The 57,671-nt window shown below is 58.5% G+C and carries 50 protein-coding genes and 4 pseudogenes (2 of these 54 running past the window's edge); 33 read left to right on the top strand and 21 right to left on the bottom strand.

Annotation, left to right across the window (positions count from 1 at the left end):
* Both pyrG and eno read left to right on the top strand, forming a co-directional pair.
* Window positions 1-1,323: the 3' portion of a glutamine hydrolyzing CTP synthase gene (gene pyrG / locus ACTG2J_RS17255; protein ID WP_005335584.1), read on the top strand. It extends 315 nt beyond the left edge of the window; 1,323 of the gene's 1,638 nt are visible here — the last part of the coding sequence; the start codon falls outside the window, past its left edge; the stop codon is at window positions 1,321-1,323.
* A gap of 89 nt (window positions 1,324-1,412) precedes the next feature.
* Window positions 1,413-2,714: a phosphopyruvate hydratase gene (gene eno, locus ACTG2J_RS17250; protein ID WP_005335583.1), complete on the top strand. Its 1,302-nt coding sequence runs from the start codon at window positions 1,413-1,415 to the stop codon at window positions 2,712-2,714.
* A gap of 123 nt (window positions 2,715-2,837) precedes the next feature.
* Here the strand turns inward: eno and ACTG2J_RS17245 are convergent, their stop codons facing one another.
* From ACTG2J_RS17245 to ACTG2J_RS17235, 3 genes are all read right to left on the bottom strand, one after another.
* The gene (locus tag ACTG2J_RS17245) at window positions 2,838-3,323 is read right to left on the bottom strand and encodes a GNAT family N-acetyltransferase (RefSeq protein ID WP_088868522.1); all 486 of its coding nucleotides are present in this window, start codon (window positions 3,321-3,323) and stop codon (window positions 2,838-2,840) included.
* 680 nt (window positions 3,324-4,003) lie between these two features.
* On the bottom strand, window positions 4,004-4,897 hold the full coding sequence (locus ACTG2J_RS17240; RefSeq protein ID WP_204787757.1) for a hypothetical protein: 894 nt from the start codon (window positions 4,895-4,897) through the stop codon (window positions 4,004-4,006).
* A 134-nt stretch (window positions 4,898-5,031) separates the two neighbouring features.
* Entirely contained in the window at window positions 5,032-5,790 is a 759-nt protein-coding gene (locus ACTG2J_RS17235) for a hypothetical protein (protein WP_088868525.1), read from the bottom strand.
* Between the two features lie 735 nt (window positions 5,791-6,525).
* Here ACTG2J_RS17235 and ACTG2J_RS17230 point away from each other — a divergent pair.
* On the top strand, window positions 6,526-7,701 hold the full coding sequence (locus tag ACTG2J_RS17230; RefSeq protein WP_439997706.1) for an aspartyl protease family protein: 1,176 nt from the start codon (window positions 6,526-6,528) through the stop codon (window positions 7,699-7,701).
* A 39-nt stretch (window positions 7,702-7,740) separates the two neighbouring features.
* On the opposite strand, the gene ACTG2J_RS17225 is transcribed toward ACTG2J_RS17230, so the two are convergent.
* Together ACTG2J_RS17225 and ACTG2J_RS17220 are read right to left on the bottom strand one after the other, a co-directional pair.
* Complete coding sequence (locus ACTG2J_RS17225) at window positions 7,741-8,337, bottom strand: MliC family protein (RefSeq protein ID WP_439997705.1); 597 nt, start codon at window positions 8,335-8,337, stop codon at window positions 7,741-7,743.
* A gap of 186 nt (window positions 8,338-8,523) precedes the next feature.
* Window positions 8,524-8,889: a DUF2061 domain-containing protein gene (locus ACTG2J_RS17220; protein ID WP_005343334.1), complete on the bottom strand. Its 366-nt coding sequence runs from the start codon at window positions 8,887-8,889 to the stop codon at window positions 8,524-8,526.
* A 191-nt stretch (window positions 8,890-9,080) separates the two neighbouring features.
* Here ACTG2J_RS17220 and ACTG2J_RS17215 point away from each other — a divergent pair.
* Window positions 9,081-9,280 (top strand): annotated as a pseudogene (locus tag ACTG2J_RS17215) (hypothetical protein).
* A 173-nt stretch (window positions 9,281-9,453) separates the two neighbouring features.
* On the opposite strand, the gene ACTG2J_RS17210 reads toward ACTG2J_RS17215, so the two are convergent.
* The 5 genes and pseudogenes from ACTG2J_RS17210 to ACTG2J_RS17190 all read right to left on the bottom strand — a co-directional run bounded on the left by ACTG2J_RS17210 (window position 9,454) and on the right by ACTG2J_RS17190 (window position 15,180).
* The gene (locus ACTG2J_RS17210; protein ID WP_439989302.1) at window positions 9,454-10,302 is read right to left on the bottom strand and encodes an FRG domain-containing protein; all 849 of its coding nucleotides are present in this window, start codon (window positions 10,300-10,302) and stop codon (window positions 9,454-9,456) included.
* Between the two features lie 110 nt (window positions 10,303-10,412).
* The gene (locus tag ACTG2J_RS17205; RefSeq protein WP_439989303.1) at window positions 10,413-11,222 is read right to left on the bottom strand and encodes a TIR domain-containing protein; all 810 of its coding nucleotides are present in this window, start codon (window positions 11,220-11,222) and stop codon (window positions 10,413-10,415) included.
* 746 nt (window positions 11,223-11,968) lie between these two features.
* Window positions 11,969-12,823, bottom strand: a complete 855-nt coding sequence (locus ACTG2J_RS17200) for a 23S rRNA (adenine(2030)-N(6))-methyltransferase RlmJ (protein WP_043821648.1) — start codon at window positions 12,821-12,823, stop codon at window positions 11,969-11,971.
* On the bottom strand, window positions 12,817-13,278 hold the full coding sequence (locus ACTG2J_RS17195) for a DUF2390 domain-containing protein (protein ID WP_005343337.1): 462 nt from the start codon (window positions 13,276-13,278) through the stop codon (window positions 12,817-12,819). The genes ACTG2J_RS17200 and ACTG2J_RS17195 overlap by 7 nt, the downstream gene beginning before the upstream one ends.
* Window positions 13,271-15,180 (bottom strand): annotated as a pseudogene (locus ACTG2J_RS17190) (ABC transporter ATP-binding protein). Before ACTG2J_RS17190 ends, ACTG2J_RS17195 begins: the two are co-directional and overlap by 8 nt.
* A gap of 154 nt (window positions 15,181-15,334) precedes the next feature.
* Between ACTG2J_RS17190 and ACTG2J_RS17185 the strand changes: the two are divergent.
* Window positions 15,335-15,748, top strand: coding sequence for a CBS domain-containing protein (locus ACTG2J_RS17185; RefSeq protein WP_439997704.1), 414 nt, complete (start codon window positions 15,335-15,337; stop codon window positions 15,746-15,748).
* Between the two features lie 115 nt (window positions 15,749-15,863).
* Here the strand turns inward: ACTG2J_RS17185 and ACTG2J_RS17180 are convergent, their stop codons facing one another.
* The 3 genes from ACTG2J_RS17180 to ACTG2J_RS17170 form a co-directional block, all read right to left on the bottom strand.
* Window positions 15,864-17,525 carry a hypothetical protein gene (locus ACTG2J_RS17180; RefSeq protein ID WP_439997703.1) on the bottom strand — a complete coding sequence of 554 codons (1,662 nt, stop codon included), beginning with the start codon at window positions 17,523-17,525 and terminating at the stop codon, window positions 15,864-15,866.
* A 168-nt stretch (window positions 17,526-17,693) separates the two neighbouring features.
* A complete protein-coding gene (locus ACTG2J_RS17175) occupies window positions 17,694-18,161 on the bottom strand; it encodes a hypothetical protein (RefSeq protein WP_113739772.1) in 468 nt (155 codons plus the stop codon).
* 54 nt (window positions 18,162-18,215) lie between these two features.
* Window positions 18,216-19,592, bottom strand: coding sequence for a PLP-dependent aminotransferase family protein (locus tag ACTG2J_RS17170; RefSeq protein ID WP_429066964.1), 1,377 nt, complete (start codon window positions 19,590-19,592; stop codon window positions 18,216-18,218).
* A gap of 116 nt (window positions 19,593-19,708) precedes the next feature.
* On the opposite strand from ACTG2J_RS17170, the gene ACTG2J_RS17165 reads away from it, so the two are divergent.
* The 8 genes and pseudogenes from ACTG2J_RS17165 (at window position 19,709) to ACTG2J_RS17130 (ending at window position 27,764) form a co-directional block, all read left to right on the top strand.
* Window positions 19,709-20,305, top strand: a complete 597-nt coding sequence (locus ACTG2J_RS17165) for a LysE family translocator (protein ID WP_115523076.1) — start codon at window positions 19,709-19,711, stop codon at window positions 20,303-20,305.
* Window positions 20,306-20,430: 125 nt separating this feature from the next.
* Window positions 20,431-21,021 carry a LysE family translocator gene (locus tag ACTG2J_RS17160; RefSeq protein WP_075112494.1) on the top strand — a complete coding sequence of 197 codons (591 nt, stop codon included), beginning with the start codon at window positions 20,431-20,433 and terminating at the stop codon, window positions 21,019-21,021.
* Window positions 21,022-21,124: 103 nt separating this feature from the next.
* On the top strand, window positions 21,125-21,823 hold the full coding sequence (locus ACTG2J_RS17155; RefSeq protein ID WP_439989307.1) for an aspartate/glutamate racemase family protein: 699 nt from the start codon (window positions 21,125-21,127) through the stop codon (window positions 21,821-21,823).
* Between the two features lie 130 nt (window positions 21,824-21,953).
* Window positions 21,954-23,060, top strand: a complete 1,107-nt coding sequence (locus tag ACTG2J_RS17150) for a 1-acyl-sn-glycerol-3-phosphate acyltransferase (protein WP_439989308.1) — start codon at window positions 21,954-21,956, stop codon at window positions 23,058-23,060.
* A gap of 314 nt (window positions 23,061-23,374) precedes the next feature.
* A pseudogene (locus ACTG2J_RS17145) lies at window positions 23,375-23,844 on the top strand (YhcH/YjgK/YiaL family protein).
* Window positions 23,845-24,065: 221 nt separating this feature from the next.
* Window positions 24,066-25,265: an acetate kinase gene (locus ACTG2J_RS17140; protein WP_005354534.1), complete on the top strand. Its 1,200-nt coding sequence runs from the start codon at window positions 24,066-24,068 to the stop codon at window positions 25,263-25,265.
* A gap of 143 nt (window positions 25,266-25,408) precedes the next feature.
* A complete protein-coding gene (locus tag ACTG2J_RS17135) occupies window positions 25,409-26,650 on the top strand; it encodes a mechanosensitive ion channel family protein (protein ID WP_108542324.1) in 1,242 nt (413 codons plus the stop codon).
* Between the two features lie 187 nt (window positions 26,651-26,837).
* A complete protein-coding gene (locus tag ACTG2J_RS17130) occupies window positions 26,838-27,764 on the top strand; it encodes a L,D-transpeptidase family protein (protein ID WP_005354531.1) in 927 nt (308 codons plus the stop codon).
* 69 nt (window positions 27,765-27,833) lie between these two features.
* Here the strand turns inward: ACTG2J_RS17130 and ACTG2J_RS17125 are convergent, their stop codons facing one another.
* Entirely contained in the window at window positions 27,834-28,727 is an 894-nt protein-coding gene (locus ACTG2J_RS17125) for a VirK/YbjX family protein (protein ID WP_111901393.1), read from the bottom strand.
* A 326-nt stretch (window positions 28,728-29,053) separates the two neighbouring features.
* Between ACTG2J_RS17125 and putP the strand changes: the two genes are divergently transcribed.
* The 10 genes and pseudogenes from putP (at window position 29,054) to rpoS (ending at window position 37,513) form a co-directional block, all read left to right on the top strand.
* Window positions 29,054-30,571: a sodium/proline symporter PutP gene (gene putP / locus ACTG2J_RS17120; protein WP_439989309.1), complete on the top strand. Its 1,518-nt coding sequence runs from the start codon at window positions 29,054-29,056 to the stop codon at window positions 30,569-30,571.
* Window positions 30,572-30,779: 208 nt separating this feature from the next.
* Window positions 30,780-31,096 (top strand): annotated as a pseudogene (ftsB, locus tag ACTG2J_RS17115) (cell division protein FtsB).
* Window positions 31,089-31,781 carry a 2-C-methyl-D-erythritol 4-phosphate cytidylyltransferase gene (ispD, locus tag ACTG2J_RS17110; RefSeq protein ID WP_439989310.1) on the top strand — a complete coding sequence of 231 codons (693 nt, stop codon included), beginning with the start codon at window positions 31,089-31,091 and terminating at the stop codon, window positions 31,779-31,781. Before ftsB ends, ispD begins: the two are co-directional and overlap by 8 nt.
* Before the next feature lie 146 nt (window positions 31,782-31,927).
* The gene (gene ispF / locus ACTG2J_RS17105; protein WP_439989311.1) at window positions 31,928-32,404 is read left to right on the top strand and encodes a 2-C-methyl-D-erythritol 2,4-cyclodiphosphate synthase; all 477 of its coding nucleotides are present in this window, start codon (window positions 31,928-31,930) and stop codon (window positions 32,402-32,404) included.
* Window positions 32,404-33,462, top strand: coding sequence for a tRNA pseudouridine(13) synthase TruD (gene truD, locus ACTG2J_RS17100; RefSeq protein WP_439989312.1), 1,059 nt, complete (start codon window positions 32,404-32,406; stop codon window positions 33,460-33,462). Before ispF ends, truD begins: the two co-directional genes overlap by 1 nt.
* Entirely contained in the window at window positions 33,443-34,204 is a 762-nt protein-coding gene (gene surE, locus ACTG2J_RS17095; protein ID WP_040068372.1) for a 5'/3'-nucleotidase SurE, read from the top strand. The genes truD and surE overlap by 20 nt, the downstream gene beginning before the upstream one ends.
* 7 nt (window positions 34,205-34,211) lie before the next feature.
* A complete protein-coding gene (locus ACTG2J_RS17090; RefSeq protein ID WP_439997702.1) occupies window positions 34,212-34,829 on the top strand; it encodes a protein-L-isoaspartate(D-aspartate) O-methyltransferase in 618 nt (205 codons plus the stop codon).
* Window positions 34,826-35,407 (top strand): YqaA family protein, encoded by a 582-nt coding sequence (locus tag ACTG2J_RS17085; protein WP_005354505.1) that lies wholly within the window; start codon window positions 34,826-34,828, stop codon window positions 35,405-35,407. Before ACTG2J_RS17090 ends, ACTG2J_RS17085 begins: the two co-directional genes overlap by 4 nt.
* Window positions 35,408-35,416: 9 nt before the next feature.
* Window positions 35,417-36,484: a LysM peptidoglycan-binding domain-containing protein gene (locus ACTG2J_RS17080; protein ID WP_267513309.1), complete on the top strand. Its 1,068-nt coding sequence runs from the start codon at window positions 35,417-35,419 to the stop codon at window positions 36,482-36,484.
* Window positions 36,485-36,529: 45 nt separating this feature from the next.
* A complete protein-coding gene (gene rpoS, locus ACTG2J_RS17075) occupies window positions 36,530-37,513 on the top strand; it encodes an RNA polymerase sigma factor RpoS (RefSeq protein WP_005335504.1) in 984 nt (327 codons plus the stop codon).
* Window positions 37,514-37,627: 114 nt separating this feature from the next.
* Here the strand turns inward: rpoS and ACTG2J_RS17070 are convergent, their stop codons facing one another.
* Window positions 37,628-38,665, bottom strand: coding sequence for an alkene reductase (locus ACTG2J_RS17070; RefSeq protein WP_439997700.1), 1,038 nt, complete (start codon window positions 38,663-38,665; stop codon window positions 37,628-37,630).
* Window positions 38,666-38,864: 199 nt separating this feature from the next.
* Here ACTG2J_RS17070 and ACTG2J_RS17065 point away from each other — a divergent pair, with 199 nt between their 5' ends.
* Window positions 38,865-39,431, top strand: coding sequence for a TetR/AcrR family transcriptional regulator (locus ACTG2J_RS17065; RefSeq protein WP_439989314.1), 567 nt, complete (start codon window positions 38,865-38,867; stop codon window positions 39,429-39,431).
* A gap of 106 nt (window positions 39,432-39,537) precedes the next feature.
* On the opposite strand, the gene ACTG2J_RS17060 is transcribed toward ACTG2J_RS17065, so the two are convergent.
* On the bottom strand, window positions 39,538-40,491 hold the full coding sequence (locus tag ACTG2J_RS17060) for a LysR family transcriptional regulator (protein WP_113739763.1): 954 nt from the start codon (window positions 40,489-40,491) through the stop codon (window positions 39,538-39,540).
* Window positions 40,492-40,646: 155 nt separating this feature from the next.
* Between ACTG2J_RS17060 and aguA the strand changes: the two genes are divergently transcribed.
* Window positions 40,647-41,744: an agmatine deiminase gene (gene aguA / locus ACTG2J_RS17055; RefSeq protein ID WP_439997699.1), complete on the top strand. Its 1,098-nt coding sequence runs from the start codon at window positions 40,647-40,649 to the stop codon at window positions 41,742-41,744.
* Window positions 41,745-41,870: 126 nt separating this feature from the next.
* Entirely contained in the window at window positions 41,871-43,574 is a 1,704-nt protein-coding gene (locus ACTG2J_RS17050) for an amidase (RefSeq protein WP_439997698.1), read from the top strand.
* A 117-nt stretch (window positions 43,575-43,691) separates the two neighbouring features.
* On the opposite strand, the gene ACTG2J_RS17045 is transcribed toward ACTG2J_RS17050, so the two are convergent.
* The gene (locus ACTG2J_RS17045) at window positions 43,692-44,750 is read right to left on the bottom strand and encodes a hypothetical protein (protein ID WP_439989315.1); all 1,059 of its coding nucleotides are present in this window, start codon (window positions 44,748-44,750) and stop codon (window positions 43,692-43,694) included.
* A 656-nt stretch (window positions 44,751-45,406) separates the two neighbouring features.
* On the opposite strand from ACTG2J_RS17045, the gene cphA reads away from it, so the two are divergent.
* Both cphA and ACTG2J_RS17035 read left to right on the top strand, forming a co-directional pair.
* Window positions 45,407-46,171, top strand: coding sequence for a CphA family subclass B2 metallo-beta-lactamase (gene cphA, locus ACTG2J_RS17040; protein WP_081043470.1), 765 nt, complete (start codon window positions 45,407-45,409; stop codon window positions 46,169-46,171).
* Window positions 46,172-46,386: 215 nt separating this feature from the next.
* Entirely contained in the window at window positions 46,387-47,658 is a 1,272-nt protein-coding gene (locus ACTG2J_RS17035) for a hypothetical protein (protein ID WP_439989316.1), read from the top strand.
* Between the two features lie 83 nt (window positions 47,659-47,741).
* Here the strand turns inward: ACTG2J_RS17035 and ACTG2J_RS17030 are convergent, their stop codons facing one another.
* From ACTG2J_RS17030 to ACTG2J_RS17020, 3 genes are all read right to left on the bottom strand, one after another.
* Complete coding sequence (locus ACTG2J_RS17030; protein WP_439989317.1) at window positions 47,742-48,992, bottom strand: DEAD/DEAH box helicase; 1,251 nt, start codon at window positions 48,990-48,992, stop codon at window positions 47,742-47,744.
* Window positions 48,993-49,090: 98 nt separating this feature from the next.
* A complete protein-coding gene (locus tag ACTG2J_RS17025; RefSeq protein WP_439989318.1) occupies window positions 49,091-50,560 on the bottom strand; it encodes a GGDEF domain-containing protein in 1,470 nt (489 codons plus the stop codon).
* Between the two features lie 156 nt (window positions 50,561-50,716).
* Entirely contained in the window at window positions 50,717-51,181 is a 465-nt protein-coding gene (locus ACTG2J_RS17020) for a hypothetical protein (RefSeq protein WP_439989319.1), read from the bottom strand.
* A gap of 198 nt (window positions 51,182-51,379) precedes the next feature.
* Here ACTG2J_RS17020 and ACTG2J_RS17015 point away from each other — a divergent pair, with 198 nt between their 5' ends.
* Window positions 51,380-52,288, top strand: coding sequence for an SAM hydrolase/SAM-dependent halogenase family protein (locus tag ACTG2J_RS17015; RefSeq protein ID WP_019446189.1), 909 nt, complete (start codon window positions 51,380-51,382; stop codon window positions 52,286-52,288).
* 191 nt (window positions 52,289-52,479) lie between these two features.
* Complete coding sequence (locus ACTG2J_RS17010; RefSeq protein WP_439989321.1) at window positions 52,480-55,518, top strand: cytochrome c peroxidase; 3,039 nt, start codon at window positions 52,480-52,482, stop codon at window positions 55,516-55,518.
* Between the two features lie 71 nt (window positions 55,519-55,589).
* Here ACTG2J_RS17010 and ACTG2J_RS17005 read toward each other — a convergent pair whose 3' ends face one another.
* Complete coding sequence (locus ACTG2J_RS17005; RefSeq protein ID WP_005335471.1) at window positions 55,590-56,150, bottom strand: gamma carbonic anhydrase family protein; 561 nt, start codon at window positions 56,148-56,150, stop codon at window positions 55,590-55,592.
* A 197-nt stretch (window positions 56,151-56,347) separates the two neighbouring features.
* Here ACTG2J_RS17005 and ACTG2J_RS17000 point away from each other — a divergent pair, with 197 nt between their 5' ends.
* The 3 genes from ACTG2J_RS17000 to ACTG2J_RS16990 all read left to right on the top strand — a co-directional run.
* Window positions 56,348-56,989 carry a ribonuclease T2 family protein gene (locus tag ACTG2J_RS17000; protein WP_439989322.1) on the top strand — a complete coding sequence of 214 codons (642 nt, stop codon included), beginning with the start codon at window positions 56,348-56,350 and terminating at the stop codon, window positions 56,987-56,989.
* A gap of 72 nt (window positions 56,990-57,061) precedes the next feature.
* Window positions 57,062-57,340, top strand: a complete 279-nt coding sequence (locus ACTG2J_RS16995) for a helix-hairpin-helix domain-containing protein (RefSeq protein WP_113739754.1) — start codon at window positions 57,062-57,064, stop codon at window positions 57,338-57,340.
* Window positions 57,337-57,671: the beginning of an NAD(P)H-dependent flavin oxidoreductase gene (locus tag ACTG2J_RS16990; protein ID WP_113739753.1), read on the top strand. The gene runs 712 nt beyond the window's last position; 335 of the gene's 1,047 nt are visible here — the first part of the coding sequence; the start codon lies at window positions 57,337-57,339; its stop codon lies beyond the right edge, outside the window. The genes ACTG2J_RS16995 and ACTG2J_RS16990 overlap by 4 nt, the downstream gene beginning before the upstream one ends.

Here is a 57,671-nt window from a genome sequence, read left to right as displayed (position 1 = left end):
GGTGACTATCTGGGCGCCACCATTCAGGTTATCCCGCACATCACCAACGCCATCAAAGAGCGGGTGATTGCCGGTGCCGAAGGCCATCAGGTTGCCATCGTCGAAGTGGGCGGTACCGTAGGTGACATCGAGTCCCTGCCGTTCCTCGAAGCCATTCGTCAGCTGGCTGCCGAAGTGGGCCGCAACAACGCCATGTTCATGCACCTGACGCTGGTTCCTTACCTGGCTGCTGCCGGTGAAGTGAAGACCAAGCCGACCCAGCACTCCGTTAAAGAGCTGCTCTCCATCGGTATCCAGCCGGATGTGCTGATCTGCCGCTCCGACCGTGCCATTCCGGCCAACGAGCGCGCCAAGATTGCCCTGTTCTGCAACGTGCCCGAGCGCGCCGTCATCTCCATGAAAGACGTCGACTCCATCTACAAGATCCCGGCACTGCTGAAATCCCAGAACCTGGACTCCTACTTCACCGAGCGTTTCGGTCTGGAGTGCAAAGAAGCTGATTTGTCCGAGTGGGAACAGGTTATCTACGAAGAGGCCAACCCGACTGGTGAAGTGACCATCGGTATGGTCGGCAAGTACGTCTCCCTGCCGGACGCCTACAAGTCCGTCAACGAGGCGCTCAAGCACGGTGGTCTCAAGACCCGTCACTCCGTCAACATCAAGTACATCGACTCTCAGGATATCGAGACTCGTGGCGCCGAGCTGCTGGAAGGTCTGGACGCGATCCTGGTGCCGGGTGGCTTCGGTGAGCGCGGTGTGGAAGGCAAAATTCTGGCTGCCCAGTATGCCCGCGAGAACAAGATCCCCTACCTGGGTATCTGCCTCGGCATGCAGGTTGCCATGATCGAATTCGCTCGCAACGTAGCGGGTATGGAAGGGGCTCACTCCTCCGAATTCAAGAAAGATTGCGCGTATCCGGTCGTCGGCCTCATCACCGAGTGGGTGGATGAAGAGGGCAACGTCGAGACCCGTACCGAGAAGTCCGATCTGGGCGGTACCATGCGTCTGGGTTCCCAGCTCTGCCACCTGGTCGAAGATTCCAAAGTGCGTCAGATGTACGGCAGCCCGACCATTTACGAGCGTCACCGTCACCGTTACGAAGTAAACAACAAGCTGCTGCCGCAGATTGAAGCGGCAGGTCTGAAAGTGACCGGTCTCTCCGCCGACAAGAAGTTGGTGGAAATCATCGAGATCCCGGATCACCCCTGGTTCGTGGCTGCGCAGTTCCACCCGGAGTTCACCTCTACTCCTCGTGATGGCCACGCTCTGTTCGCCGGTTTTGTGAAGGCGGCAGGCGAGTATCAGAAGCGTAATTTGAAGTAATTGAAAATAAATGCGGTTGGGGCACTGTGCCACAGCCGCTTTTTTTGGCATATTTTTGTTGTTTTTTTACGAAACCTGAGGAAATACACATGTCCAAGATCGTTAAAGTGATCGGTCGTGAAATCATCGACTCCCGTGGTAACCCGACCGTTGAGGCCGAAGTTCACCTGGAAGGTGGTTTTGTTGGTATGGCAGCCGCTCCGTCTGGCGCGTCCACCGGTTCCCGCGAAGCGCTGGAACTGCGTGACGGCGACAAGAGCCGTTTCCTGGGTAAAGGCGTGCTGAAAGCCATCGAAGCCGTAAACGGCCCGATCGCTCAAGCTCTGCTGGGTAAAGATGCCAAGGACCAGGCCACTGTCGACCAGATCATGATCGACCTCGACGGTACCGAGAACAAATCCAAGTTCGGCGCCAACGCCATCCTGGCTGTTTCCCTGGCTAACGCCAAAGCTGCCGCTGCTGCCAAAGGCATGCCGCTGTACGCCCACATCGCCGAGCTGAACGGCACCCCGGGTGTTTACTCCATGCCGCTGCCGATGATGAACATCATCAACGGTGGTGAGCACGCCGACAACAACGTCGACATCCAGGAGTTCATGATCCAGCCGGTTGGCGCCAAGACCCTGAAAGAAGCCGTTCGCATGGGCGCAGAAGTGTTCCACAACCTGGCCAAAGTGCTGAAGTCCAAGGGCTACAACACTGCAGTTGGTGACGAAGGTGGTTTCGCTCCGAACCTGAAATCCAACGCCGAAGCGCTGGAAGTTATCGCTGAAGCCGTTGCCGCGGCCGGTTACAAACTGGGCACCGACATCACCCTGGCTATGGACTGCGCTGCTTCCGAGTTCTACGACGCAGAGAAGAAAGAGTACAACCTGAAAGGCGAAGGTCGTGTCTTCACCTCCAACGGTTTCTCCGACTTCCTGGCTGACCTGACCACCAAGTTCCCGATCGTCTCCATCGAAGATGGCCTGGACGAATCTGACTGGGAAGGTTTCGCCTACCAGACTGCTGAACTGGGCAAGAAAATCCAGATCGTGGGTGACGACCTGTTCGTAACCAACACCAAGATCCTGAAGCGCGGTATCGACAACGGCATCGCCAACTCCATCCTGATCAAGTTCAACCAGATCGGTTCCCTGACCGAAACTCTGGCTGCCATCAAGATGGCCAAAGACGCTGGCTACACTGCCGTCATCTCCCACCGCTCCGGTGAGACCGAAGACGCGACCATCGCCGACCTGGCTGTTGGTACCGCTGCTGGCCAGATCAAGACCGGTTCCATGAGCCGTTCTGACCGTGTTGCCAAGTACAACCAGCTGATCCGTATCGAAGAAGCTCTGGGTGCCAAAGCTCCTTTCCGCGGTCTGAAAGAAGTTAAAAACCAGGCTTAATTTGCTGGTTTGCCAGCCTCGGCTGGAATGAAAAAAACCGGAACCCTTGGGTTCCGGTTTTTTTATGCCTGCTCCTTGCTGCAACGCCCTGAGAGGCGAGGGCGTTGTGCCTCTGGTGTCGGGTCAGATAAAGGGGAGCATGCGCTGATAGCGCCCTGCATGCGCCTTGAAGCCCAGTTTTTCAAACAGGGCGATAGAGCGGACGTTATCTGCATCGATATCTGCGGTGAGGCAGGTGACTCCCAACGTGTTGGCGTGGGCGAACAGCAATCCCAGCGCTTCCGACATAAACCCTCTGTGCCAATAAGCCGCATTGAGCAGGCAACCTACCTCGCAGCTGTGGCCCGCCTCGCTGAAACTGTGCAGCCCGCAGGTGCCGATCACCTTATTGCTCTTCCGCTCGACAATCGCCCACTCCAGCGACTCACCCGTTTGCTCCAGCCGCACTACGCTCGCCATCATCTGCGCCACCATGGCGGGAGAGGTAAAGCAGGGATCAGAGGCAAACTCCATGGTCAGCGGATTGCCATAAATCTCGAACAGATCGGCGGCATCCTGCGGGCCAATGGTGCGCAGTACAATCCGAGTGCCGGTTAAGTCAGGCTTCATTTATCTCCTTGGAGGGTGTTACGCAAGCAAAGCTACAGGTGGATAAAATGACCGTATAAAAGTCGGTCTCAAAGAAAACTGGTACTATCAAGAAATATTGTTTTCGCGAATGTCCGATTACGCTTCGCTAATCGAACCTACGGGCTAAACACAACTCATAGTAAATATGCCATGCGTTGCGGGTCACTCTTAAACTGGTTATTATTAATTTTATGTGTATTGTTCTATTATTTGCCTGATTTTTTGAGCTGCTAAGATAATTTGGAACGTAGTTAATCCAGAGAGGAGGATTGAGCTCAATAGTATTGAGCCTAACATTAACTCACTCAAATCAGATATGAAGAACCAAATTGTTAAACTAGCGGTGCAACACAGTATACAAATTAAGTAAGATGCTATTATACGATCAGAGATCTTATGGAATGAGATCCATTCGTAAAGTTTCTTGTTGGACATATTTTCTAATGGTGCATTAACTTTTTGAGCCACTTGAAAGGTCACTCCAGTAAAGATGACTGGAAGTGAGGGGATAAACTTCCAGAGTTCAGCATTACTTTTAAGTTTTCCTCCTATAAGTATAAACACCTCCGGATAACTATATGTAATTGCAGCAGTTATGAGAATAACAACAAACTCCGGTGATATAATAGTAAAGCGTAAAATATCTATAATTCTATTCATTAGTGACCCAAATGCCTTTTTTCTTTGATTTCATCAAATATTCCAAGAGCTTTGCGATAGAGGGCATCTGGCTCTGGGTTTTTATCGAAGGAAAAATTTTTTACAGTCTCGGATGTTTTAATGGTTATAACTTCATTGTCTCTTTTCCCCTTAACTGTTCCATGACCATAGCCATCAGCTGCCATCAGTATCGCAGCGTCACCGATCGGAAGAGGCTCTTCTGATACATATTGTTTATCTGCTGTCTGGTTTGCCGCTTTTTCAATGTGATATGGCAGATCTGTATTTAGCGGCTCACTTTCTGGAGCATCTTCGACGATAGTCATACGGTCAGTATTTCGCTTGATTAGGTAGTCCTTTAGCTCAGCCCAAAGGCAGCCAAACATTGGATTTGGAGGAGATATTTTTGCATTAACATGATAGATACCATCCAATGATGACACTTTTGCAGCAAAAGAACGTAAGTCTGAGACCAACTCAATGTCACAATCAACGAAAAAACGTTGATGAGTTTCTTCGATAATAGAACAGAAACGATTAACAAAAGCTTTTTGTTCTATGTGGTTATAGACATTAAGAAACGCAATGCCTGAATGGGATGGTATATATACAAAGGGGCTAGAAGCAACTTTCAAGTTAGGTTCAATTTGTGTTTCTTCTGTTCTTCGATGAGTATCTACCACAGTTACCTCACCTAACGGCTTGTATTTGCTTAGGCGACCAAAAATATAATGCTCCCCGTTGTATTTAACTTCTTGGACGTCAATGAATGTCCAAGATGAATCTCTATAAGATACGGAAACCGGCTCTTTGATTGCATTCATTAATTTTTCTTGATCGAGAGTGCCAAGTTTCAATACTCGACCTAAATAATATGTTCCTGAGCTTGCCACTCATGACTCCTTTAAAAATGTATAATGCCCGTCTAAGGGGCTGACAACACATAACACCAAACACAACAACCGTCACAACTGCGGCTCATTGGGACTGGAACGCCGTGCGTTGGCTGTCCCTCTTGAAGTGCTTGTTAGCACTTTAACTTCCGGCGAGTAAAGAGAACAAATTTTTGGTGTAACTCATGACACTCTTTTGCCATTTCATTAAGCTCTCGGAGTTGTTTATCAACATGTGCTGGATAATCCCAAGCTCCCCTATAGGCGTCTGGGACACATGAAAACAAAGGGCCACCATTCAAGTCGTATGAACTCAAAGCTAGTTGATGAACAAATGAATGACACTTTTTCCATAGTTCGGAACGTTTTGCTTCGATCTCTTCGTTCAAAAAGTGATGCTCCACATTGTTCCACTGATCAACAAATTTATTAATGTCTCTCAAGCTATTGTCATGATAAGAGTCACCTAAATCATGATCTCTTAAAAATGGAACTGAGTATCCATCCGATGGAAAATCGGTTAGAAACCGGTTGAATAAATCTACATCAACTTGCCTGAGTTGCTTACTGTCTTCGAGAGCAAACTCTGATGATTTGTATACAAAAAATTTATTTACCAAATTGTGGATTAATGCGAATACAATCAAACCTAACCCAGCAAGCGGCTCGACAGAACTTGATTGTAATTCTGCAAGAGTGAAATACTCCCCACCATTTAGATTGAATGTATCTACTAAGAAATTATAGAAAATTTCTTTAAACGCTGTTGGTGTTGCTAACACAGTGCCACCAAGGGTTGCCACGAACCACGTCAGTTTGTTGGTGAAATCCGGAAACAACCAATGATTTGTAGCTTTTTCGACAATGTTTTTTATTTCTTTTTTTGTGAACACCTAACTTATATCTCCTCTTGAGTGCTAACAGTGATTAGATGGAAGGCGGTACTAATCCGTTAGCAGAGAATTCCATATAACTCCGTAGCATCTTCACCGCCGTCGAGTTAAAAGTATCATTACATCATAATGTTACCAGCTTACTTTTCGTAATAGGTGTATTCGCTTGATTTCCTCTTTTTTCGCCACCGTTACTGCTGTGTGAAAAAACAGTGTTCAGAGCACTCTTGGAAAGCGCCGCCAAATCACGCTTGCGTGAACAGCTTAGAAATGAACATAAGGCTGTCACCATGTTGAGTCGGTCGTGGTGGGCAGCTCTCGCTTATCCATTCCATCCGGCATGGCTACCGCCCCTGAATTTCAGCCTCCAGTTTGCTGCGTTTCACCAACGGGATGGGGTTGGCATGGCTCATGGGAGACTCCGACGAGGCAAGTGTTGCCAAATGGCAATATTAACTATGGCGCTGTGGAGAGAAAGCTCAATATTTAGAATTTCTGTGCAAGATCAATAAATTAATCAAATGTCACCCACGATTGATGACGCGCCGACATAGCGTGAACAACCATTCTTGAGCTATCGCCATAGAATATTCATGGTCATATCTGGCTTGAGCCAGCATAAAACTCTTTGTTATTGTCCGCATCCCCCGCTGAAATAGCTTATTTATCTATAAATCAACAAGATAGCATTATGCGGTGGCGTCGCGGGGGCATCTGCTATCGGGAAGGAGAGTTATGAAGTCGCAGTTCAAAGTGGCGCTGGCCATGTTGGCCCTGTTCGTCGTCCAAGGCTGCACAGCCCCGGATTCATCCACCAAGCGCAATGCACCCGGCCCGGTGCTGACAGTGCATTACGAAAGTGCCCCCCTGATCCCCGTCACCATCGCCGGTGAGCAGTACCAGTTTTTGCTCGATACCGGTGCCAGTATCACCTTTATCGATCGTCGTCTGGCCAGCCGCTTCAAGACGCTGACCTTAAGTGAATTGCCCAGGGCCTATCAGGCTGATTTTGCCACTGTGAGCAGCGTTTCGAGCCAACTGGGCAGCGAGCAGCTTGGCTTTGTTGAGCCGCAGCCCTTCTCGGTGGGGTCGGTCACCATTGATGACAGCGATCTGTGGGCAACTATTGATTTCGATCTCTTCTCCCAGTCTCTTGGCAGCCGTATCGATGGCATCCTCGGGATCGACACCATCCGCCGTTTCAACTGGGTGTTTGATCGCGACAGGCATCAGCTCACGGCTTCGCTGACGGCACCGTCTGCAGCCACGTTCGAGCGTTGCATCGGCTATGAAGATAGCTACAACCGCTCCCCGGCAGTGTATCTGACCCACGGCGAGAGCAGCGTGCGCATGTATCTGGATACCGGGGCCGATCAGAGCTATGCCGACCATGCCTTTATCTACTTTATGGCCAGTCAGAAGGCGATCTCTGGCGAAGATGCCTCGCCACGCAAAGGGGTGGACGCCAGCGGTATGGTGGAGGGGCGTGAACATATCCTCACCGGCCTGCACTTTGATGAGCGCCAGCTCGGTGAGCTGCGCGTGTCGGAAAACAGCAATGAGCAGTATGGTCTGGGGCTGGATTTTGTTAACCGCTTCAATCGCTTTGCGATCATGCCCGGGCGGATGATGATCTGCTACGACGCTGACAGCCTGGCGCGCAAAGTGCCGCCAACCCTGCGCAATATCGGAGTGCGTTTTGATGGCGGGCATCTGCAGGTCTACTACAGTGACGAACGGGATCTTGCCCCCTATGGTCTGGCCAACGGCGACATTCTGGAACAGATCAACGGGGTGGCTTATCGTCCCCTCGAGATCGACAAGGTGCGTGAGCTGCTCAGCACCAGCAAGCCGGGGTCGCTCAAGTTGCGGATTGTGCGGGAAGGAAAACCGCTGGATATCGCTATCTAGTCAAGGTGGGGGCGGCAAGACGAGCCGCCCCTATGAGCCTCAGCCCTTGGTTGGATTTTCCATGCAGGTGAGGGTTGGCTGGCCGTAACGCTCCAGCGTGGCGTCGTCCCCCTTGGTGAAGAAGGTGAGGTTTTGCCCTTCATAACGGGCGCCGCTGGCGCTGGGGGCTTCATAGGCGAGCACTTGTTGCTGCTTGTCGCCCTCGCTCAAGTTGATCACCGCGGCGGGCAGCTTGGCATCGTTATAGAAGTAGGTAGAGAGAGTGACGCTCTTGCCGCACTGGTAGTTGACCGGTGCCGGCACCATCAGCTGGCCGCCGCTGATCTGCAGTTCGGTGATCCGCAGCAGGTAGTTATCCTCCACACACTGGCGCAGATCCTGTCCCTTCCAGCAGTCGTTACGCCCCTTGATCCAGCCGCGCTGCATGGCGCGCTCGGTCTTGAGCTGCTCGGGAGAGTGCGCAGCAATCGCCTTGGGGTAGAGGGCCGCCAGTTCGTTATCAAGGGCGGCCAGTCCGGCATCCTTGCAGATCAGGGTTTCGACCGACCCGGACGCTTTGGTGCAGTCAAAGGAGGGTGTTGCGGCGCTGGCCAGCAGAGGTGCAAACAGCAGGGCGGCAAGAAAGGTCTTGTTCATCGATAGATTCCAGCAATGAAGAGGGCATATCTGCCTACTACAGCACACTCTACAGGGCAATGCAGCAGGGGATCTGTGCGCACTTGCACTGCTGAATGGTTGCCAAACGGAAAATCCCGACACTCCTGGCTGGAATGTCGGGTTTTTTGTGGCCGCGATAGAGGGGGAGGCGGCTTGCCCGGTTGATCAGGCCAGCGCCAGTTGCTGACTGCGGGCGCGCCACAGCCGCTCGTGGAAGAAGAACACCACGGTGTTGATGGCCGGTTCGATCATCGCCATCACGCCGCCGGTGAGCAGCTCGCCGCTCAGCAGGAAGGCAACCCCGAAGGCCACCGAGAAGTGGACCACCGCGAAGCTGCTGGTCTTGGCCTGCAGGCTGTGCTTTGGCTTGAGCTTGTGCCAGCCAAGGTCATGAAAGTAGAAGGCGACCGTGTTGACGGCAGGCTCGATCAGGGCGATCAGGCTGGCGGTCAGCAGCTCACCGGTCAGCAGGTAGGCCACGGTAAAGGCGACACCGAAGTGCAGGATGGCAAAGCTGATGGTCTTTTTCATGATGGCGGCTCCCTCTATTGATGATGAGAGTATCCGCCGAAATGAGATTAAATGAAAACTATTCTCATCTATTGCCGAGATAGAGAGAACCTATCAACGGGCGAGTGGCCGGTGCGCTTCAGCGGTTGCCAATCGCAACCAAGGCGATAAAGTACAGCTTCTTCACACTTGCCCATGAAAAAGGATCTTTCATGAATATCAATGCCACCCTGCTTGGCCAGTTCATTGCGTTGCTGATGGTCATCGTCGGCCTCATCGCCTGGCGCGCCGCAAGAGCGAGCATCCGGTGCTGATCACCCTTATCTGCTCCCTGCTCTGCCTGTTTCCGCCTTTTGGCCTGCTGGCCCTGTTGCTGGTTGCGCTGAAACAGGATCTGCCCGCCCGTTCATAGGGCGCGCAGGTTCAGGCTGCCGCACACACCGGCCGCACCAATAGAAAAAGCCCCGTGATGGGGCTTTTGCTTTTGAACTCGGTGAGCAGAAGACCTTGGTCACCCATCTTTTGGGTTCGGGCTATGCTATGCCTTGCTCAAAAAGGTGGGTGTCCCAGATTTGGGGCCATAAATTAGGCTCCCACCGTATGCACAACGCCGATCTCTTTATCACGAGGGTAAAATGTTACACCTGACTGGAGTAGAATTTTATATCCATTGTCATAGAATGCAGGTGGGAACAAAGAGTGAATGCCTACCGTATGTCCATTGCCTAACCAATCAAAAGCTTTTTCTAGCGGAATTCTAACAACACCGCGAATTTGTCTTGAGTAATCAAGTGGTCGCCCTGCTCCTTCAACACCTTTACATCTGAACAATAAACCATGTTGAGCGTGAGGGCGCAGAAAATAAGAAGGTGCAGCGATCCTCAGGTCAACTAATTCAGTGCTCTGGCCGTGCCAATAACCAGGCTTACTTTTCTTACGATATTCCAAGTCTGCACCAATAAGATAAATGTATGCGTATTTATTAACCTCATTCACAACTCGCTTTTGGAAGTGTAAAAAGTGACCATCACGAGTACATTTTGCTTCGTAGCATGCAAACCATAATGCAACCCAAATATTATCAACTATGTCTAACCAAGTAGTCTTTAATCCATAGTGCTGTAACAATGGTTCAGCGGCATAATCTTCGAACTTTGAAAATGCACTACATACTTCACGATATTCGTTGATCTTAGAGTTCATTCTGCTTTCACGGTTGTATTTTGCGCTATCAGAGTCAATTCCTCGATATAATGTGGGGCGTAGTTCAGGGTATAGAGTACTCTGTCCTCGAAAGTAAACCCCCTCAAGTGAATTATGTTTTAGGTATCCGGCAGCCATGATTAAGGCATGGGATTCCTCTACATCGAGAATTTTAAAACCATTCTCATGTATCCATTCTGAACCAATGATATTGATATCTTCAAACGCCATTCTTGCTCCTAAATTTATAACGCCCACAGCTCGCGCGGCTTTGTAGTGAAGGCGCAGCCGCAACGAAAAAGCCGTCGCTGTGCCTGCGTTTGTTAGGCCTTATATGCTTGCTAAATGAGACTATTGATTGCATAGCCACAGGCCTTTAGTTCTTTTGCTACTTCGGTTTTCCATGCACCGAATGAATCTAAGGTGACGTATACAACACCACTTATATCATTCGGTGTCTCAATATCCCCCTTCACAAGCGAGCATACGTTTTCTCTGCCCAGCTTTGCCATAAGGTAGCCATGCTCAAATACAACGTTTTGTCGCGCTCTATTTTTAGGACTAACATTCGATTCATGGACGCCGCGCCCGTGATCACAAGCTGTGTAAAGCACAAGCGCAAAATCCGCATCATTGGAATAGTGTTCAATTTTTTCAATAATCGTCATGCCGGCGCTGGCTTGTTCATGCAAGATAATTGCTTCAAGACCCAGCTTTTCAATAAACCGGCTGACCTCTTGCTTCGCTTCATTATCTCGCCCATGAACAATAAACACCTTTCGCTTATTTCTTGCCACGACCTTTGGCTTGCTTGGTGACGGATTCTGAAACGATCCACCTTGCGAGGTCGGCTGAGCTGGCTGGCCAAACTCAAGCATATCTAGAACCGGGGTAAACTCCTCAGATAGATATGTTCTTCGCTCAGCATATGTCCCGAACTTTTGCTTGATGAACCCCCAGAAAGTGTCCAGGTTTCTGTGTTGCTTTAACCATTGAGGAAGAAAAGGAGAAACATCGGGATTGCTTAACAATTCATGGCGCAAGAGCTCAAACTCTCGCGAGTCAGCCGCCAACCCAGTAGCCCTAGAGGTCAAAAGGTTCACAAGATAGCTGACCTTATCGAAATCACTCTCTAAAAATTCGATGCTCAAATTTAATTCCTTTGCTCGGTGCTATGTGCCTGTCTGGCCTAACAGTGATTAGATGGAAGGCGGCACTAATCCGTTAGCAGAGCATTCCATATAACTCCGTAACATTTTCACTGCCGCCAAGTAAAAATAATCATTAAATCATAACGTCATCAGCTTTCTTCGCATGCTGAGCGTATTCGCTTGACTTCCTCTTTTTGCGCCACCGTTACTACGGTATGAAAAATCAGTACTTAGGGCACTCTTGGAAAGCGCCGCCAGATCACGCCAGCATGAGCAGGTCAGAAATAAAAATGGGGCCGTCACCATGTTGAGTGGGTCGTAGGCAACTCTCGCTTATCCATTCCATCCGGCATGGCTACCGCCCCTGAATTACAGCCTCCAGTCTGCTGCGTTTAACCAATGGGATGTGGCTGGCATGGCTCATGGGGTGACTCCTACGAGGCTTTGTTGCCAATCGGGTATATTAGCGGCGGGTAGGCGGAGGAAAAGGGCCAGATGGCCGATTTCTGATCTGGATCGGCTAATTAGTCAATAACGACTGATCTGGTGTGCAGGCGGGATGCGTGGCCGCCATTGGTGAGGAAACAGTTAGTCGGGAAAAGGGTTGGTGGGTAAAGCGGTAGCGGGTAAAAAACAAGAAGCCCCTGAACGGGGCTTCTCTTTGCTGGCCATGCCGTCACTGTGAACGGCTTGGGTGAGCGACTTGCTGGCGCCTTGACCGGGCGCCGGAGCGGGCTGGTGCGGGCTTACTCTTCGACCTTGTTGAGCCACTCGACCTTGTATTGGGCGCCGGCGCCCTGCGCCAGCTTGGCGCACAGCGGTTTCAGGAAGGCTTCAATCTGCTCGTCCAGCATCCAGGGCGGGCTGATGATCAGCATGCCTGAGCCGTTCATGCCCCAGTCGGCAGTCTGACCGGCCACTTCCAGCTCGGCCACCAGCACGTTGCCGAAGTTTTCCCGCTTGATGGCGCGCAGCATATCGCGGGATTTGTCCGCCTCCTGCCCAAGGATGGGATACCAGAGGGCGTAGATGCCGGTCGCCCAGCGTTTCTGCGCCTTTTTCAGGGTATCGACCACGGCGAAGTAATCTTCTTTGAGCTCATAGGGCGGGTCGATCAGCACCAGCCCGCGGCGCGGGGTCGGTGGCAGCAGGGCGATCAGCCCCTCGAAGCCATCACGGTGGTGTACGGCGACGCGAGGGTCATAACCCATGTTGGCGCGCAGATCTTCGACCTCGTTGTTGTGCAGCTCCATCAGCGCCAGCTTGTCCTGCTCGCGGGTGAGGCGACGCGACAGCTCCGGCGAGCCGGGGTAGTAGTGCAGCTCGCCGTTCTGGTTCATCTCTTCGATGACGCCGAGATAGGGGGCCATGGCAGACCACTGGGCCCGCTCGTCCCACAGGCGGCCGATGCCGTCGGCATACTCGGCCTTTTTCTGGGACCAGTCGCCGCGCAGGTCGTAGAGACCGCCACCGGCATGGGTGTCCAGCACGATGAAGGGTTTCTCCTTCTTCTTGAGGGACTCGATGATCAGAGCCTGAACGGCGTGTTTCAGCACGTCGGCATGGTTGCCGGCGTGAAAGGCGTGGCGATAGCTCAGCATATTAGATCTCTGAGGGGGCCCTGCTGGGCCCCCAGTAACGATAGATAGTTCAACAAATTGCGGCTGTTGCCGCGAAACAGGGAGAGGCTGCGCAGGGTCTGCAACAGGACGCCCTGTTGCAGCCGCTCCAGCTCCAGTTCGTGGGCCAGCATCGACTGATACTGCTGCTCGTCGAGTCGCGTCTTGGCGCTCTGGCGCAGGGCGCGCCACGGGGTCAGCACCGCCTCGGTCTGCACCAGCGCCGGTTGCAGGTCGGTGAGATCGACTACGATGCCGAGTTGATCGAGCCGGTGCAGCAGCAGCGCCAGATTGACGTTGCCCCCCTGCTCCTGCACGGTGAGCCAATCCTGGCTGCGCTCACCATAGACCTTGCCGCTCCAGTGCCAGAAGCCGATTGGCGTCGGCAATTCGTGGACCGCGACCCGCTCGCTGGCCATCAGCTGTTCGTCACGCAAAGAAGGCCTGCTCCATGGTTTCCAGCTCCTCACTGAGGCTCATCCACTCCAGCTCCACCTCTTCCAGCTGCTCCTTGAGGGGGCCCTGGGATTTGAGCAGTTCGGAGAGCTTGTTCTTGGCGCTCTCTTCGTAGATGGCGGGGTCGGCCAGTTGGCTCTCGATGTCGGCCAGCTTGCCCTGCAGCTTCTCCATGCTCACTTCGAGCTTTTCGAGCTTCTGGCGCAGCGGACGGGTTTGCTGGCGGAATTCCGCCTCGCGCCGCTTCTGATCCTTGCGCGCCACCGCCGAGTTGGCAGAGACGGGGCCATCGGCCGGTTTGGCGTTGGCCTCTTTCTCCTGCTCGCCGAGCCACTTGTGGTAGTCGTCCAGATCGCCGTCGAACGGTTCGACCCGGCCACCGTGCACCAGATAGAAGTCATCTGTGGTGGTGCGCAGCAGGTGACGGTCGTGGGAGACCACTACCATGGCCCCTTCGAAGCCTTGCAGCGCCATGGTCAGGGCGTGGCGCATCTCCAGATCCAGGTGGTTGGTCGGTTCATCCAGTAGCAAGAGGTTCGGCTTTTGCCAGGTGATCAGCGCCAGCACCAGCCGCGCTTTTTCGCCGCCGGAGAAGGGGGCCACCTTGTCGAGCGCCTTGTCACCGTGAAAACCGAAGCTGCCCAGATAGTTGCGCAGCTCCTGCTCGGTCTTGTCCGGCGCGAGGCGCACCAGATGATCGAGCGGGGAGTCATCGAGACGCAGGGTCTCCAGCTGATGCTGGGCGAAGTAGCCGATGCTCACCCCGGCGCTCACTTCGAGCTTGCCGGATAGCGGCGGGTTGGAGCCCGACAGCATCTTGATAAAGGTCGATTTACCGGCGCCGTTGCGACCGAGCAGACCGATGCGCGAACCCGGTACCAGATTGAGTTTGATCTTCTCCAGGATCACCTTGTCGCCGTAACCGGCAGAGAGGTTCTCCATGGCGATCAGTGGTGTCGGTAGGGCCGACGGCTCGCGAAACTCGAAGCTGAATTCCGAGTCGGCGTGGGCGGGGAGGATCTTCTCCATCCGCTCCATCGCTTTCAGGCGGCTCTGTGCCTGACGGGCTTTGGAGGCCTTGTAGCGGAAGCGGTCCACATACGCCTGCATGTGGGACATCTCCCGCTGCTGCTTCTCGTACATCGACTGCTGCTGGGCCAGCTGTTCGGCGCGCTGCAGTTCGAAGTCGGAGTAGCCGCCGGTGTATTCGTTGAGCTTGCCGTTCTCGATATGGATGATGCGGCTGATGACCGAATCGAGGAAATCGCGGTCGTGAGAGATCAGCACCAGCGTGCCCTGATAGCCCTTGAGCCACTTCTCCAGCCAGATCACCGCATCGAGATCTGGTGGTTGGTCGGTTCATCGAGCAGCAGCAGATCGGAGCGGCAGAGCAGCGCCTGGGCGAGGTTGAGGCGCATGCGCCAGCCACCGGAGAAGCTGCGCACCGGCGAGCTCAACTGCTCGTCGCTGAAACCGAGGCCGTGCAGCAGCTCGGCGGCGCGGGCGCGAATGCTGTAGGCGCCGATGGTGTCGAGCTTGCTGTGCAGCTCGGCCACCAGCAGACCATTGTCATCCTGCTCGGCTTGCACCAGCAGGGCTTCCAGCGAGCGGAACTCCTTGTCGCCGTCGATCACGTACTCGAGCGCCGAGCAGTCGAGCGCCGGGGTCTCCTGCGCGACGCCTGCGATCTGCCAGCCAGCGGGCAGGCTGAAGGTGCCGCTGTCGATGGCCAGCTCGCCCCGTACCAGTGCAAAAAAGGTGGACTTGCCACAGCCGTTTTTGCCCACCAGGCCCACTTTGTGGCCGGGGTGAATGGTGGCGGAGGCGTTGTCCAGCAGCTTGCGGCCGCCGCGGATCAGTTCGATTTGACTGGCAACTATCATGGGTGGGATCTGCTTGCTCAAAATGGAGGAGAAAAACTGGCGCGGATCTTACGTGAAATGACGCTGATTTGCACTGTAGCGAAGGGCTGGCCACTGGCTGGCGCTGCAAAAACATGCCATAACAGAGAAACCAGTTTGGTTACGGGAGGTTAGCATGCATATCAGGGATATTATGACGACCCGGGTCGCCACCGTTTCAATGGATGATCGACTCCGCGTCATCAGGGATATCTTCGAGCAGGCACACTTTCGCCACCTGCTGGTGCTGGAAGATGAGGAGCTGGTGGGGGTCATCTCGGATCGGGATCTGTTCCGCGCCATCAGCCCCTATCTCGACTCCGAAGCCGAGATGAGCCGCGATACCGAAACCCTCAACAAGCGGGCGCACCAGATCATGAGTCGTCAGCTCGTCACCATCGCTCCCCATCTCACCGTGCGCGACGGCGTCAAGCTGATGCTGGAGAAGGGGGTCTCCTGCCTGCCGGTGCTGGAGAATGGCGCCCTGGTCGGCATCATCAGCTGGAAAGATTTTCTCAAGGCTGCGCTGGAGAGTGACGCGCTGGTTTGAGTCTGGCACTAAGCACCATCAGCTGACAGAGAACAAATAGAGAGAGGGGAGCCAAGGCTCCCCTCTCTCTATATTGGCTTTGCCGACAATGCCGGTTTGCATGCCGCTTGCATCATCATGGCTCGGGCTGCCCTGCGACAAGACAGGAGGGGCCGCTGCCGGAGAGGTGCGGCTGCAGGTGGGTACGGATCTCCTGCAGGGTGCGCTGGTACTGCCGGGCATGTTGATCGAGAAACGCGGGGCTGTGCTTGAGGCGCCGTTCCAGGGTATCGACCAGCAGCGCCACCCTGGGAGCGGCCATACCCGCAGGCCAGCAGTGTTGCAGCAGCTCCAGCAGTTGCCAGGCATCGCCCGGCAGGGCGGGGAACTCCTCCAGCAATTGCAAGCCCGCTTGCAGGGCTGTCTGATATTGGCTGGCCTGCATCGCCTTGTGGCGCAGCTGGCGCAGTTCGCTCAGCCTCTGCTCTCTCGCCGTCAGGCGCTGGCCCAGCTCGGCCACCAGATGGTGGAACAGCTGGCGGGTGAGCGGGTGGGGCGCCACCCTGACGCGGTATTGGGTCAGCTGGATCAGGTAGCGCTGGGCGTGGTGGGGCAAACCGCAGAACTGGCTGACTGCAAAGCCGAGCAGCAGGGTGAGGTGGTTGTCGCTCCCCTCATCCGGCTGGTGGTGGGCAATCAGGATAAGCGCCTCGTCGAAGCGGTAATCCAGCCCCAGCATCAACGCCTGCAGCAGCTCATATTCGTGGGGTTGCAGGTGGACGGTGCGCTTGAGGTGCTCCCACTCCTGTTGCAGGGAGCGGATCCGGTTGCTGGAGGGGGCGTGCCACAGCACCGCCAGACTGGCATTGAGCATGAAGCTGTCGATGGCGAGCCGGACGCGCTGCTCGCTGAAGTGGCGCAGGGTCAGGCTGTTGGCCTGCTCCAGCACCTTCTCCTCATCTTGCAGCACCAGCCCGAGCAACATCGCCAGCTGGTGCCAGCGCGGCTGATGGGGGCGGATCTGCAGCAGCTCTCCCATGGTCTCCCACGCCGCCAGCCAGTGATGCTGGTGCAGCTGGCTGGCGAGTTGCAGCTCCAGCCGGGTGGCCATCGAGACGCTGGCCTGATGGCGCTGCAAGTCGGTCCGGGCGCTTTGCAATTTGCCGAGCCCCAGCATGGCGTAGAAGAGCCCGGCCCTTGGCCAGCTCGCCTGATATTCGTTGGCACAGAGGGCATAGTGCTGGGCGGCAGTGATCCGCTCGGCTGATTGCAGCAGCAGGTAGCCCTTGAGTCGATCCAGCCAGGGGGTCAGCGAGCGATTCTCCCGTTGAAACAGCAGGTCTTCACAGAGGGCGGTAGCCAGTTGCCACTCCCGCAGCAGAATGGGGGCGGCCAGCGTACGGGTCAGGTTGCTTAACTTCACCAGCTGGCCGAGCACCGCGGTGAGCTGCTGGGTCATGAAGGGGAGGGGCAGATAGAGGGAGAAGTAGAGATCCGAGGGGAGAAACTCCTGCTCGCTCTGGTCGGCATCGAGCAGCAGCAAGACGCAACCGGGTTGCAGCAGGCCGAGATAGTGCGCTTCATGCAGCAGCCGGGCTCCGTCAAGATCCTGCTGCTTGTCCTGCTGACAGATGATGGCGTCGAAGGCGTGCTGTTGCAGCAAGGCTAGCAGGCCGCTGCGCTCGTGGTTTGGATGGCTGTGGTAGTGGATCCGGTCGGCGGGCACCCCCTGTTCGGTCAGTTCCCGGGTGATGGCGCTACGGAGCAGGGGATCCTCTTCGAGCAGCAGTATCGTCATGCACGTACTTCCTGTGAGCAAACCATTAGGTTGATTATGGTAGACCCAAGAGGAACATAGGCACAGCACTCGCTGAGTGAAAAGCTGACAGTAGCCAGCAGGGTGCTGGAGGGCGCACTATGGGCTGTTATTTCAATCGGTTATGCCATCTCTCAGGGCGGCAACCTGTTATTGCCGAGGGCGGGCCTGTGCCCCGAAGGGGCAGTCGCTCTGGCGGATCAGCCGCGACCCCTTGCCCTGTTCCCCCAGCCAGCTCAATTCCAGCTTGCCGAGGCGGCCCAGATGGCGCAGTTCGAACTCGTAGCGCTGGCAGAGGTTGTCCTGGGGCAGACTCGCCATCCCTACAGGCAGACGGTATTGATAGCGAAGGAGTGGCCCATCTTCCAGCTTGCTGGCCACCGGCACCAGCCCCTCTGGGGTGGGCTGCGGCGCCCCGAGCGCACGGCGCAAACTGAGCGGCGCATCGATCGCCTTTTGATAGTGCAGGCCGTTCATCGCTGCCAGCTCCTCTTCCAGCCGTTGCAACTCCCCTTCCAGTCCATTGAGCGCGGCCCCCAGCTGCTGGTGGGTCGTTGACGAGGCGCAGCCACCCAGCAACAGGGTGGCAAGCAGCAGGGCGGCTCTGATGGGGGGCACGGCATCTCCTTGGCAATGACGATGAAGCGTGAAGGTCAGGTCGGCTGGCCCTGACTATAGCAGGGGATTGCTGGGGGGCGTTCCCTGCAGCAGTTGGGCCAGACGGGCCAGCCCCTCGCCGACCCGGGCGTCGGTGGCGGGTTGGCTCAGGCTCAGGCGCACCCCCTGCGGAGCGGCAAACTGACCGGCGGCGAAGTGTTCCCCGCTCGCCACGCCAACGTCAAGGGCGTCGGCGGCAGCAGCAAACTGCTGGCTGCGCCAGGGCTCCGGCAGCGGCAGCCAGGCGTGCATGCTGCCCGGCTGCCAGCGGGCGGCGGGCAGCAGGTGGCGCAGCAGTTCGCCACGGCGCTTGAGGATCTCCCGCTGCTGCTCGACCAGCGGCATGATCTGGCGCTGACTGACCATTTTGCAGGCGAGCTCGATCAGCAGCGGGCTCACCATCCAGCTCGACAGCCGCATGGTCTGGGCGAAGGCGCTGCGCAGGGCAGGGGGCGTCAGCACGAAGCCCACCCGCAGGCCGCCGCAAGCGATCTTGGCCAGACTGCCCAGATAGATGACCCGCTCCGGCGCCAGATTGACCAGAGGGATCACAGGTTGCTGGGGCAGCAGACCGTTGACGTCATCCTCGATGATCAGCAGATCGTGGCGACGGGCGATGGCGATGATGGCCTCCCGCCGCGCCAGACTCATGATGGCGGTGGTGGGGTTTTGCAGGGTCGGGGTGAGGTAGAGCAGCTTGGCCCGGCGGGTGCGGCAGGCGGCGTCCAGCGCCTCGGGCAGCAGCCCCTCCTCGTCCATCGCCAGTCCCACCACCTGATTCTTCAGCTGGCGGGCATTGCCCAGCATACCGGGGTAGCTCAGCCCCTCGCACAGGATGGTCTCCCCCACGCAATTGGTAGCCAGCAGCGCCAGCATGATGCCGTGCTGGGCGCCGTGGCTGAACATCAGGCGATCCTCACTGCAGGCCACCCCTTGCTCAGCCAGCCAGTTGACGAACTGCTGGCGCTGATCCGGTCGTCCCGCCTCCTTGTCGTAGCCGAGCAGGGCGTTGAGATCCCCGTCCGCCACTTCCCCCAGCATGGGGCGAATGATGGCCGCCCGATCCAGCTGCACCGGCAGGTTCTGCCACAGCTCGATGCGGTGCCCCTCCTCCTGGCGGATCACCCACTCATTGGCGGGATCTGTGTTCGCTCCCTTGACCCAGGTGCCGTGGCCCACCCGGGCGGCCAGCAGGCCGCGCCGCTCCGCCTCGCTGTAGGCGCGAGTGACGGTGCCAACGGTGACACCCAGACGATCCGCCAGGGATCGGTGGGTGGGCAATCGGGTCTGCGGTGGCAGCTCGCCATTCGCGATCCCCTGTTCGATAGCTTTGACCAGCTTGAGGTAGAGGGGGCCATCGAAGGCCGTAAGGTTGGGCGCCCAGATTGTCATGGTGACAATAAATCCATTGATCAAAATTTGTTGTCAATATAGCGTGAATTTCAACCTGATAACAACCAAATAGCACGCATTGTATCGATACAATGTGGCAAGCAAGGAGTCACAATATGACGATGGAGTGGTATGTCACCCTGTTCGGTTTTGCCGTACTCACCTGCGGTACGCCGGGGCCCAACAACCTGATGCTGACGGCCTCCGGCGCCAACTTCGGGGTGCGTCGCACCCTGCCACATCTGCTCGGGGTGGGGCTGGGGCAGCCGGTGTTGCAGCTGGTGCTGGCGCTGGGGCTCTATCCCCTGTTCGAGCGTTGGCCCCTGCTGCGGCTCGGTTTGCAGATCTTCGGTAGCCTCTATCTGCTGTGGCTGGCGTGGCGTATCGCGGTGGCCGGGGCGCCGGGGGATCCGGCCCGGAAGGCCCGCCCGCTAACCATGCTGGAGGGGCTGGGCTTTCAGTTTCTCAATCCCAAGGCGTGGATGATGGGGATCTCCGCCATCAGTCTGTTCAGCCTGCCCGGCGCCAGTTACTGGTCGAGTCAGCTGGCGGTGATGGTCATGTTTGTGCTGGTGGCCCTGCCGGTCTGCTTTGTCTGGGTACTGTTCGGCCATCAGCTGAGCAACTGGATCAGCTCGGATCGGGGCTGGCGCCGACTCAACGGTTCTCTCGGTCTGCTGACGGCGCTCTGCGTAGTCATGCTCTGGTATTGAGCCGTGCTGCGCTGATGGGGGAGGTGGCCTGGAAAGAGGCATTTCTGACTTGTCGCCACGGGGCTGGCTCTGCATATTAGAAGGCTTTCCCCATAACGGGCGCGTTGTATCGACAAGAGGTTGAGATGGATCTGAACTGGTTACTGCCCCTGGCGGGGTTTGCCCTGGTTACCTGCGGCACGCCGGGGCCCAACAATATGCTGCTCACCAGCGCCGGGGCGGCGCAGGGATTTCGCCGCACGCTGCCGCTGCTGGTGGGAGTGGTGGGGGGGATCAATCTGATGATCCTCGCCACCGCGCTGGGGCTTGGCGTGGTGTTCGAGAAGGTGCCGCTGCTGCACGATGGCCTCAAGCTTATCGGTTCGGCGTATCTGCTCTGGCTGGCGTGGAAGGTGGCGACCGCCAGCGGCCCGGCCGAGGGCAACCGGCCGCTCATTCCCGCCCATCAGGGGGCCATGCTGCAACTGCTCAACCCCAAGGCGTGGATGATGGCGCTCTCCGCCATCAGCGGTTTCACCCTGGCGGGGGAGGCTTACTGGCCCTCCGCGCTCTGGGTGTTGGTGATCTTCTTTATTACCGGCCTCTACACCGGGGCGTTCTGGGTGCTTTTTGGTGCCCAGGTGCGGCAAATCATTCGCACCGCCCGGGGTTGGCGGCGTTTCAATCTGGGCATGGGGCTGGCGACGGCCGCCTGTGTCGGGATGATCTGGATTTAGTCCGGGGTTGACCCGGGCCTTTACCGGCTGTCTTGTTGGCCCTGCGGGGCCTTGCCTGCAAGGTGGCGTGGTTCTGCCCTCCCTTGGGATGAAAGGAGTTCATATGAAATGTATCGGTCTGCTGGGTGGCATGAGCTGGGAGTCCACCGTCAGTTACTATCAGGCGCTCAATCGCGGGGTGCGGGCGCAGCTTGGCGGTTTGCACTCGGCGCGGGTGCTGCTCAATAGCGTCGACTTTGCCGGTATCGAGCGGTTGCAGCATGCCGGTGACTGGCCCGCTACCGCCCGCCTGCTGGCGGCGGAGGCGCGCAAGTTGCAGGATGGCGGCGCCGATTTCTTGCTGATCGGCACCAACACCATGCACAAGGTTGCCCCCGAGATTGAGGCGGCCATCGATATTCCGCTGCTCCATATTGCCGATGCCACCGCGGCCAAATTGCAGGCGGACGGGATAACCCGGGTCGGCCTGCTCGGCACCCGCTTCACCATGGAGCAGGATTTTTACAAGGGGCGCTTGCAGGAGCGCTTCGGGTTGGCGGTGCTGGTACCCGATGAGGCCGGGCGGGAGCGGGTACACAGGATCATCTATGACGAGCTCTGTTTGGGGGAGATCCGTGCATCGTCGCGGGCCGAGTATCTGGCGATTATCGAGGGGCTGGCAGCCGCGGGTGCCGAGGCGGTGATCCTCGGCTGCACCGAGATTGCCCTGCTGGTGGGGGATGCCCAAGCGGCGGTGCCGCTCTACGACACCACCGCCATTCATGCCGAAGCGGCGGTCGCGCTGGCACTGGCATCCGATTAATAAACTGGTCAGATCTCACTATTCATGCTTGTCTCATACCCCTTGCCATAAAAGCGTGTAAAATTGCGCCTTGAATTTTCCCCGGCCAACGCGGGTTGGCTGCGGTTTCCTAGCATGCAAGGCTGACATTGTGACTGAAGTAGATAGATTCGCGGATATTCGCCCCTACCGCGATGAAGAAGTGCCGGCAGCCATCGAACGGCTGATCCAGGATGATGAATTTATCGGCGCCATCGCCAAGTATCGTTTCGGTTCCCTGATGAGCGGGCTGGGTTGGGCCATCCGCCCGATGATCCGCCTGTTCCTGCGCCGCAAATGGTCAAAAGTGACCACAGTGCATCAGGTCCAGATGGGGGTCACCCGGTATATGTCCCGCATGATCGCCACCTCCACCAAGGGGGTGACCTTCTCCGGGATCGAGCATCTTAAGAAAGAGCAGGGCTATCTGTTTGTCTCCAACCACAGAGACATCGCCATGGATCCGGCGTTCGTCAACTGGGGACTGCACACCCACGGTTTCGATACCGTGCGCATCGCCATCGGTGACAACCTGCTGCGCAAACCCTGCGCCACCGAGCTGATGAAGCTCAACAAGAGCTTTATCGTCAAACGCTCCGCCAAGGGGCCGCGGGAGATGATGAAGGCGCTCGGCGAGCTGTCTGCCTATATTGGCAACTCGGTTCACGAAGGTCACTCCATCTGGATCGCCCAGAAGGAAGGGCGCGCCAAGAATGGCGATGACAAGACAGATCCCGCCATCCTCAAGATGTTCTACGTCGACGGCAAGAAGCAGAAGATCGACTTCGTCGACTACATGCGCAGCCTCAATATCGTGCCGGTCAGCATCAGCTATGAGCTCGACCCCACCGACAAGGCGAAGGCGCGCGAGCTCTACGAGAAGTCGGTCAACGGCAGCTACGAGAAGGGCGAGTTCGAGGATATCGAGAGTATCGTCGCCGGTATCGTCGGCATGAAGGGGCGGGTACACGTCTCCTTCGGCGCGCCGATCACCGAGGGCTTCAGCGATCCGGACGAACTGGCCGCGCTGATCGACAAGGCGATCTGGAGCAGTTACCACTTGTTCCCCAGCAACTATCTGGCGGCAGATGTCTCCGGCAAGGCCAATACCATCGAGCAGGCGGCCTTCCTGACCCGTCAGTCAGAGGTGCCGGAAGAGCACAAGGCGATCTGGCGTGCCATGTACGCCAAACCGGTGGAAAACGCCAAAAAGGCTTGAATGAAACCGGTTGTTAAACGGTTTTGCGAAAAAAACGGGCGCTGATGCGCCCGTTTTTGCGTCTGGTCAAAGTCGAGGGGGAAAGGGTGGTGAATAATATGGTTTCAGCTGGTACGATCACTATGAAAATGGGATTATGTCTCTTGGCAAGGTGCTGACGAGTGTGTAACAGTGCCCATATAGCTGAACATGAGCAAAAGCTCTAAACCGGTTTGCACGGATTGCAGACGGCATTATTGAAGGACCTGTCACAGGTCCTTTTTCATTGGCGGGCAAAGATGCCGCCCAGATATACCTAACAGGAAACAGACGCCATGATCACCGGTAGCCTGAACACCCTGCAGCGGACGCCGCTGCCCGCCCCGCTGGCCCGCATCATGGCTGAGGTGGTGAAGAGCGTAGCGCACTGGGGTGACGCTCCGCTCGGCAAGACCGAGATCGATGGTCTCAACCTGTTCTGTCTGGTGAGCGAAGATCTGACCGAGCCAGCCGCGGATCGCCGTGGCGAATTCCATCAGCAGTATCTCGATATCCAGTTGCTGCTGCGCGGTGAAGAGTGGATAGGTGTGGGCCCCCACGACACGTGAGCGACGGCGCCGACCATCTCCATCCCGACCTCTGGTTTGTCGAGGACGAGCAGACCAGCTATCTGGCGCTGCAACCAGGCGATTTCGCCATCTTCTGGCCGGGCGAGCTGCACCGCCCGCTCTGTACCTTCAACCAGCCCGCCAAGGTGAAGAAGCTGGTGGTCAAGGTACACAAGGATCTGCTGGCTATCGCCTGAGCATTCCCATTGAGGCGAGCCCTGCGCAGTTGATGCGTTGAGACTCGCAAGCATTGAAACCAGTGATACGCACCACAAGTTGCGATCACTCTTTCAAGAGCAAGAATTGAAAAATTGGACGCACCCTCCTGCGACCATAAGCCCCCGGCAGGGGAATCCCATCCTCTTTTGGATGACACGACACTGTCGGCATAAAGCCGAAGCACAGGAAGATGTAGAAAATGAGCAAGTTGGTATTGATCCTTAACTGCGGTAGCTCTTCCCTGAAATTTGCCGTAATGGACGCCGAAACAGGTGAGGACATGCTGTCCGGCCTGGCCGAATGCTTCAATCTGGATGATGCACGTATCAAATGGAAACTCCACGGGGTCAAGGGCGAAGCCATGCTGGGAGCGGGTGCCGCTCACCAGGAGGCCCTCGACCATATCGTGGGTCACATCCTGCCGCAGGATCCGACTCTTGCCGAGCAACTGGTGGCCATCGGTCACCGAATCGTACACGGTGGCGAGCAGTTCTCTCGCTCCGTGCGTATCGATGACGGCGTGATCGCCGGTATCGAAGCCGCCATTCCGTTCGCCCCGCTGCACAACCCGGCCCACCTCATCGGTATTCGCGCCGCGCTGAAAGTGTTCCCGCAGCTGTCCGAGAAGAACGTGGCCGTCTTCGACACCGCGTTCCACCAGACCCTGCCGCAAGAGGCCTACCTCTATGCGCTGCCGCACAAGCTCTACCGCGAACACGGCATCCGTCGTTACGGTGCCCACGGTACTTCTCACCGCTACATCGCGGAAGAAGCCGCGAAAGAGCTGGGCAAGCCGTTGAATGAGCTGAACATCATCAACTGCCACCTGGGTAACGGTGCCTCTGTCTGCGCCATCAAGAACGGCGAATCCGTTGACACCTCCATGGGTCTGACTCCGCTGGAAGGTCTGGCGATGGGTACCCGCTCCGGTGATATCGATCCGGCCGTGGTCTTCTTCATGCACGACCAGCTCGGTTACAGCGTTGAGCAGATCAACCACACCCTGACCCGTGAGTCCGGTCTGCTGGGGATGACCGAAGCGAGCAGCGACTGCCGCTACGTCACCACCAACTACGCCACCGACGCCGGTGCCAAGCGCGCGCTGGATGTCTTCACCTACCGTGTGGCCAAGTATGTCGGCGCCTATGCCGCTGCGATGGACGGTCGTCTGGACGCCGTGGTCTTTACCGGTGGTATCGGTGAGAACGCCGCCATGGTGCGCGAGATGGTGCTGAACCGTCTGGCCCTGTTCGGCTTCAAGGTGGACAAAGAGGCCAACAACGCTGCCGTACTGGGTGGCGAAGGTCGCATCACCACCGCCGACAGCCGTTGCGCCATGGTGATCCCGACCAACGAAGAGCTGGTCATCGCCCGCGATGCCCTGAGCCTGGTCTGCTAAGTCAGCCTCGCTTTGAAACAACGCCCTGCCTGTGCCGGGCGTTGTCATTTCTGGCGTTCACCGATTTGACATGGGGGAGGGGAGCGGTACCCTGACCACCACTGTTTTTGCAGCCAGCGGGCTGCCCGGTTCGGGAGAGAGCAATGAAAGAGGCGTTTTTTAACTGGTTGTCGGGCCTTGGGGTGGAAGTGACCAGCATGATGGCGCTGGTGATCGCGCTGGGCTTTATCGTCATCACCTCGTTGCTGCTGCACATGGCGCTGCACCGGGTGCTGCTGGTCCGGCTGGTGGGGATCCTCGGCAAGGCCAAGCAGGTGTGGCTGCCGCCCCAGCTGCAACAGCGCCTCTTCAACCGGCTCGCCTTCGTGCTGCAGGGCGCCGTGCTGCTCGGTCAGGCGGAGATCTGGCTGCCCCGTCAATCGGACAGCCTCAAGCTTATCGAGATGGTGGCCCAGCTCTGGATCTTGCTGTTCCTGCTGCTGGCCTTCTTCGCCCTGCTCGACTGCCTGTTGTCGGTGAGCCGCTATACCCGCCTTGGTCGGGATTTGCCCCTGCGCGGCATCTTCCAGGGGGCCAAGCTGGTAGGCAGCATTCTGGTGGGCATCCTGATGATCGCCCTGCTGCTCGGCAAGTCGCCGCTGTTCCTGTTCAGCGGTCTGGGTGCCATGACCGCAGTGCTGATGCTGGTATTCAAGGACCCCATCCTCGGGCTGGTGGCGGGGATCCAGCTCTCCGCCAACCGGATGCTGAGCGTCGGTGACTGGCTGCAGATGGACAAGTACGGCGCCGATGGCGAGGTGACCGACATCGGGCTTACCACGGTCAAGGTGTCGAACTGGGACAAGACCATTACCACCATTCCTACCTATGCCCTGATCTCCGACTCTTTCAAGAACTGGCAGGGGATGACCGAGTCGGGCGGCCGTCGCATCAAGCGCAGCGTCAATATCGACATGACCAGCGTGCGTTTTCTGACAGCCGATGAGCAGTTGCAGCTCAAGCAAGCGCAGCTGCTGGCACCCTATCTGAGCCGCAAGGAGCAGGAGCTGAGTGCCTACAATCAGCAGCTGAGCGATGCCCTGAGCTGCCCCATCAACGGTCGTCACCTCACCAACCTCGGCACCCTGCGCGCCTATCTGGATGCCTACCTACGTGCTCACCCCGGCATTCGCAAGGACATGACCCTGATGGTGCGCCAGCTGGCACCCACGTCAGACGGTCTGCCGCTGGAAATTTACTGCTTTACCGCGACTACCGCATGGGCCGATTACGAAGGGATCCAGGCCGATATTTTCGACCATATATTCGCCATCATTGAGCAATTTCATCTGCGGTTGCATCAATCTCCCACAGGTTACGATATGCGTGCCTGGCAACGGGGATAAACAGGGAAATGGGGCGGGTCGAGGACGCGGAAAAAACCGCATATTAATCATCGACCCGTCGCCACTTGTCAGTTGAAATTTACCGTGCAGAGGAGAAAAATGGCGGCCTTCTCTTCGCGCCCCTGATCCCCTCTTGATCAGCTGCCAGCCCAGAGACGTCACTTAAAGTCATCATCATGGGAAAGTTATGAAGCTCCTTCGCAATAGTGTGGCAACACTCTGCTACAGCCTGCTGCTGACCGCTGCGCCGGTTTTCGCTGTTGAATATGCTCTGCCTGCGGCCAACAGCCGTCTGGTAGGGGAAAATCTGGAATATGTGGTTCCGGCCGAAGAGAACGGCCAGCCGCTGGAGGCCATTGCGGCCAAATTCCAGCTGGGGCTCACCAACATGACCGAAGCCAACCCCGATGCGGATCCCCTGCTGGTACAGACCGGCGAGAAGCTGGTGATCCCCCAGCAACTGATCCTGCCGGATGCACCCCGTGAAGGGATCGTGCTGAACGTGGCCGAGATGCGCCTCTACTACTACCCCAAGGGTAAAAAAGTGGTGGAAGTGCTGCCCATCGGCATCGGCCAGCTCGGTACCGATACTCCGGAAAACTGGGTGACCAGTGTGCAGCGCAAGAAAGCGGGCCCGACCTGGACCCCGACCGCCAAGATGCATGCCGAATATGCCGCCCGTGGCGAGAGCCTACCTGCGGTATGGCCAGCCGGCCCGGACAACCCCATGGGTCTGTTTGCCCTCTACATCGGCAAGATGTACGCCATCCACGGTACCAATGCCAACTTCGGCATCGGCCTGCGGGTGAGCCACGGTTGCGTGCGTCTGCGCAACGACGACATCGCCTACCTGTTCAAGCAGGTACCGGTCGGTACTCGCGTCCAGTTCGTCAACCAGCCGATCAAGGCCTCCCTCGAGCCCAACGGCGTCCGCTATCTGGAAGTGCACCAGCCGCTGTCGCGCAGCGAAGAGGAGTTCAACTCCAAGCTGCCGGCACCGCTGCCGATGACCCCGGCGGTGACCCGCTTCATTGCCCACGCCGACAGCGACTCCCAACTGGTGAAGCAGGCGCTGGAGCAGCGCAACGGCATGCCGATGGCGATCAACCGCTAACGGCAAATCCCCGTCACGACAAAGGGCGAACAGCATACTGTTCGCCCTTTGTTTTTCTGCTGTGCTGACTCAGCTTCGCAGCAGATTTGTCTGCAGCTCGCTGCCGAGCTGATCGAGCAGCTGATAGCGCGCCTTGTAGCTGGCCCGCTTGCGGGAGGGGATCTCCTCCAGCGTCTTGCGGGGCACCTCCAGCGGCAGGCTCATCCAGAGTTCATCCTGCACGCAGCCCTGATGCTCCTGCCACAAGCCGTCGAGATCGAACTTGACCCGATCGGCGGTGCGCTTGCTGCTCTGATAGACGTGGCTTTGGGTGCGGATCCCGAGCAGGCTTTTGCACGCCAACCCCCGGGCCAGCTCGGCGGCCATATAGACCAGCAGGGACATGGGGCGCAGTCCGCCGCACGCCTTGGTGACCTGCTTGATCTCCTCGCTCTGCCCCTTGCCGCCCTGCAGCGAACAGATCTCGAGGGTCGGGTTTGGCGCGGGGCGCAGATTGAGGGCCATGTAATAGAGCGCCGCGTCACCCAGCTTGAGGGTCAGGCTCATCTCCCCCTCTTTGCCCATGTGGGTTTGGTAATCCAGTTGCAGGGTCAGCGGCGCCGTCAGCTTGTCGCTCTGCCACTGTGCCAGCAGCAGGCCGCGCCCGCTGTAGATCGCCAGCTGTTGCGCCTTGGGCAGCTGGCGAGCCAGCTGCTGGTAGTGGCCGCTGATAAGTCCGGCTCGCAGGCGCTTGCGGAGCCCCTTGTGGCGATAGGGGTGGATCGGCTTTTCCAGAATATCGGGGAAGCGGCTGATCGCCTGCGCCAGCAGCGGTTGCTCCTGCTGCTGGCGATAGAGGGCGCGGGCGCCGGGATTGAGCCAGAGACGCCCCACATACTTGGCCCGTCGGATAAGATGACCCGACTCCTCCACCGGGTGAAGGCGGCGGGCGAGGGTTCGCAGGTGTGACAGATGAGATGACATGGTGCCGACCTCTGACTGGTGTGATGAGACAGGGCGGGGAGTGTAGGAGCGGGGCGCTGGCTTGTAAAAAAATGGATAGTAACAAAATGTGAAAACATAACGCTCAATAGTCGCCGTTGCGACGATATGGCCGTCACGGCCACGGCAGGAAATCTGGCGCCATCCTCTTGATGCGGCAGATGATTTGATGCGCAAAGGTTTTTATTGTGTTTTGTGTTTGTTAAAAGTGGTTGAGCTGGCGCGAACGGCTGATTAAGCTAGGCCGGTTTTTTAGGGATAAGCCCGTCACCAGAGCGGGCAGAAAATGACACAAAACGGAGTTTTGCATGACAGCTAGCACACCCATGTTAATCACCTTCCTGGTGTATATCCTCGGGATGGTGTTGATCGGCTTCGTCGCCTATCGCGCCACCCGCAACTTTGATGACTACATTCTGGGCGGCCGCCGGATGGGAAGCTGGGTCACAGCTCTCTCTGCCGGCGCTTCCGACATGAGCGGCTGGTTGCTGATGGGCCTGCCCGGCGCCGTCTTCGTCAGCGGCATCTCCGAGAGCTGGATCGCCATCGGTCTGGTCATCGGCGCCTACCTCAACTGGCGCTGGGTAGCGGGTCGCCTGCGGGTACATACCGAGAAGAACCGCAATGCCCTGACCCTGCCGGACTATTTCACCTATCGCTTTGAAGATCACAGCAAGGTACTGCGCATCCTCTCGGCGCTGGTGATCCTGCTCTTCTTCACCATCTATTGCGCCTCCGGCGTGGTGGCCGGTGCCCGTCTGTTCGAGAGCACCTTCGGCATGGATTACAACACCGCCCTCTGGGTCGGTGCCGCCGCCACCATCACCTACACCTTCTTCGGCGGCTTCCTCGCGGTGAGCTGGACCGACACGGTGCAGGCGACCCTGATGATCTTCGCCCTGATCCTGACCCCGGTCTTCGTCATCATCGCCGTCGGCGGGATAGACAGCGCCATGATCGAGGTGGCCGCCAAGAGCGCCACCAACCTCGACATGTTCAAGAATCTGGATGTGATCGCCATTGTCTCGCTGATGGCCTGGGGTCTTGGCTACTTCGGTCAGCCCCACATTCTGGCCCGTTTCATGGCGGCGGATTCCCACCACTCCATGGCCAATGCCCGCCGTATCAGCATGACCTGGATGGTGTTCTGCCTCGTTGGTGCGGTGGCCATCGGCTTCTTCGGGCTGGCCTACTTCGCCCGCTTCCCGGAAGTGGCGGCTGGAGTGACCGGCAACCCGGAGCGGGTCTTTATCGAGCTCTCCAAGATCCTGTTCAACCCCTGGATCGCCGGGGTGCTGCTCTCCGCCATTCTGGCGGCGGTGATGAGCACTCTAAGTTGTCAATTACTGGTCTGCTCCAGCGCCATCACCGAGGATCTTTACAAGCCGTTCCTGCGCAAGAACGCCTCCCAGCGTGAGCTGGTGTGGGTGGGTCGCCTGATGGTGCTGCTGATCGCGGTGATTGCCATCGCCGTTGCCATGAATCCGGAAAACCGGGTACTGGGGCTGGTGAGCTACGCCTGGGCCGGTTTCGGTGCCGCCTTCGGCCCCGTTGTGCTGCTCTCGGTTCTGTGGCCGCGAATGACCCGCAACGGCGCGCTGGCGGGCATGCTGGTCGGTGCCATCACCGTCATCGTCTGGAAGCAGTTCGGCTGGCTGGGGCTGTATGAGATCATCCCGGGCTTCCTGTTCGCACTGCTGGCCATCGTGGTGGGCAGCCTGCTGGGCGAAGCACCCTCAAAAGCGATGCTGGAGCGTTTTCGCGATGCCGAGGAGGAGTACAACACTCCGGCCGAGAGCGCGGGAGAGCCGGTCGCGGTGAACTGATCCCCCTTACCGCTTTCTGATTGAGAGCCCTGCCCCCGGACAAGGAGCGCCCTGGTTGGCCATCCTTGCACCGGTTTGGCGGGGCTTTGTGCTATCTGATTCACTCTTGGGCACTTTTTTATGTTCGGCCGGTGGCTCCCGGGTGCTCGCTTTCTTTTGTCTTGGCACCGAATATGGGACACTAGGCCGCCTGAAGGAGACCTAGTGCATGCGGCTATTCACCCTGATCCTGATCCTCCTGCTGGGGGGACTGCAATATGACCTCTGGCTGGGGAAGAACGGGCTATCCGATTATCAGAACCTGTCGGAGGCTATCTCGCAGCAACAGCGGGACAACCAGACTCTCAAGGATCGTAACGACCTCATTTACCGCGAGATAGATGATCTCACCTCTGGCCTCGAGGCCATCGAGGAGTTGTCGCGCAACGATCTGGGTTACATCAAGCAGGGGGAGACCTTCTACCGGATCATCCCCAAAGAGAAAGACAAAGAGACAGCGCCGGACGATAGCCCTACGATGACTGATGCCAGCCGGGTATCCGGCCTGACGGCGATCGTCCCTGCCGCCGGTATTGGCAGCCGGATGGGGGCCGATTGTCCCAAGCAGTACCTGCAACTGGCGGGTAAAACCATTCTCGAACATACCCTGGAGCGGCTGCTCTCCCACCCGGCCATCGCCCAGGTGATCGTGGCACTGGCGCCCCATGATCGCTGGTTCGAGGCCCTGCCCGTGGCGGCCGACCCGCGGATTGTGCGGGTAGAGGGAGGCGCCGAGCGCGCCTTTTCCGTCCTCAATGGTCTCCATGTAGCGCAAGGGGTGTGGGTGCTGGTGCACGATGCGGCCCGCCCCTGCCTGACTCACGGCGATCTCGATGCGCTGATTGCCACGGCCATGAACTGTGGCGGTGCCATTCTCGGCAGTCGGGTGCGCGATACCATGAAACGCTCCGATGGCGAGGGCAATATCATCGCTACCGTCGAGCGCGAGCAGCTCTGGCATGCCCTGACGCCGCAGATGTTCCCGACCCGTGCCCTGAAGCGGGCACTGGAAGAGGGGCTGCTGCTGGGCGCCACCATCACCGACGAGGCCTCTGCCATGGAGCGGGCCGGATTCACGGTGCGGATGGTGGAGGGGCGCGCCGACAATATCAAAGTGACCCGGCCGGAAGACTTGTCGCTGGCGGGGCTGTTTTTAAGCCAGCAGGCATAAGCCCCTCAGTCAGAACAGACCGTTCAGAGCAGAGTGTCTCGAACAAACAGGCCCGAACAAGGAGTTAGCATGATCCGGATTGGACATGGTGTGGACGTACACAAAATTGATGGGGTTGGTTTCAGCATGTTGGGAGGTTGCTGCTGATGATGCGCATTGGTCATGGTTTTGATGTCCATAAATTTGGTGGTGTTGGCCCCTGCATGCTGGGTGGCGTGCCGGTTCCCTACGAGCAGGGGCTGGTTGCCCACTCCGACGGCGATGTGGTGCTGCACGCGGTAAGCGATGCCCTGCTGGGGGCCATCGGTGCCGGTGACATCGGTCGCCACTTCCCCGATACCGCTGCCGAGTTCAAGGGGATCGACAGTCGCATTCTGCTGCGGGATGTCTTTGCCTGGGTACAGCAGGCGGGGTATGCCATCGGCAATCTGGATGTGACCATCATCGCCCAGGCCCCCAAAATGGCGCCCCATATCGACGCCATGTGCGCCGTGCTGGCCGCCGATCTGCAATGTGATTTGAACCGGGTGAACGTCAAGGCGACCACCACCGAACAGCTTGGGTTTACGGGGCGCAAGGAAGGGATCGCCACCGAAGCCGTCGTCCTACTGGTGAAACAATAATGCTGGAACAACTTGCCTATCTGCACGGGGCGCCCACTGCCCGCGGTATCCTCAAGGCCGAGGCCGCCGACTTCGTGGTGAATGAAGATCTCGGCTTCGAGCCTTGCGGTGAAGGGGAGCACATCTTCGTCCGTGTGCGCAAAACCGGCGAAAACACCGCCTGGGTGGCGGGTCTGCTGGCCGATGCGGCCGGTGTCAACCGCAATGCGGTGACCTGGGCGGGCCTGAAAGATCGCCACGCGGTGACCGAGCAGTGGTTCGGCATTCACCTGCCGGGCAAGGGCGAGCCGAACCTCTCCGTCATTGAGAGCGACAGCATCCGGATCCTCGAGGTGAAGCGCCACAACAAGAAGCTGCGGGTTGGCTATCTCAAGGGCAACCACTTCACCCTGCGTCTCACCGGTCTGGAACAGGCCGACGGGCTGGAAGCGCGCCTGCAGGCCATCGCTGCCCAGGGCGTGCCCAACTACTATGGTGAGCAGCGTTTTGGCCGCGATGGCAACAACCTGGAAGCGGCCAAGGCGATGTTTGCCGGCAAGCGGATCAAGGATCGCAACAAGCGCTCCCTCTACCTCTCTGCCGCCCGCAGCATGCTGTTCAACGCCATCGTCAGCGCCCGTATCGGGCAGGGGCTGGCTCATCAGCTGCTGGCCGGTGATTGCGTGATGCTCAAGGGCAGCCACTCCATCTTCAGCGAAGAGAGCGTGACCCCCGAGCTGGAAGCGCGTCTTGCCTCCGGCGACGTGCAGCTCACCGCCCCCCAGTGGGGGCGTGGCCGCCTGGCCAGTCAGGGCGCCGCTGCCGAGTTCGAACAGGGCGTGCTGGCTCCTTATAGCGATTGGTGTGACGGGCTGGAGAAAGCGGGGCTGGATCAGGACAGGCGCCCCCTGCTGCTCAAGCCGGAGCAGATGAGCTGGCAGCTGGACGGCGAGGCGTTGACCCTCTCCTTCTTCCTGCCGGCGGGCGCGTTTGCCACCAGCGTGGTGCGCGAGTTAATGCAGGCCGAAGAGGCCGATCACGGTTTCAGGAATCAAACCGATGCGAATTCTGGTCAGTAATGATGATGGTGTGCATGCCGAGGGCATTCGTGCCCTCAGCGAGGCGCTGCGCGCCTGCGGCGAGGTCATTGTGGTGGCGCCGGATCGCAACCGTAGCGGCGCGAGTCACTCCCTGACGCTGGAAGTACCGCTGCGGGTTACCCGCATTGCAGAAAACGGCTTTAATGGGTGCGAGAGCTATGCGGTGAAGGGGACGCCGACCGACTGCGTGCATCTGGCGGTCAACGAGCTGGTGCGTCCTGAACCCGACATGGTGGTGGCCGGCATCAACCACGGTGCCAACCTGGGGGATGATGTCATCTATTCGGGCACGGTCGCCGCGGCCACCGAGGGGCGCCATCTTGGCTACCCCTCCATCGCCATCTCGCTGGTGGGCAAGACCCACTTCGCCACGGCGGCCCACTATGCGGCCCTGCTGGTGAAGGGGCTGATGAAACACCCCCTGCCTGCCGATCAGATCCTCAACGTCAACGTGCCGGACTTGCCCCTCGAGCAGATCAAGGGGATCAAGACCACCCGCCTTGGCAATCGCCACCGGGCGGAGTCGGTGATCTGCACCGAGGATCCCCGTGGCCAGCCCATCTACTGGATCGGCCCCCCCGGCAGCCAGCAGGATGCCGGTGACGGTACCGATTTTGCTGCCATCGAGCAGGGCTATGTCTCGATTACCCCCCTGACCATCGATATGACTGCCTATGACAGTCTCGCCGGTCTGGGGGCCTGGTTAGATCTGCAGGGATGAGGGTGGTGTGATAGTACAGCGCCTGTTAAATCAGCTCATTGCGCAGGATATTCGCGATTTTCGCGTGCTGGCGACCATCGCGAAAGTGCCGCGCCAGCTGTTTGTGGACGAGGCCATGGCGCACAAGGCGTGGGACAACACCGCCCTGCCCATTGGCCACGGCCAGACCATTTCGCAGCCCTATATGGTGGCGCGAATGACCGAGTTGCTGATGCAAAACAATCCTGCCCATGTGCTGGAGATTGGCACTGGCTCGGGCTACCAGACGGCGATCCTCGCCCATCTGGTGGAGCATGTTTATACCGTGGAGCGGATCAAGTCGCTGCAGTTCCAGGCCAGACGCCGACTGCGCCAGCTCGATCTGCACAATGTCTCGGCCAAGCACGGCAACGGCTGGCTGGGGTGGCCCAACAAGGGGCCTTATGACGCCATTTTGGTGACGGCCGCGGCGAGCGAGATCCCGACGGCACTGACCGATCAACTGGCCGAAAGGGGCCGACTGGTGTTGCCCGTGGGTGACAGCCAGCAGACCCTGCAGCTGATCGAACGATCCGGATCCCAGCTGACCAGCCGTATTCTGGAGCCGGTACGTTTTGTTCCCCTGATTGACGGAGATGTTGAGTGAAGTTGTTTTCCCGTTTGTACGTACTGGTGATGCAGTGGGCTCGCCACAAGCATGCCCCCTGGTATCTCTCCATCACCGCTTTCATTGAGTCGGTGTTTTGGCCGATCCCGGTGGACGTGATGCTGGCACCGATGGCGCTCGCCAAGCCCCACAAGGCGTGGCACTACGCCACGCTGGCTACCGTCTTCTCTGTGTTGGGCGCCCTGTTTGGCTATGCCCTTGGCTATGCCCTGTGGGATCCGGTCGTGCTGCCACTGGTGGAGTCTGTGGGCTATCAGGACAAGATCGAAATCGCTCGCAACTGGTTTGAGCAGTGGGGGATCTGGGTCATTTTCATTGCCAGCTTCACCCCTATCCCCTACAAGGTGTTTACCGTGACGGCAGGGTTGTTGCAAATGGCTCTGCTGCCCTTCATCATCACCTCCCTCATCGGTCGTGGCATGCGCTTTTTCCTGGTTGCGGGCCTGATGCGCTGGGGTGGCGAGAAGATGGAACGCAAACTGATGCACTACGTAGATGTGCTCGGTTGGCTCTGTATTGGTCTGGCCGTGGTGGCCTATTTCTGGTTTAGTCGTTAAGGATCCATTATGCGTTCGCGTATTTGGCAAGGAAGCAGTGTCGTGGTGTTGTCATGGCTGCTGCTTGCCTGCTCCTCCAGTAAAAATGCAGCTCCGGTAGATGGTGTTGATGAGGGGCAGTTTGTCTCGACCATTCCGGCTCGCCAAAGCGGTGCCCAGGTCAGCGCCCCCATTCAGGGCGGCAGCTATGTGGTGAAACGGGGCGATACCCTCTACTCCATCGCCTTCAACTCCGGCAACGATGTGCCGTCGCTGGCCAGCCTCAACAACATCAGCCCGCCCTACAACATCTATCCGGGGCAGCGACTGCGACTCGATGGTTCCAGCGCCAGTGTTGGCAGCAGCCGCAGTGCCGGTACCTATGAGGTGCGCCGCGGCGATACCCTGAGCAGCATTGGCCGCCAGTTCGGCATGACGCCGCAGGCGCTGGCCCAGAGCAACAACCTGAGCGCCCCCTATGCGCTGCAACCGGGTCAGGTGCTCAATGTCCAGACCGCAGGCGGTTCGACCCAGATGGTGGCTGCGACTCGTCCGGCAACCGTGACGCCGGTGGCCGTTAGCCGTCCGAGCAGCGGTCCGCGTCCGTTGGCCGAGCCGAGTGGATCTGGTCAGACCACGCCGTTCATCTCTCAGAAATCCGTTGCTCCGGCAGCACCGAAGGAATACGCTCAGTCCAAAGAACAAAAAATGAACAACTCCCAGTCGAGACTTGCTTGGCACTGGCCCGCAAAAGGCCGGATTGTCGAGGGGTTCTCTGTTGCAGAACAGGGTAACAAGGGGATCGACATAGCCGGCCAGAAGGGGCAACCCGTCTACGCCGCCAGCAGCGGTAAAGTGGTATACGCTGGCAGTGCTTTAAGGGGGTACGGCAAGCTGATTATCCTCAAGCATGATGATGACTATCTCTCCGCTTACGCACACAACGACGAGTTGCGGGTGAAGGAAGGGGACAGCGTCAAGGGGGGCTCGGTCATTGCCAACATGGGTAGCACGGACGCGCCGGATGTGCGATTGCATTTCGAGATCCGGTACAGAGGCAAGTCGATCAATCCGATGAGCTATTTGCCAAAGCGTTAACCCCAGAGAGACCGTCTTACTCTGGTAACGTCAGGGAGACACACCATGAGCCAAGAACAACTGGTAATGCAGGATGCAGAGTTAGAGTTTGACGCTGAACCCGAATCTCACGAGGTAGAAGAGTTGCAGGAGGTAGCCGCCGAGGCGGACGAGACTATCTCCGATGAGTTGCTGGCACCGGAACTGAACAAGGTGATGGATGCCACGCAACTCTATCTGGGGGAGATTGGCTTCTCCCCGCTGCTCACTGCCGAAGAGGAAGTCTACTACGCCCGTCGTGCCTTGCGGGGTGACAAAGCTGCCCGCAAGCGCATGATCGAGTCCAACCTGCGACTGGTGGTGAAAATCGCCCGTCGTTACAACAACCGCGGCCTGGTGCTGCTGGATCTTATCGAAGAGGGCAACCTCGGTCTTATCCGTGCGGTCGAGAAGTTCGACCCCGAGCGCGGCTTCCGTTTCTCCACCTATGCCACTTGGTGGATCCGCCAGACCATCGAGCGGGCCATCATGAACCAGACCCGCACCATCCGTCTGCCCATTCATGTGGTCAAGGAGTTAAACGTTTACCTGCGCACCGCACGCGAACTCTCTCACCGTCTCGATCATGAACCGACCGCCGAGGATATCGCCTTCGCGCTGGATCGTTCGGTGGACGATGTGAATCGCATGCTCAAGCTCAACGAGAAGATCACCTCGGTGGACACCCCCATCGGCGGCGATCGCGACAAGGCGTTGCTGGATGTGCTCTCCGACGAGCGCGGCATGGGGCCTGAGCTGGAGTCACAGGAAGATGATATGCGTAGCAGCATCGTGCACTGGCTGGAGGAGCTCAATCCCAAGCAGCGGGAAGTGCTGGCTCGTCGTTTCGGTCTGCTGGGTTACGAGCCCGCCACCCTCGAGGATGTGGGGGCCGAGATTGGCCTGACCCGCGAGCGGGTACGTCAGATCCAGGTGGAGGGGCTGCGCCGTCTGCGGGAGATCCTGCTGAGCCAGGGGCTCTCCATCGAGGCGCTATTTCGTACCAATTAAGCATCCGCACCAATTAAGCCCGCACCAACGGAATGCGGCATCAGCCAGATAGCACGAGGGGAGCAACAGCTCCCCTCGTTTTTTATTGCCTGTCGTCTGGTGATGGCTTCGCGGTTATACCAGCTCGGCCAGCATGGTGTCGGCGTAGGGCACCAGTGCTTCTCCCTTCTTCACCTTGGTGAGGTAGTCCGGGTTGGCGATAAGCGGACGACCGATGGCCACCAGATCGAAGCGGTTGGCCTCGATGGCCGCAGCGGCGCGCTCGGCGTCGTAGTTGCCCACCCCGACCAGATTGCCCTTGTAGTGGGCGCGCAGATAGTCGGAGGCACGGCCACCCAGATAATCGAAGGTGAGGTTGTCATCAAAGATGCCGAGGTGGATATAGGCCAGCGGGCGATCGTTCAGCTTGCCCAGCAGGTAGTCGAACACGGCGCGATCTTCCGGGCTGCCCGCCAGATGGACATAGGCACCCGGGGAGAGGCGAATACCAACCCGATCACCGCCGATGCGGGCGCTGATGGCATCGACCACTTCCAGCGCGAAGCGGCTGATCTTTTCCGGGCTGCCACCATAGTTGTCGGTGCGCAGGTTGGTGGAGTGGTGCAGGAACTGGTCGATCAGGTAGCCGTTGGCACCGTGGATCTCCACCCCGTCAAAGCCCGCCTCGATGGCGTTGGCAGCGGCCTGGGCGTAATCCTGCACCAGCTGGGCGATTTCCACCTCGGTCAGGGCACGCGGCACCTGATAGGTCAGCTCGCGCATGCGGGGCACAGTGCCCTCGTGCGCCACGGCAGAGGGGGCCAACACTTCAGCCTGATGGAAGAAGGGGTGGGAGAGGCGACCGACGTGCCACAGCTGGGCGAAGATCTTGCCGCCCTTGGCGTGCACTGCGCTGGTGACTTTCTTCCAGCCATCGATCTGCGCCTGGGTGAAGAGGCCCGGGGTATTGGGGTAGCCCTGCGCGTCGGGGCGGATGATGACGGCCTCTGAAACAATCAGGCCGATGTCGGCGCGGCGGCCGTAATAGGCTGCCATCTGCTCGGTCGGCACCAGACCTGGGCCTGCCATGCAGCGGGTGAGCGGGGCCATCATGAAACGGTTGGCCAGGGTCAGAGTGTCATTGAGTCGATACGGCTGAAACAGGGTATTCATGATAGGTTGTCCTGAACGGGTTATTCTTGAACGTGCATTCAAGACGTTTTTTGCGTCGGGCGCAAGCTTTTTTTGAATGCGCGTTCAAGAAGGTTGGCCCGAGCGGGCGGCTGGGGTAAACTTGCCGCCCTTTCCAGCCACTCTTTATCGGCGGGCCCTGTTGCCCCTTGCCGGTGAACCATTTCCCACGGGAGGAACCATGCGCATAGCCGAGTTTGATCGGGACGAGGTACTGCGAAATGCCATGGAAGCGTTTCGCGCCAAGGGATATGCCAAGACCACCATGCAGGAGCTGGTGGCTGCCACCGGCCTGCACCCGGGCAGCATCTACGGTGCCTTTGGCAACAAGCGCGGCCTGCTGCTGGCGGCGGTGGATCACTATGTCGAGGACAAACGCACCCTGCGCCGCACCCTGCTCGACAACCCGAGCCCGCTGGCGGGCCTTGCGGCCTATCTCGACCGGATTGTGGGGGAGGCGCTTTGCGGCTCCTGTCTGGTGACTCGCACCATGATGGAGCTGAGCGAGCAGGATGAGGAGCTGACCCAGCGGGTCAAGGGGATCTATGGCGAGCTGGAGCAGGATCTGGCCGAGTTGCTGACCCAGGCGCAGGCCAAGGGTGAGCTGGCCCCGGATAGCAATATCCACACCCTCACCACACTGCTGCTGATCAACCTGCAAGGGCTGGTCACCTTCGCCCAGTGCCGCCCCGATCGCCCCCTGCTCGACGACGTGGTTGCCCAGCTGATGCGGGCCCTGCGGGCGTAACGCGATATCGCAGAAACAACAGTGGCTCCCTCGGGAGCCACTGTTGTTTCTGGTTTCAGCCCTTCCTCGGCTTTTCCATCAATCTTTGATGCCAGACGCCGCGGTCTTACCTCGGCCCCACCAGCTCCTTCATCAAATCTTTCAGCCATACCAGCGCGGGTTGCTGGGCGTGCACGGGGTGCCAGACGCAGTTGAGGTGATAATCGGGCACGTCTGCGGGCAGCGGCAGGCTTTTCAGCGGCCAGTGGGTGGCGAGCAGCTCGGCCACCATGCTGGGCAGCACCAAGAGGTGATCGCTCTGGCTGACGATGGCGGCGGCGGACATATAGCTCTGGCTGTTGACCGAGATGGTGCGGCTAAAGCCCTGACTTTTCAGATAGCGGTCGAGGCTCGCCTCCGAGGTACCCAGCGGCGAGTGGAACACGTGGGGCATGACGATCAGCTGCTGCAAGGTGATGCGCTCCATCCATTGGGAGGGGTCATCCTCGGCACCGGCGGGGGCCGATTTGGCAATGGGCAGATCGGCGCGCACCAGTCCGGCCAGCGGCTCGGTGAGCCAGGTCTCCTTGCCCAGATACCCCGGCACCTGCATGTATTCGTCAAAGCCCAGCACCAGATCGATCTCGCCGCTTGCCAGTTCCGCCTCCGGCAGGGTGTCGCGCAGGATGCGGATCTCGATGGTGACCCCGGGCGCCAGCCGTCTGAGGCGCTGAATAAGCGGCGGGATCAGCACGCACTCCACGTAATCTGTGGTGCAGAGCACGAAGCGCCGCTTCGACTGGCTCGGCTCGAACTCTTCTTCCTCGGTGAGCTGCTGCTCCAGCAGCCGCAGCGCCTGCTGCACCCCGAGGTGCAGCCGCTGGGCGCGCGGGGTCGGCAGCATCCCCTGCGGGGTGCGTACCAAAAGCGGGTCACCGAGAAAGGTGCGCAGCCGGTTAAGGGAGTGGCTCATGGCGGGCTGGCTGATAAAGAGCGCTTCGGCGGCGCGGGTGACGCTGCCCTGCGTCATCAGGGCGTCAAACGCGAGCAGCAGATTGAGGTCGAGCTGGTGCAGTTTCATGGGGGGATTATTCGCCGTGTTTATGGGACAATCCATCCTATTCATTTGATGGATGGGGGCGCAACGTCTTAATCTGCGACCCACTCTTATTTTTCCGGGTTCCCGCGCCGCATCTGGCGTAAACGGGGGCCTCAATCCATGCAAGGAGCCTTGCGATGAGCATCAAGACCATTAACTCCACGCCGGCCGCCGACGGCTTCACCATGCCCGCCGAGTGGGCGCACCAGCAGGCCGTCTGGATGATCTGGCCGTTTCGCCCGGACAACTGGCGCGTAGCCGGTCGCTTCGCGCAAGAGACCTTCGCCAAGGTGGCCGATGCCATCGGTGGTGCTACCCCGGTCTTTATGGGGGTGCCAGCCCAGTTTATGGAGCAGGCCCGCGCCATCATGCCCGCCCACGTCACTCTGGTTGAAATGAACAGCGATGACTGCTGGGCCCGCGATACCGGCCCCACCATCGTTACCAACGCGGCCGGCGAGTGCCGTGGGGTGGATTGGGGCTTCAACGCCTGGGGCGGTCACAAGGGTGGTCTCTACTACCCGTGGAATCAGGATGAAGAGGTCGCAGCCCAGATGCTGACCCAGCACGGCATGGCTCGTTACGACGCGCCGCTGATTCTGGAAGGGGGCTCCATCCATGTCGATGGCGAAGGCACCTGCCTGACCACCGCCGAGTGCCTGCTCAACGAAAACCGTAACCCGCACCTGACCAAAGAGCAGATCGAAGCTTACTTACGCGACTATCTGGGCGTCACCAGCTTTATCTGGCTGGACGAAGGCGTCTACATGGATGAAACCGACGGCCACATCGACAACATGTGCTGCTTCGTGCGTCCGGGTGAAGTGGCCCTGCACTGGACTGACGACCAGAACGATCCCCAGTACGCCCGCTCCGTGGCCGCTCTCAAGGTGCTGGAAGCGGCGGTCGATGCCAAGGGTCGCAAGCTGAAAGTGTGGAAGCTGCCCCAGCCGGGCCCGCTGTTCTGCACTGAAGAGGAGTCTGCCGGTGTCGAGAGCGGCAGCGGTGTGCCGCGCGAGGCAGAAGGCCGTCTGGCCGGTTCCTATGTGAACTTCCTTATCACCAATGATCGCATCGTCTACCCGCTGCTGGATGCCGCCACCGATGGCGAAGCCCAGCGCATTCTGGAAGAGATCTTCCCGGAGCACACCGTGATCGGCGTACCGGCCCGCGAGATCCTGCTGGGCGGTGGCAATATTCACTGCATTACTCAGCAAATCCCCTCAGGGAAATAAGAACCGGTTCCTGCTGGTATTCAAAACCCCACTCAGTGGGGTTTTATCCCTTGATAGTGTGATGGTCGCAGGCGCTGATGCGGCGATCATCATGACAAACAGTCACCCTTTTACAGGAGATCCTAAATGATCGAAGTGACCGAGGTTTCCATTGCCGAGCTGCGTGCCGCGCTCGAATCAGGCCGCACCACAGCGGTCGAACTGGTCAAGGCCTATCTGGCTCGGATCGAGGCTTACAACGGCCCCGAGACTGCCACCAAACTCAACGCCGTGGTGGTCGCTAATCCCGATGCGCTGAAAGAGGCCGAGGCTTCCGATGCCCGCCGTGCCCGTGGCGAGACCCTGGGGCCGCTCGACGGCATCCCCTACACCGCCAAAGACAGCTATCTGGTCAAGGGGCTGACCGCCGCTTCCGGCAGCCCGGCCTTCAAGGATCTGGTGGCCCAGCGCGATGCCTTTACCGTTGAGCGCCTGCGCGCCGCCGGTGCCATCTGCCTAGGCAAAACCAATATGCCGCCGATGGCCAATGGCGGCATGCAGCGCGGCGTCTATGGCCGTGCCGAGAGCCCCTACAACGCCGACTACCTGACCGCGCCGTTTGCCTCCGGCTCCTCCAACGGCGCCGGTACCGCCACCGCCGCCAGCTTCTCCGCCTTCGGTCTCGCCGAAGAGACCTGGTCGAGCGGCCGTGGCCCTGCCTCCAACAACGGTCTGTGTGCCTACACCCCGTCCCGTGGCGTCATCTCGGTGCGCGGCAACTGGCCGCTGACCCCGACCATGGACGTGGTGGTGCCTTATGCCCGCACCATGGCCGATCTGCTGGAAGTGCTGGATGTAGTAGTGGCCGACGATGCCGACACCCGTGGCGATCTGTGGCGCATGCAGCCCTGGGTGCAGCTGCCCAAGGCCTCCGAGGTGCGTCCGGCTTCCTATCTGGAGCTGGCTGCCAAGGCCGATGCCCTCAAGGGCAAGCGCCTCGGCGTGCCGCGCATGTTTATCAACAAGGATGAACTGGCCGGCACCAGCGAAAACCCCGGCATCGGCGGCCCGACCGGTCAGCGCATCCATACCCGCGAGACCGTGATCGCCCTCTGGGAAGATGCGCGCAAGGCGCTGGAAGCCGCTGGCGCCGAAGTCATCGAAGTGGACTTCCCGCTGGTCTCCAACTGCGAAGGGGACCGACCCGGCGCGCCGACCGTGTTCAATCGCGGCATCGTGAGCCCGGAGTTTCTCAACGACGAGCTGTGGGAGCTCTCCGGCTGGGCGTTTGACGACTTCCTGCGCGCCAACGGCGATCCCAAGCTGAATAAATTGGCGGACGTGGATGGGCCGAAGATCTTCCCCCACGATCCGGGCACATTGCCGAATCGCGAGGGCGATCTGGCGGCGGGCATGGACGAGTACGTCAATATGGCCAAGCGCGGCATCAAGCGCTTTGACGAGATCCCCACAGTGCCGGACGGCCTGCGCGCTCTGGAGAAGACCCGCAAGCTGGATCTGGAGGAGTGGATGGACGGGCTCAAGCTCGACGCCGTGCTGTTCCCCACAGTTGCCGACGTCGCCCCGGCTGATGCGGATGTGAATCCGGCCTCCGCCGATATCGCCTGGAGCAACGGCATCTGGGTTGCCAACGGCAACCTCGCCATTCGCCACCTCGGTGTTCCGACCGTCACCGTCCCCATGGGCGTGATGGCCGATATCGGTATGCCGGTGGGGCTGACCTTCGCCGGTCGCGCCTATGACGACAACAACCTGCTGCGCTTCGCCTCGGCCTTTGAGTCCACCGGCAGCAAGCGTATGGTGCCGCCACGGACGCCGCCGTTGGTTTGATTGCTGTTGTGAGTTAAATATCTCGGGTTCATTCTGAGATAATGAAAAAACCACCCGTTATACGGGTGGTTTTTATATAGATATTTCATGCCTATTAATTTTGATGTATAAGGTTTTTTATTGCTCATTTATTAATTTTTTTAGTATCCGCTTAGGGTTGAATACTAGAGGGCCTATTTTATATTCCACTAATGATATTGCACCATCGAATAAATTCAATCTGTCATTTTGTAAACTTTCCAATAAAGATATTTTTTCTTTCGCTGATTGTAATTGTTCTTGTAATTTACCATTAGAGATATTTTGAAGCTCTATGATAGAGCTCTTAATATCACATTGTTGAGTAAAAAACATTACTTGTTGCTGTAGAGATTGAATAAATATTTTTGATTCAATGTCATTTTTTATTTGGTTTACTGGAATATGATCTGAATAAGGAAGTGATAGGTATAAATACAAGGCTTTTTCTATATTTTCTTTAAATGCACTTTCATCGTTTTTAGTAATGGTTAGAAAAGTGTATCCTTCTTTGTTTTCAGTCGATACGTCAGCATTAATCCCAATATGTTTCAGTAGTTCGCCGAACCATAAAACATATTGGGAACAGATTACTTCATAGCCGATTGGGAATTTGAAAATTTTAACTATCAATTCTGATTTTACGTTCATTAATAGTTCTTTTTCTAACTCTATTAGTTTTAATCTTGCTACATGTGCAAAACGTTCAATCTCATCAATAATATTACCATTTTCAATAACGTCCTTAACTTCAAAAATTAATCCATAGCCATCATCATCAATTAAGTCGACACTTTCACAAAAACCAGTGAGCTTTGACTCATAGTGTTGCGATATATATGCTGGTGGGACAAGTTCAGACCAATCCTTGTAATTGAAAACCAAGGAGTATTCTACTTCTATGTGATTTTTCTTTTTGTTTAACACAACCATTTCTAAATATTTAAATGACTGTGATTTATAGTTGTCAGAGATCATCAAACGATCAGGGAAAGAATCTACAGTTATATCTGATAATTTGTTTATGACATATCCTTTATCTCTTGGCTCCCAAATATAACTGTATTCATTGGTTTCTTTTTTGCTGATGGATGTGAGTAAATTGCCATCTAGGTAGATCTGCAAGGTATCATCAATATGTTCAAAAGTGATGCTCAACTTTGAATCTCCAATAATAAGTTTAATACTGTATTAGTTAGTATAATCTTTCTTTTGGGTTAGATTGAAGCCCATTTTTATATATCAGGCCGTAGGTTCGAATAGCGAAGCGTATTCGGACGATCGCGAACAGGTCGTGGCCGATAAGCAGGTGATATTCAGAGTTTCCTGTTGGCCTTGCCATGACTCGATGCTCGGCGGTATGCGAACGATTACGCTGCGCTAATCGACCCTACATTATGTGGCTTATTGTTACCTCCCCCCTCATCCCCAGCCCTTCTCCCGCAAGGGGAGAAGGGGGCAAATATGCTCCGCTGATTGTGCGTTGGCTCTGTGGTGCGGGTGAATATGAGTGGCTTGGAATTGGCACGGGCCATCCCCTCTCCCTCGGGAGAGGGCTAGGGTGAGGGGCTGCTATCTGTGTTGTCGTTTCGTTTTGAGCCTTTACCTCTCTCCACCTCCCGCACCGTCGATCGCCATATTGGTCGTGGCTCGTCGCCGATTCCCCCCTGATTTTTCTGCATTCCCCCAGACTTCACCTTCTCTTCACACAACCTCATTTTCCCCTCACAAATCCCCCGTATCTTCTGCCCACTGCTTAAAAGGCCCGGCTTGCCACAGGGGTGGCGAGGGGGCGGTTGGTTCGAGGGAGCAAGATGATGAAAGGTTGGATGAAGTGCGGATTGGCCGGGGCCGTGGTGCTGATGGCGAGTTTCTGGGGTGGCAGCGTGCGGGCGGCGGGGATCGAGCTCAAGCAGGTGAGTGGCCCTGTCTATGTGGTGGAGGACAACTACTACGTCAAAGAGAACTCCATGGTCTATTTCGGGGCCAAGGGGGTGACGGTGGTGGGGGCGACCTGGACGCCGGATACCGCCCGCGAGCTGCACAAGCTCATTAAACGGGTCAGCAGCAAGCCGGTGCTGGAGGTGATCAACACCAACTACCACACCGACCGGGCGGGCGGTAACGCTTACTGGAAGTCCATCGGGGCCAAGGTGGTGGCGACGCGCCAGACCCGGGATCTGATGAAGAGCGACTGGGCCGAGATTGTCGCCTTTACCCGCAAGGGGCTGCCGGAGTATCCGGATCTGCCGCTGGTGCTGCCCAACGTGGTGCACGATGGCGACTTCACCCTGCAAGAGGGCAAGGTGCGCGCCTTCTACGCGGGCCCGGCCCATACGCCGGACGGCATCTTTGTCTACTTCCCTGACGAGCAGGTGCTTTATGGCAACTGCATCCTCAAGGAGAAGCTGGGCAACCTGAGCTTTGCCAATGTGAAGGCCTATCCGCAGACCATCGAGCGGCTTAAAGCGATGAAGTTGCCGATCAAGACGGTGATTGGCGGTCACGACTCGCCGCTGCATGGCCCCGAGCTGATTGATCACTACGAGGAGCTGATCAAGGCGGCGCCGCAGTCATAGCCGCTGCGCGACAGACTGGCAGCAAGCCTTGCCATCGCTGCAATCAGCAGCCATAACGGCACACCACAAAACGCCCGCTTTCAGGAAATAAGCGGGCCTTTTGCGTTTGCGGTTTTTTTGGTGGCTGTGAGTGCGTGGCATTAACGCTGTTCAAGGGAGGGAGGCTTTCATAAGATGGCCCTCTCTCTTTTCCCTGAAAGTTATCCATTTTCGTTATGCAATACGCCTCTCTCGCGCGCCTCAAGCAGGCTTTTATCACCGGGATGTGGGCCTCGCTGGTCAGCATCGTTATCGGCTTCGCCTTCAAGGTGTGGCTGGCGCAGTGGGTCGCCAAGGGGGAGCTGGCGCTGTTTAACAGCGTGGTGGATTTGATCTCCCTCTCTTTTATCCTGATGACAGGTTTTCGCTCATCCATGGTGGTGAGCTACTCCCAGACCAAAAACGATCGGGACATCATCAATATCTTTCGCTACTTCCTCATCGGCATCGTGCTGCTCACCTGGGGGGCGGTGATCCCCTATATCAAGCACGGGCTCCATATCCGGGTGGAGTATCTGCAACTGGTGGGGGTCATTTTCGGGCTGGGGCTCAAGGTCTACTTCACCAATCTGGTGGCCATGTACCGGATGTATGAGCTCTCCAACCGGGTCACCTGGCTGGAGCCGCTGGCCAATGGCCTGCTGTTTATGGCTTGTTACTTTGGGTTCGGGATGGATGCGCTCCCTTCGCTCTTTTATGGGCTGACCTTCTCGTCGCTCGCTATCGCCGGTTATATGTATGTTTCGCGCCGTCGGGCTATCGCCACCAAGCCGCTGGCCAAGGTGGCGCTCGGCCCCGAGATGGTGAGCTATGTGAAGAAGAGCTTTACCGCCTCGCTGGAGGCGGGGGCCAGTATCCTGATGATCTACATCACTGTGTTGCTCACCATCCGCCACTTCAGCATCGATGAACTGGGGGATTTTCAGGTGGTGGTGCGCCCCATCTTCACCTATATGACCACCTTGTTTGTCTTCCCCATCTACCGCTTTGTGCTGCCTGAGCTGGCGGTCAATCTGCGCAACGGCGATCACCGCCAGATAAGGCTGATCCGCCGCTGGATCTTCAGTCTCTCCGCCATCGTCAGTCTGGCGTTCTTTGGCTTGATGCTGCTGGCGGGCAAGCCGCTGGTGTTGCTGTTCTTCCCCGCCGACTACGTGGGGGCGGTGCCCGTGCTGTTCCACTTCTCCATCTTCTTTATCTTTATGATGCTCAACGGCTATCAGCTCGCCTATATCAAGGCTCACGGTCACTTTACCCAGAGCTTGCTGATCCGGCTGGCTGGCATAGTGGCGCTGGTTGCCGCCTACTATCTGGTGGCCGAATTCACCGCCAACGTGGTGGCGATTATCGTGGCGCTGGGGCTTGGCTATATGGTGATGTTTATTCTCTCGACCCTGGCGGAGCGGCAGATCTTGCGATCCCTGCCACTGGTGCTGGCAACCCGTTAGGGGATCACTCGCCAAGAGCAGGCTCCTGTCAGATAACAAAAAACGCCCGTGCGGGCGTTTTTTTATTGGCGGTGCTGGGCGGCTTAGCGTTTGCCCTTGCCACCCTTGTTGCCAGCGAGAGCCTGCTTTCTGGCGCGCTGCTTCTGGGCCGCCTTGCTGTTGCGGCGCGGTTCGGGCTCAAAGCGGGTGAGATCCGGCTCAAAGCCGGGGAACCACTGCTGGGGCAAGCGGGTGTCGAGCACAGCTTCCACTTTCTCCAACAGCGGCGCATCTTCCGGGCTGAACAGGGTAATGGCGAGCCCCTTGTTGCCGGCGCGGCCGGTGCGACCGATACGGTGGACGTAATCCTCCGCCACAAACGGGAACTCGAGGTTAATCACGTAGTTGAGATCGCTGATATCGAGGCCGCGGGCTGCCACATCGGTGGCAACCAGTGCCTGCAGGGTGCCGGCGCGAAACTCCAGCAGCACCTTCTCCCGCGCGCTTTGCGACAGATCGCCGTGGAAGGCCAGCGCATTGATTCCCGCCTTGCCAAGCTGCTGGGCCAGCTTGTCCGCCCCCTGACGGGTGCGGCTGAAGATGAGGGCCGGTGCCCACCCTTTCACTTTCAGCATGTGTTCGACCAGCGCCAGCTTGCGATCGCTATCCACCGTGTAGACCCGCTGCTCTACCTCAGCCGCCGTGGTGTTGCGAGGTGCCACTTCAATCAGCTCGGGGTCACGCAGCAGCACCTTGCAGAGGGCAAACAGGTTGTCGTCGCAGGTGGCGGAGAAGAGCAGGGTCTGTCGATCCGCCGGGATCTGTTTGAGCAGCGCCTTGATCTCGTCCATAAAGCCCATGTCGAGCATGCGGTCCGCCTCGTCAAACACCAGATGGCGCAGGCTATCCAGGCTCAATGCCCCCTGACGCAGATGGTCGAGCAGGCGGCCCGGGGTGGCGATCAGGATATCCACCCCGGCTTGAAGCGCCTCGACCTGCGCCGCAATACTCACCCCGCCGTAGACCTGCGTGCTGGTGAGACCTGTCCCCTGGCCGTAGCGCGCGACACTCTCGGCAACCTGCACCGCCAGCTCGCGGGTCGGCACCAGCACCAGCGCGCGGATCGGGCGCAGGGACGCCATTTGCGGCTGTGCCAGCAACTGCTCCAGCAGCGGCAGCACAAAGGCGGCGGTCTTGCCGGTGCCGGTCTGGGCGCCTGCCATCAGATCCCGCCCCGCCAGAATGACGGGGATGGCGCGAGCCTGAATGGGGGTCGGTGCGGCATAGCCGAGTTCGCTCAGGGTCTGCTGTAGACGGGGGGAGAGGGCCAGTTCGGCAAAAGAGGTCGTGGACATAGAAGGCACCAGTCGGGGTTATCGCGGCCTGCGGCCACGATGCAGTGAGTGATCGTGGCCGCGATGGTAACAGAAGCTGGGGGAGCGGCAGAAGGCGGCTATGCCTCTGCGTCGTCCGGCAACGGGCGGATCAGCCGGATCTTTTTGCCCTCGTAGCAGGCGATGTTGTGCTTGCCGTGCTGTTTGACGTGGTAGAGCAGTTCGTCGGCCAGATGCACTGCCTCGGTGACGGTGAGATAGTCACGAATGCGGATCACCCCGGCGGAGAAGGTGATGGGGGTGGGCAGCTCGGGGATCCCCAATGGGCGATCCAGCAGGCGGCCAGCGGAGTGGATCATCATCTCGTCATCCTCCATCCCCTTGAACAGCACGATAAACTCCTCGCCGCCCCAACGGATGGCGCTGTCCACCTTGCGGATATTGCTTCTGAGATGGCGGGCAAAGGCGACCAGTGCCAGATCCCCGACGCCATGGCCATAGGTGTCGTTGATCGACTTGAAGTTGTCGATATCGAGGATCATCAGGTAGTCGTGCTCATGGAGCAGGCTCTGGCAGAGCACATCCCGACGTGGCAGCCGGGTCAGGTGGTCGGTGTGCGCCAGGGTGCGCAGCCGCAGGTAGATCTGCTTCCAGGCCACCATGCCCAGCAACAGCACGATGAGATAGACCTTGAAGGCCGCACTTTGCAGGGCCAGCTTGACGAAATCGAACCAGCTGTAGGACCACTTCAGATAGAGATCATCCCCCGCCTTGGTGCGCATAAAGGGTTTGCTCAGGCAGAGATGTCTCGGGCGGCAGGGCTCGGCGGCTTCAAACGATATGTTGGTGCGGGTCGGATTGATGGTATCGAAGGGTCGCAGCACATCGTTAAATGCTTCATCGACGGCGATGTCGATACCGAGCAGTCCGTATTTGTAACCGCCGCGCCCCGACTGATGAATGAAGGGGAAGTACATCACTATGGTGTTGCGCATGCTGAAGCTGTCGATCTCGATATCGGAGACAAAGGCTTCATCGGTGCTGCACAAGGGGCGGCCGGGGGCAAAGCTGGCGCAACCGAAGTAGTGATACCAGGCGGGCAGTGTCATCAGATCCACCTTGATCGGCGCCAGTCTGGTGGGCAGCACATTGTTGTCGGCCACCATGCCGATCAGCCGGTAGTCATTCCAGATGGTGTAGATGTTGATCACCTCCGGGTAGGAGAGGGCATAGCGGAAGGTGTTGAGGAGATTGGCGGCCGGGTATTGCAGCGGAATATCGGCAAAGCGGTATTTGCTTTTGAGGTCATACCCGTAGAGATAGTCGCTGCCGACGCTATTCGGGGGCGGTGGCTGATCGAGCAGATGGTGTTGTGCCAGATAGCTGGTGATGTTCTCCACCTTGAGGATCTTGGCTCGCTGGTAGAAGACCTCGAACACGTTCTTCTGTCTGGCGGTGATGAGATCCATGTCGTGCTGGATAGTGAGATAGGTGTAGTAGAAGACAGTGCCCAGCCCGGTCAGGGCGAGCAGGGCCAATCCGGCCACTTTGACGATGAACTGGCGAGCAAACGCGGATGGCCAGCGCAAGGCTGGGGGATTACCTGAAAATAAGGTCATAGGTGTCTGGGTGCAGTACCGATAGGGGCGCGGGCGCCATACGGGCAAAGTATACGCGAAGGAAATCCCGACAGGATCCACCGACAAACCTTGCCAGAAGCTGAAGCCCTCACCACTTATTTATCCCTACTCCACAATCAGCACGCTCTCGCTGGCCAGATGGTGCAGCCACTCCCTGACGATCAGCAGCACGGCCGCAAAGTGCTCGTCGCGGGGCAGCAAGCTGGCAGCGAGGGGATCCCCTTCCGCCATGGCGGCCAGCTGGCCAAAGGCTTGCTCCACCAGATCCCGGTCGAGCTGGTTGTCCCCCAGCGCTTCGGCCAGCGATGGCTGGCTGCGCAGGGTCAGCTGCAAGCCGGGCGGGATCTGCGGGGCGATGCGCATCAGCTCATCTTCCACCACCATGATGGCCCGCTCCAGTTCGAGCGGGGTGGGTGGCGCGTGGCGAAACGGTCCGGGCTGGATGGCGTGGGTGCCAAAGGCCAGCGGGTAGTGTGACGGGGCCGCATCTGGCTGGCTCAGCCAGAGCTGACTGCTCTGTTCACCAATCTCCAGCAGCAGGGTCATCATCTCCGGTGCGGGTTGTGTCATGGTGCTGAGCTCCTGTATTGTAAACGTTTTTCTGTTCTGCCTTTGATACCCCCGCCGCCGACGTTTGGCGAGCACAATTTCTGCGAGTCGTCCCTCACTTTGTTGCAAACCCCTTGCAAAAAAATCCATTGGTGGCAGTCTGGATGTCTAAATGGCTGTTGCCGTTTCGTTATCCTCAGATGATTCAGGAGTTCAGATATGGATATTCGCACCGCTCCCCGCGCCATTGCGCTCGCCCTCATGCTGGCAAGCGGCATCGCCGCCGCCAACGAAGCGCTGGTGATCCAGACCGATTTCGGCCTCAAAGATGGCGCCGTGTCGGCCATGAAGGGGGTTGCCTTCGGGGTGGATCGCACCCTGCCGCTCTATGACCTGACCCACGAGATCCCGGCTTACAACATCTGGGAAGCCTCCTACCGCCTCTACCAGACCCTGCAGTATTGGCCCAAGGGCACAGTGTTTGTCAGCGTGGTGGATCCGGGGGTCGGCACCGAGCGCAAATCAGTAGTGCTCAAGACCAGGAGCGGCCACTACATCGTGACTCCGGACAACGGCACTTTGACCCTGGTGGCCGAGCACTTCGGCATCGAGGCGGTGCGCCAGATTGACGAGAAACTCAACCGCCTCAAGGGCTCCGAGAAGTCCTACACTTTCCATGGCCGCGATGTGTACGCCTATACCGGCGCACGGCTCGCCTCCGGCGCCATCAGCTATGAGCAGGTCGGCCCGCTGCTGCCCGCCGAAGTGGTGAAGATCCCCTATCAGCCTGCGGTAGCCGAGAAAGATGGCACCCTCAAGGGCACCATCCCGATCCTCGATGTGCAGTACGGCAACGTCTGGACCAATATCGACGATGCCCTGCTGACCAAGGCGGGGATCAACAAGGGGGATAACGCCTGCATCAAGATCCGCGAAGGGGATGTGGTCAAATATGACGGCAAGGCCCCTTACGTCAGCAGCTTCGGCGATGTGCCGGAAGGTCAGCCGCTGGTCTACCTCAACAGCCTGCTGCAGGTGTCGGTGGCGCTGAACATGGACAGCTTTGCCGCCAAACATCAGGTGCAATCCGGCGCCAACTGGCATATCAGCCTGAAGAAGTGCTCCTGAAGATTGTCGGGCTTTCGACAAGCGGGTTTGAAGCAAGAGAGGGCAGCCAAAGAGGCAGCCCTCTCTCATTGGGTGGTAAGGCGTTGCGGATAAGGAGTTGTTGTCAAAAAGCATATTAATTGAATGCAATTGATAATGATTGGTATTTGGTTGGATAATCGCGCACTTGTCTGACCACTCAACCATACCGAATGAAAACCAGCCTCTTACTGCTCAGCCTGCTGGCTCTGACCGCATGCAATGACAATCACAGCAATACGTCGGTGGCCCCCTCACCCGAGGTGACCCCGCCGGTCGTCAAGCCGACCGAACCGCCCATCACTCCGCCAATAGTACCGCCGGAAACTCATACCCGGGTTCCTCTGACCATTGAGGTCAATGTGGCTGATCGACTGGGGGCGGGAGCACAGCTTGAGGTGAGACAGGTCGCCACCGGGATCCGCGTGCAACAGGCCATCGAACCGGGCCAGCTTGCCCGCATCACCTTGCCTGAAGGTCTGCAACTGGATCAGCCGCTGGAGCTGCTTGGCAGCGACGAGGGCTATCTGCTGCGAGCGGTATCGGTGCGGGTGGTGGATCTCTCGGCCGGGATCACGCTGGCACGCCGCAACAGCGTGCCGCGGCTGGGGTTGAACGAGGAGGAGACGGCACTCTTCCTGCTGGCGGATCAGAGCGGGGATGGTTCCCTCAGTCAGGCCGAGTGGGGTAGAGCAGAGGAGATCCGCCTGCAGCAACAGGCTGTTATTCAGGATTACGCAGCCTTCCTGCTGGCCCAGCGCCAGCCGGGCGCCGTGCTCGACTATGCCGACAGCTGGCAGATGCTGTTGGCCCTGCGTGATGACAAGCAGGCGCGGAGCTGGTATCAGCGCAGCAACAGTGCCCAGATCCAGTCCGCCCGTACCCAGCTCTATCCCGCCAACCCCAGCCAGCCGGACGAGCCGGAGACGGCAGATCTGCTGCGCCTCGATGAGCAGGGGCAGCTGGTGGTGCGTAGCCCCTGGCAGTGCCTGCACGATGTGCGCCCAGTCAGCGGGGTCAAGGGTAGCCAGTACTGGCTGTATGGCAGTGACACCAGTGCGTTGAAGGTTGCCAGCCAGCCACAACTGGCTGCGGGGCTGACCGCTTGCGGCCGCAGCGACTGGCGCCTGCCGACCCTCACCGAGTTCGAACGGCTGCTGAGCAGTGACAAGTCGGCATGGCGCTATCCCAATACCTTTGCTGTTGGCCTGCCCGCCCAGACCTGGCTGCAGGATGGTGCGGGTCAACCCCGTCTCTATCAACTGGCGACCCGAACCTGGCTGGATGAGGGAGAGGGGAGTCTGCTCTGGTATGCGCTGGCACCCTATCCGGTGCGCCCCTCCGTGGTGCGCGACAGCCGCAAGCCGGACATGGCGGTTCTGCGCGCCCAATATAGCGGTTCATCGGCCCAATGGCCTGCCGCCCGGGTGGATGAAGGAGTGGAATGGCAGGAGCTGGGGCCGCTGCCGGCGGTTCCCTTCCCGGCCGACAACCCCTATAGCCGGGCCAAGGTGGTGCTGGGTCAGCAGCTCTTTTTCGACAAACAGCTCTCCAAGGGGCGGGATATCAGCTGTGCCAGTTGCCACGATCCGCAAAAGGGGTGGAGCGACGGCCTGAGCGTCTCGGTCGGTCATCTGGGCCAGAAGGGGAATCGCAACGCTCCTTCCATCCTCAACAGCGCCTTCAGCTCGACCCAGTTCTGGGATGGGCGGGTCGCCACGCTGGAGGAGCAGTCGCTTCACCCGATCCAGAACCCCATCGAAATGGCGCTGAGTCATGACGAACTGCTGGCCCGCTTGCAGGCCAGCCCCGACTATCAGGCTGCTTTTGCCACCGCCTTTGGCGATCAGGGGATCACGCTGGAGCGGATCGCCAAGGCGATCGCCACCTTCGAACGCACCATCATCAGCCGAGACAGCGATTTTGAGCGCTTCGTCAAAGGGGATAGTCAGGCACTCAGTGACAAGGCGCTGTGGGGGATGCACCTCTACCGCACCGATGGCCGCTGCATGAACTGCCACTCCGGCCCGCTGTTGAGTCAGCACGGGTTCGAGAGTGTGGGGCTCACCTATTACGGTCGTGGCAAGCTGGAAGATCGCGGGCGCTTCCTGCAGACCCGCAACAAGGCAGATATCGGTCGCTTCAAGACCCCCAGCTTGCGGGACGTCGCCTTTACCGGCCCCTATATGCACAACGGCATCTTCCCGATCCTGGCCCAGCGTATCGGCAGCTCGGTGCAGGGGGTGGTGGCCATGTACAACTTTGGCGTGACCAAGTGGAGCAGCGGGGTCGGCTTCCCGACCGGTGCGGACCAATATGATCCCTTCTTCCCCAAAGCCTCCGATCACCTGCATGCCCTTGGCCTCAGCAATGACGAACTCGATGCCATCGGCGAGTTTTTGCGCAGTGCTTCGGCCGAGCCGCGCCGCACTCCGGCCACGGTTGCTGATCTGCGGGTGAGTGAGGCGGATGACCCTACTCCGGTGGGAGCGGTGATCACCGGCTTGGCCGTGCTGCCTGCCCAGCCTCAGCTGGAAGTGGGGCGGACGCTTCCTCTGCAACTGCAGTGGCAACTGAGCGATGGCTCTCTCGGCCCGCTCGATGGGCCTGTTGAGTGGCGCAGCGAACAGCCGGAGTTCGCTACCGTGAGTCCGCAGGGCGAGGTGCGCGGTGTGGCGGTCGGTACAGCACGACTGGTGGCGACCACGGCTCGTCACACGTTGACCGTGACGGTGCAGGTGGTGGATGCCCAGCCCGATTTTGCCCGGGGCTGTCGTCAACCCGAGCTGGTGGCGGGCAAGCTGGCCTTTGTCTGCCAGCTGACCAGGGACGAGGCGGAGCGTCTGTCTATCTCCTATGACGGTGTGAGCAGTGACAGCGATGGCGACTACAATCCCTTCCCGCTGGAGTATGTGACCATGGGTCAGGCGCGGGCGCGGGATTACTGCCAGCAACTGGTGGCACACGGTCATGATGACTGGCGTCTGCCGACCCGGGCCGAGCTGGAGGTGCTGTTTGCCGCCTACAACAAGGATGGCGCGACGGATCAGTTGCTTCAGCAGCAGGGGTGGCCGCTCTACAACCGCTACTGGAGCAGCGATGCAACTGCCAATGACGATGGTGAGCTGCCGTTGCTCGATCTGAGTACTGGTGATCCGCTGTGGGATCTGGTGGATGAAGCTCATGCCGCCACGTGCGTCAGGGCCATCTAGCCTTCATATAGAGTCAGATGAAAAACGGGCGCCTCGGCGCCCGTTTTGTTCTCTGGTAATAAAGAAAGGGCTCAGAACTCGTTGGAGAGCGCCTTGTACCCTTTGACCAGATCGATATTGGTGTGGGCCACGTCCTCGGAGAACTCGGCGGCATCTACCGAAACCCGCGGGATATGGGTCAGATCGCTCTGCTGGTTGATGCGGGTGGTGGAGGGGACGTAGAACTCCGGCGGCAGATCGCAGCCATCGATCACCGAGTTGTGACGCACCACGGCACCGTCACCGATATGGCAGTTGAACAGCACGCTGTTGAAGCCGATAAAGACCCGGTTTCCCACTTCGCACGGTCCGTGGACGATGGAGCGGTGGGCGATGGAGGTGTACTCGCCGATGGTGACGGCGGCGCCGGATTTGGAGTGGATCACCACCCCGTCCTGGATATTGGAGTTGGCGCCGATGACGATGGGTTCCATATCTCCACTCTCATCCACCTCGTCGGCACGGATCACCGCATAGGGGCCGACAAAGACATTCTCTTTGATGATCACCTTGCCGCAGATGATGGCGGTCTTGTCGATATAGGCGGATTCGTCGATGACAGGCAGATGGCCGGAGGGATTCTTGCGGATCATGTTACATCCTGTGGTTGCTTGAAATGATGCGGTGGCGCACCCGGCGCCAGGATGCCAGCTTACGCCTCGTTATTATCCGGTGAAACCCCGAAGTGGTCTGACCCTTGTCGCAAGCCTTGGCGGGAGCACTGTTTCCGCGCGCTGGAATATGGGAGCATTGCAGCCATTCCCGAGTTGGTTGAAATGGATATATATAGATGAAGAAGATGATTGCCCTGCTGGCGGGTGGTTTGTTGCTCTCCTCGGCCGCACAGGCCAAAGGGGAGGCGGGAGAGTTTGATTATTACGCCATGGCGCTCTCCTGGTCGCCCGAGCACTGCGCCGTCAAACCGGCGGATCGGGACCAGTGTTCCCGCAAGCTGGGCTTTGTGCTGCATGGTCTTTGGCCCCAGTACGATCGCGGTTACCCCAGCAACTGCACTCGCGAACGGCTCGATCCCGATATGGAGAGCGAGTTTGCCGACCTCTACCCCAGCCGTTTCCTCTATCGCCATGAGTGGGAGAAGCACGGTACCTGCTCCGGCTTGAGCCAGCAGGCCTTCCATCAGCTGGCAAGCGATCTGCGCCAGAAGGTGAAGATCCCGGCGGCTTATCAATCCCCGGAAGAGCCGCTGCGCAAAACCAGCTTCCAGCTCAAGGCCGATCTGGCTAGCGCCAACGAGTGGCTGGCCCCCGACAACATCACGGTGGCTTGCGCCGATGGTGGCCGCTTCCTGCGGGAGATCTACATCTGCGTCAATAAAGAGGGGACGGATGCGGTCACCTGCTCCGCCGAGATGCAAAAGCGCGAGCGCCGCTCCTGCGGTCAGCCGGACTTCCTGCTGCGCAGCGTGCGTTAAGCCTCCACTCTCTCCATCGGGCCCCTTGCGGGCCTGATGTGTAACCACGGTTATCGGAAAGGAGTCTGACAGATGGATGGCAACAACCGGTTTGGCCCGCAAGAACGGGCAATGTTGCTCGGGGTGAAAGGGGTAGGGCCGACCGTTATCGGGCGGCTCGAACAGCTGGGCTACCATACCCTGGCCGGATTGGCCGAGGCCGACACCACCCATATCGTCCAGCTGGTGGCCAGCATGTTGGGCTCGACTTGCTGGCAGAACAGCCCGCAGGCGCGCAGTGCCATCGACGGTGCCATTGCGCTGGCCCGCGCACATCTGGTGGCGGACGCTGCAAAAGGGGTGAATGGATGAGCCTCTTTAGCGAACTGGGGATACGTTATCCCATTATTCAGGCGCCGATGGCCGGTGTGCAGGGTAGCGAGCTGGCGCTGGCCGTGACCCGTGCGGGCGGCTTGGGCTCCTTGCCTGCCGCCATGCTCACATCAGCGAAGCTGCGCAGCGAACTGGGGCGCCTTGCCCAAAGTGGCCTTGGGCCATTTAACATCAACTTCTTCTGCCATCGGCAACGGGAACCTGATCCCGTTGCACTGGCCCGCTGGCAGCAGTGCCTTGTTCCCTACTACGCCGAGTTCGGCATACTTCCCCCAGCGGTCACGATGGCGCCAAGCCGTGCACCTTTCAA

It is taken from the genome of Aeromonas sp. 6P, from assembly GCF_051919525.1.
GTDB lineage: Bacteria > Pseudomonadota > Gammaproteobacteria > Enterobacterales > Aeromonadaceae > Aeromonas > Aeromonas veronii.
The sequence above is the reverse complement of the archived record's forward strand: the minus strand, read 5'-3'. Positions and strand labels throughout refer to the sequence as shown.

Coding starts and splice junctions, on each gene's coding strand:
- ACTG2J_RS17165 (WP_115523076.1), top strand. CDS start 19,709: ATGACGATGGAGTGGTATGTCACCCTGTTCGGTTTTGCCGTACTCACC.
- aguA (WP_439997699.1), top strand. CDS start 40,647: ATGAGCATCAAGACCATTAACTCCACGCCGGCCGCCGACGGCTTCACC.
- ispD (WP_439989310.1), top strand. CDS start 31,089: ATGACTGATGCCAGCCGGGTATCCGGCCTGACGGCGATCGTCCCTGCC.
- ACTG2J_RS17060 (WP_113739763.1), bottom strand. CDS start 40,491: ATGAAACTGCACCAGCTCGACCTCAATCTGCTGCTCGCGTTTGACGCC.
- ACTG2J_RS17245 (WP_088868522.1), bottom strand. CDS start 3,323: ATGAAGCCTGACTTAACCGGCACTCGGATTGTACTGCGCACCATTGGC.
- ACTG2J_RS17065 (WP_439989314.1), top strand. CDS start 38,865: ATGCGCATAGCCGAGTTTGATCGGGACGAGGTACTGCGAAATGCCATG.
- ACTG2J_RS17200 (WP_043821648.1), bottom strand. CDS start 12,823: ATGCTGAGCTATCGCCACGCCTTTCACGCCGGCAACCATGCCGACGTG.
- surE (WP_040068372.1), top strand. CDS start 33,443: ATGCGAATTCTGGTCAGTAATGATGATGGTGTGCATGCCGAGGGCATT.
- ACTG2J_RS17015 (WP_019446189.1), top strand. CDS start 51,380: ATGGATATTCGCACCGCTCCCCGCGCCATTGCGCTCGCCCTCATGCTG.
- ACTG2J_RS17050 (WP_439997698.1), top strand. CDS start 41,871: ATGATCGAAGTGACCGAGGTTTCCATTGCCGAGCTGCGTGCCGCGCTC.
- truD (WP_439989312.1), top strand. CDS start 32,404: ATGCTGGAACAACTTGCCTATCTGCACGGGGCGCCCACTGCCCGCGGT.
- putP (WP_439989309.1), top strand. CDS start 29,054: ATGACAGCTAGCACACCCATGTTAATCACCTTCCTGGTGTATATCCTC.
- ACTG2J_RS16995 (WP_113739754.1), top strand. CDS start 57,062: ATGGATGGCAACAACCGGTTTGGCCCGCAAGAACGGGCAATGTTGCTC.
- cphA (WP_081043470.1), top strand. CDS start 45,407: ATGATGAAAGGTTGGATGAAGTGCGGATTGGCCGGGGCCGTGGTGCTG.
- ACTG2J_RS17160 (WP_075112494.1), top strand. CDS start 20,431: ATGGATCTGAACTGGTTACTGCCCCTGGCGGGGTTTGCCCTGGTTACC.
- ACTG2J_RS17125 (WP_111901393.1), bottom strand. CDS start 28,727: ATGTCATCTCATCTGTCACACCTGCGAACCCTCGCCCGCCGCCTTCAC.
- ACTG2J_RS17020 (WP_439989319.1), bottom strand. CDS start 51,181: ATGACACAACCCGCACCGGAGATGATGACCCTGCTGCTGGAGATTGGT.
- ACTG2J_RS17010 (WP_439989321.1), top strand. CDS start 52,480: ATGAAAACCAGCCTCTTACTGCTCAGCCTGCTGGCTCTGACCGCATGC.
- ACTG2J_RS17225 (WP_439997705.1), bottom strand. CDS start 8,337: ATGAACAAGACCTTTCTTGCCGCCCTGCTGTTTGCACCTCTGCTGGCC.
- ACTG2J_RS17030 (WP_439989317.1), bottom strand. CDS start 48,992: ATGTCCACGACCTCTTTTGCCGAACTGGCCCTCTCCCCCCGTCTACAG.
- ispF (WP_439989311.1), top strand. CDS start 31,928: ATGATGCGCATTGGTCATGGTTTTGATGTCCATAAATTTGGTGGTGTT.
- eno (WP_005335583.1), top strand. CDS start 1,413: ATGTCCAAGATCGTTAAAGTGATCGGTCGTGAAATCATCGACTCCCGT.
- ACTG2J_RS17230 (WP_439997706.1), top strand. CDS start 6,526: ATGAAGTCGCAGTTCAAAGTGGCGCTGGCCATGTTGGCCCTGTTCGTC.
- ACTG2J_RS17210 (WP_439989302.1), bottom strand. CDS start 10,302: ATGGCGTTTGAAGATATCAATATCATTGGTTCAGAATGGATACATGAG.
- rpoS (WP_005335504.1), top strand. CDS start 36,530: ATGAGCCAAGAACAACTGGTAATGCAGGATGCAGAGTTAGAGTTTGAC.
- ACTG2J_RS17070 (WP_439997700.1), bottom strand. CDS start 38,665: ATGAATACCCTGTTTCAGCCGTATCGACTCAATGACACTCTGACCCTG.
- ACTG2J_RS17135 (WP_108542324.1), top strand. CDS start 25,409: ATGAAAGAGGCGTTTTTTAACTGGTTGTCGGGCCTTGGGGTGGAAGTG.
- ACTG2J_RS17180 (WP_439997703.1), bottom strand. CDS start 17,525: ATGACGATACTGCTGCTCGAAGAGGATCCCCTGCTCCGTAGCGCCATC.
- ACTG2J_RS17005 (WP_005335471.1), bottom strand. CDS start 56,150: ATGATCCGCAAGAATCCCTCCGGCCATCTGCCTGTCATCGACGAATCC.
- ACTG2J_RS17000 (WP_439989322.1), top strand. CDS start 56,348: ATGAAGAAGATGATTGCCCTGCTGGCGGGTGGTTTGTTGCTCTCCTCG.
- ACTG2J_RS17220 (WP_005343334.1), bottom strand. CDS start 8,889: ATGAAAAAGACCATCAGCTTTGCCATCCTGCACTTCGGTGTCGCCTTT.
- ACTG2J_RS17185 (WP_439997704.1), top strand. CDS start 15,335: ATGCATATCAGGGATATTATGACGACCCGGGTCGCCACCGTTTCAATG.
- ACTG2J_RS17130 (WP_005354531.1), top strand. CDS start 26,838: ATGAAGCTCCTTCGCAATAGTGTGGCAACACTCTGCTACAGCCTGCTG.
- ACTG2J_RS17035 (WP_439989316.1), top strand. CDS start 46,387: ATGCAATACGCCTCTCTCGCGCGCCTCAAGCAGGCTTTTATCACCGGG.
- ACTG2J_RS17140 (WP_005354534.1), top strand. CDS start 24,066: ATGAGCAAGTTGGTATTGATCCTTAACTGCGGTAGCTCTTCCCTGAAA.
- ACTG2J_RS17170 (WP_429066964.1), bottom strand. CDS start 19,592: ATGACAATCTGGGCGCCCAACCTTACGGCCTTCGATGGCCCCCTCTAC.
- ACTG2J_RS17155 (WP_439989307.1), top strand. CDS start 21,125: ATGAAATGTATCGGTCTGCTGGGTGGCATGAGCTGGGAGTCCACCGTC.
- ACTG2J_RS17080 (WP_267513309.1), top strand. CDS start 35,417: ATGCGTTCGCGTATTTGGCAAGGAAGCAGTGTCGTGGTGTTGTCATGG.